The sequence below is a fragment of the Acidiphilium rubrum genome (genome assembly GCF_900156265.1).
GTDB classification, from domain to species: domain Bacteria; phylum Pseudomonadota; class Alphaproteobacteria; order Acetobacterales; family Acetobacteraceae; genus Acidiphilium; species Acidiphilium rubrum.
Genome location: NZ_FTNE01000010.1, coordinates 21,467 through 78,329 on the forward strand (window position 1 = coordinate 21,467; position 56,863 = coordinate 78,329).

The 56,863-nt window shown below is 64.2% G+C and carries 52 protein-coding genes (1 of these 52 only partly in view); 29 read left to right on the forward strand and 23 right to left on the reverse strand.

Annotation, left to right across the window (positions count from 1 at the left end):
- Positions 1–287: 287 nt before the first annotated feature.
- Positions 288–1,223, forward strand: a complete 936-nt coding sequence (locus tag BW994_RS09075) for a LysR substrate-binding domain-containing protein (protein ID WP_029313919.1) — start codon at positions 288–290, stop codon at positions 1,221–1,223.
- Between the two features lie 29 nt (positions 1,224–1,252).
- Here BW994_RS09075 and BW994_RS09080 read toward each other — a convergent pair whose 3' ends face one another.
- The 5 genes from BW994_RS09080 to BW994_RS09100 are packed head-to-tail and all read right to left on the reverse strand — an operon-like array spanning position 1,253 to position 7,569.
- A complete protein-coding gene (locus tag BW994_RS09080; RefSeq protein WP_029313917.1) occupies positions 1,253–2,365 on the reverse strand; it encodes an NAD(P)/FAD-dependent oxidoreductase in 1,113 nt (370 codons plus the stop codon).
- Entirely contained in the window at positions 2,362–3,540 is a 1,179-nt protein-coding gene (locus tag BW994_RS09085; protein ID WP_029313916.1) for an NAD(P)/FAD-dependent oxidoreductase, read from the reverse strand. The genes BW994_RS09080 and BW994_RS09085 overlap by 4 nt, the downstream gene beginning before the upstream one ends.
- On the reverse strand, positions 3,537–5,030 hold the full coding sequence (locus tag BW994_RS09090) for an FAD-dependent oxidoreductase (protein ID WP_051657632.1): 1,494 nt from the start codon (positions 5,028–5,030) through the stop codon (positions 3,537–3,539). The genes BW994_RS09085 and BW994_RS09090 overlap by 4 nt, the downstream gene beginning before the upstream one ends.
- A gap of 3 nt (positions 5,031–5,033) precedes the next feature.
- Positions 5,034–6,317 (reverse strand): cystathionine gamma-synthase family protein, encoded by a 1,284-nt coding sequence (locus BW994_RS09095; RefSeq protein WP_029313912.1) that lies wholly within the window; start codon positions 6,315–6,317, stop codon positions 5,034–5,036.
- A 1-nt stretch (position 6,318) separates the two neighbouring features.
- On the reverse strand, positions 6,319–7,569 hold the full coding sequence (locus tag BW994_RS09100; protein WP_029313910.1) for an aromatic ring-hydroxylating oxygenase subunit alpha: 1,251 nt from the start codon (positions 7,567–7,569) through the stop codon (positions 6,319–6,321).
- 32 nt (positions 7,570–7,601) lie between these two features.
- Here BW994_RS09100 and BW994_RS20180 point away from each other — a divergent pair, with 32 nt between their 5' ends.
- From BW994_RS20180 to BW994_RS09155, 11 genes are all read left to right on the forward strand, one after another.
- Positions 7,602–8,015 carry a DMT family transporter gene (locus tag BW994_RS20180; protein ID WP_245594233.1) on the forward strand — a complete coding sequence of 138 codons (414 nt, stop codon included), beginning with the start codon at positions 7,602–7,604 and terminating at the stop codon, positions 8,013–8,015.
- 163 nt (positions 8,016–8,178) lie between these two features.
- Positions 8,179–9,135 (forward strand): glycine betaine ABC transporter substrate-binding protein, encoded by a 957-nt coding sequence (locus BW994_RS09110; protein ID WP_029313909.1) that lies wholly within the window; start codon positions 8,179–8,181, stop codon positions 9,133–9,135.
- A gap of 97 nt (positions 9,136–9,232) precedes the next feature.
- Positions 9,233–10,099, forward strand: coding sequence for a choline ABC transporter permease subunit (gene choW, locus BW994_RS09115; protein WP_456303721.1), 867 nt, complete (start codon positions 9,233–9,235; stop codon positions 10,097–10,099).
- Positions 10,096–11,325 carry a choline ABC transporter ATP-binding protein gene (gene choV, locus BW994_RS09120; RefSeq protein WP_029313905.1) on the forward strand — a complete coding sequence of 410 codons (1,230 nt, stop codon included), beginning with the start codon at positions 10,096–10,098 and terminating at the stop codon, positions 11,323–11,325. The genes choW and choV overlap by 4 nt, the downstream gene beginning before the upstream one ends.
- A 20-nt stretch (positions 11,326–11,345) precedes the next feature.
- Positions 11,346–12,800, forward strand: coding sequence for a betaine-aldehyde dehydrogenase (gene betB, locus BW994_RS09125; protein WP_029313903.1), 1,455 nt, complete (start codon positions 11,346–11,348; stop codon positions 12,798–12,800).
- 229 nt (positions 12,801–13,029) lie between these two features.
- Positions 13,030–14,685: a choline dehydrogenase gene (betA, locus tag BW994_RS09130; protein ID WP_029314114.1), complete on the forward strand. Its 1,656-nt coding sequence runs from the start codon at positions 13,030–13,032 to the stop codon at positions 14,683–14,685.
- A gap of 132 nt (positions 14,686–14,817) precedes the next feature.
- Positions 14,818–16,071, forward strand: a complete 1,254-nt coding sequence (locus BW994_RS09135) for a sarcosine oxidase subunit beta family protein (protein WP_029314116.1) — start codon at positions 14,818–14,820, stop codon at positions 16,069–16,071.
- A 14-nt stretch (positions 16,072–16,085) separates the two neighbouring features.
- The gene (locus tag BW994_RS09140; RefSeq protein WP_029314118.1) at positions 16,086–16,349 is read left to right on the forward strand and encodes a sarcosine oxidase subunit delta; all 264 of its coding nucleotides are present in this window, start codon (positions 16,086–16,088) and stop codon (positions 16,347–16,349) included.
- Positions 16,346–19,294 (forward strand): sarcosine oxidase subunit alpha family protein, encoded by a 2,949-nt coding sequence (locus tag BW994_RS09145; protein WP_029314120.1) that lies wholly within the window; start codon positions 16,346–16,348, stop codon positions 19,292–19,294. Before BW994_RS09140 ends, BW994_RS09145 begins: the two co-directional genes overlap by 4 nt.
- Complete coding sequence (locus BW994_RS09150; RefSeq protein WP_029314122.1) at positions 19,287–19,844, forward strand: sarcosine oxidase subunit gamma; 558 nt, start codon at positions 19,287–19,289, stop codon at positions 19,842–19,844. The genes BW994_RS09145 and BW994_RS09150 overlap by 8 nt, the downstream gene beginning before the upstream one ends.
- A 7-nt stretch (positions 19,845–19,851) precedes the next feature.
- Positions 19,852–21,213: an L-serine ammonia-lyase gene (locus tag BW994_RS09155; protein WP_029314123.1), complete on the forward strand. Its 1,362-nt coding sequence runs from the start codon at positions 19,852–19,854 to the stop codon at positions 21,211–21,213.
- Positions 21,214–21,353: 140 nt separating this feature from the next.
- Here BW994_RS09155 and BW994_RS09160 read toward each other — a convergent pair whose 3' ends face one another.
- The 5 genes from BW994_RS09160 to queE form a co-directional block, all read right to left on the reverse strand.
- Positions 21,354–21,935 (reverse strand): hypothetical protein, encoded by a 582-nt coding sequence (locus BW994_RS09160; RefSeq protein WP_139334055.1) that lies wholly within the window; start codon positions 21,933–21,935, stop codon positions 21,354–21,356.
- Positions 21,936–22,099: 164 nt separating this feature from the next.
- Complete coding sequence (gene phbB, locus BW994_RS09165; RefSeq protein ID WP_029311378.1) at positions 22,100–22,822, reverse strand: acetoacetyl-CoA reductase; 723 nt, start codon at positions 22,820–22,822, stop codon at positions 22,100–22,102.
- A 67-nt stretch (positions 22,823–22,889) separates the two neighbouring features.
- A complete protein-coding gene (locus tag BW994_RS09170; RefSeq protein ID WP_076454497.1) occupies positions 22,890–23,606 on the reverse strand; it encodes a GNAT family N-acetyltransferase in 717 nt (238 codons plus the stop codon).
- Positions 23,607–23,693: 87 nt separating this feature from the next.
- Positions 23,694–24,050 (reverse strand): 6-pyruvoyl trahydropterin synthase family protein, encoded by a 357-nt coding sequence (locus BW994_RS09175; protein ID WP_029311376.1) that lies wholly within the window; start codon positions 24,048–24,050, stop codon positions 23,694–23,696.
- Positions 24,050–24,685 (reverse strand): 7-carboxy-7-deazaguanine synthase, encoded by a 636-nt coding sequence (gene queE, locus BW994_RS09180; protein WP_029311375.1) that lies wholly within the window; start codon positions 24,683–24,685, stop codon positions 24,050–24,052. Before queE ends, BW994_RS09175 begins: the two co-directional genes overlap by 1 nt.
- A 126-nt stretch (positions 24,686–24,811) precedes the next feature.
- Here queE and BW994_RS09185 point away from each other — a divergent pair, with 126 nt between their 5' ends.
- Complete coding sequence (locus BW994_RS09185; protein ID WP_051657261.1) at positions 24,812–25,885, forward strand: sulfotransferase family protein; 1,074 nt, start codon at positions 24,812–24,814, stop codon at positions 25,883–25,885.
- Positions 25,886–25,888: 3 nt separating this feature from the next.
- Here BW994_RS09185 and BW994_RS09190 read toward each other — a convergent pair whose 3' ends face one another.
- Positions 25,889–26,776: a LysR family transcriptional regulator gene (locus tag BW994_RS09190; protein ID WP_029311373.1), complete on the reverse strand. Its 888-nt coding sequence runs from the start codon at positions 26,774–26,776 to the stop codon at positions 25,889–25,891.
- 64 nt (positions 26,777–26,840) lie between these two features.
- The gene (trxB, locus tag BW994_RS09195; RefSeq protein ID WP_051657260.1) at positions 26,841–27,830 is read right to left on the reverse strand and encodes a thioredoxin-disulfide reductase; all 990 of its coding nucleotides are present in this window, start codon (positions 27,828–27,830) and stop codon (positions 26,841–26,843) included.
- A 189-nt stretch (positions 27,831–28,019) separates the two neighbouring features.
- On the opposite strand from trxB, the gene BW994_RS09200 reads away from it, so the two are divergent.
- The 11 genes from BW994_RS09200 (at position 28,020) to BW994_RS09250 (ending at position 41,221) form a co-directional block, all read left to right on the forward strand.
- Positions 28,020–28,541, forward strand: coding sequence for an Lrp/AsnC family transcriptional regulator (locus BW994_RS09200; RefSeq protein WP_029311371.1), 522 nt, complete (start codon positions 28,020–28,022; stop codon positions 28,539–28,541).
- Entirely contained in the window at positions 28,538–29,515 is a 978-nt protein-coding gene (locus BW994_RS09205) for a cytochrome c oxidase assembly protein (RefSeq protein WP_245594084.1), read from the forward strand. The genes BW994_RS09200 and BW994_RS09205 overlap by 4 nt, the downstream gene beginning before the upstream one ends.
- 207 nt (positions 29,516–29,722) lie before the next feature.
- A complete protein-coding gene (bamA, locus tag BW994_RS09210) occupies positions 29,723–32,047 on the forward strand; it encodes an outer membrane protein assembly factor BamA (protein WP_245801544.1) in 2,325 nt (774 codons plus the stop codon).
- A gap of 4 nt (positions 32,048–32,051) precedes the next feature.
- On the forward strand, positions 32,052–32,837 hold the full coding sequence (locus BW994_RS09215; protein ID WP_029311368.1) for an OmpH family outer membrane protein: 786 nt from the start codon (positions 32,052–32,054) through the stop codon (positions 32,835–32,837).
- Between the two features lie 9 nt (positions 32,838–32,846).
- The gene (gene lpxD, locus BW994_RS09220; RefSeq protein WP_029311367.1) at positions 32,847–33,932 is read left to right on the forward strand and encodes a UDP-3-O-(3-hydroxymyristoyl)glucosamine N-acyltransferase; all 1,086 of its coding nucleotides are present in this window, start codon (positions 32,847–32,849) and stop codon (positions 33,930–33,932) included.
- Positions 33,933–33,962: 30 nt separating this feature from the next.
- On the forward strand, positions 33,963–34,463 hold the full coding sequence (fabZ, locus tag BW994_RS09225) for a 3-hydroxyacyl-ACP dehydratase FabZ (RefSeq protein WP_029311366.1): 501 nt from the start codon (positions 33,963–33,965) through the stop codon (positions 34,461–34,463).
- Entirely contained in the window at positions 34,460–35,266 is an 807-nt protein-coding gene (lpxA, locus tag BW994_RS09230) for an acyl-ACP--UDP-N-acetylglucosamine O-acyltransferase (protein WP_029311365.1), read from the forward strand. The genes fabZ and lpxA overlap by 4 nt, the downstream gene beginning before the upstream one ends.
- A gap of 237 nt (positions 35,267–35,503) precedes the next feature.
- Positions 35,504–36,322 (forward strand): LpxI family protein, encoded by an 819-nt coding sequence (locus BW994_RS09235; RefSeq protein WP_029311364.1) that lies wholly within the window; start codon positions 35,504–35,506, stop codon positions 36,320–36,322.
- 38 nt (positions 36,323–36,360) lie between these two features.
- A complete protein-coding gene (gloA, locus tag BW994_RS09240) occupies positions 36,361–36,756 on the forward strand; it encodes a lactoylglutathione lyase (RefSeq protein WP_029311363.1) in 396 nt (131 codons plus the stop codon).
- A gap of 1 nt (position 36,757) precedes the next feature.
- Positions 36,758–38,032, forward strand: coding sequence for a sulfotransferase family protein (locus tag BW994_RS09245; RefSeq protein WP_076454499.1), 1,275 nt, complete (start codon positions 36,758–36,760; stop codon positions 38,030–38,032).
- Positions 38,033–38,350: 318 nt separating this feature from the next.
- The gene (locus BW994_RS09250; RefSeq protein ID WP_139334056.1) at positions 38,351–41,221 is read left to right on the forward strand and encodes an ATP-binding protein; all 2,871 of its coding nucleotides are present in this window, start codon (positions 38,351–38,353) and stop codon (positions 41,219–41,221) included.
- Positions 41,222–41,223: 2 nt separating this feature from the next.
- On the opposite strand, the gene BW994_RS09255 is transcribed toward BW994_RS09250, so the two are convergent.
- From BW994_RS09255 to BW994_RS19630, 5 genes are all read right to left on the reverse strand, one after another.
- The gene (locus tag BW994_RS09255) at positions 41,224–41,748 is read right to left on the reverse strand and encodes a GNAT family N-acetyltransferase (protein WP_029311360.1); all 525 of its coding nucleotides are present in this window, start codon (positions 41,746–41,748) and stop codon (positions 41,224–41,226) included.
- 245 nt (positions 41,749–41,993) lie between these two features.
- Positions 41,994–43,673 carry an energy-dependent translational throttle protein EttA gene (ettA, locus tag BW994_RS09260; protein WP_029311359.1) on the reverse strand — a complete coding sequence of 560 codons (1,680 nt, stop codon included), beginning with the start codon at positions 43,671–43,673 and terminating at the stop codon, positions 41,994–41,996.
- Positions 43,674–43,810: 137 nt separating this feature from the next.
- Positions 43,811–44,008: a heavy-metal-associated domain-containing protein gene (locus BW994_RS09265; RefSeq protein WP_029311358.1), complete on the reverse strand. Its 198-nt coding sequence runs from the start codon at positions 44,006–44,008 to the stop codon at positions 43,811–43,813.
- Positions 44,009–44,073: 65 nt separating this feature from the next.
- The gene (locus BW994_RS09270; protein WP_029311357.1) at positions 44,074–44,502 is read right to left on the reverse strand and encodes a dihydroneopterin aldolase; all 429 of its coding nucleotides are present in this window, start codon (positions 44,500–44,502) and stop codon (positions 44,074–44,076) included.
- Positions 44,502–44,738 (reverse strand): hypothetical protein, encoded by a 237-nt coding sequence (locus tag BW994_RS19630; RefSeq protein ID WP_029311356.1) that lies wholly within the window; start codon positions 44,736–44,738, stop codon positions 44,502–44,504. The genes BW994_RS09270 and BW994_RS19630 overlap by 1 nt, the downstream gene beginning before the upstream one ends.
- On the opposite strand from BW994_RS19630, the gene BW994_RS09280 reads away from it, so the two are divergent.
- Positions 44,737–45,168: a CHRD domain-containing protein gene (locus tag BW994_RS09280; protein ID WP_029311355.1), complete on the forward strand. Its 432-nt coding sequence runs from the start codon at positions 44,737–44,739 to the stop codon at positions 45,166–45,168. The genes BW994_RS19630 and BW994_RS09280 overlap by 2 nt on opposite strands.
- A 100-nt stretch (positions 45,169–45,268) precedes the next feature.
- On the opposite strand, the gene BW994_RS09285 is transcribed toward BW994_RS09280, so the two are convergent.
- The 3 genes from BW994_RS09285 to BW994_RS09295 form a co-directional block, all read right to left on the reverse strand.
- Entirely contained in the window at positions 45,269–45,556 is a 288-nt protein-coding gene (locus tag BW994_RS09285; RefSeq protein WP_029311354.1) for a high-potential iron-sulfur protein, read from the reverse strand.
- A 169-nt stretch (positions 45,557–45,725) separates the two neighbouring features.
- On the reverse strand, positions 45,726–46,703 hold the full coding sequence (locus BW994_RS09290) for a quinone oxidoreductase family protein (protein ID WP_029311353.1): 978 nt from the start codon (positions 46,701–46,703) through the stop codon (positions 45,726–45,728).
- Between the two features lie 133 nt (positions 46,704–46,836).
- A complete protein-coding gene (locus tag BW994_RS09295) occupies positions 46,837–47,340 on the reverse strand; it encodes a DUF2147 domain-containing protein (RefSeq protein WP_051657258.1) in 504 nt (167 codons plus the stop codon).
- Positions 47,341–47,615: 275 nt separating this feature from the next.
- Here BW994_RS09295 and BW994_RS09305 point away from each other — a divergent pair, with 275 nt between their 5' ends.
- From BW994_RS09305 to clpA, 3 genes are all read left to right on the forward strand, one after another.
- A complete protein-coding gene (locus BW994_RS09305; RefSeq protein ID WP_051657256.1) occupies positions 47,616–48,638 on the forward strand; it encodes a lipid A deacylase LpxR family protein in 1,023 nt (340 codons plus the stop codon).
- A gap of 133 nt (positions 48,639–48,771) precedes the next feature.
- Positions 48,772–49,101, forward strand: a complete 330-nt coding sequence (gene clpS, locus BW994_RS09310) for an ATP-dependent Clp protease adapter ClpS (protein WP_029311350.1) — start codon at positions 48,772–48,774, stop codon at positions 49,099–49,101.
- A 220-nt stretch (positions 49,102–49,321) separates the two neighbouring features.
- The gene (gene clpA / locus BW994_RS09315) at positions 49,322–51,649 is read left to right on the forward strand and encodes an ATP-dependent Clp protease ATP-binding subunit ClpA (RefSeq protein ID WP_029311349.1); all 2,328 of its coding nucleotides are present in this window, start codon (positions 49,322–49,324) and stop codon (positions 51,647–51,649) included.
- A 51-nt stretch (positions 51,650–51,700) separates the two neighbouring features.
- On the opposite strand, the gene BW994_RS09320 is transcribed toward clpA, so the two are convergent.
- Positions 51,701–52,735 carry a thioesterase domain-containing protein gene (locus BW994_RS09320; RefSeq protein WP_162176788.1) on the reverse strand — a complete coding sequence of 345 codons (1,035 nt, stop codon included), beginning with the start codon at positions 52,733–52,735 and terminating at the stop codon, positions 51,701–51,703.
- 237 nt (positions 52,736–52,972) lie between these two features.
- Positions 52,973–54,154 (reverse strand): ribonuclease D, encoded by a 1,182-nt coding sequence (rnd, locus tag BW994_RS09325; RefSeq protein WP_029311347.1) that lies wholly within the window; start codon positions 54,152–54,154, stop codon positions 52,973–52,975.
- Between the two features lie 83 nt (positions 54,155–54,237).
- Here rnd and aspS point away from each other — a divergent pair, with 83 nt between their 5' ends.
- Entirely contained in the window at positions 54,238–56,016 is a 1,779-nt protein-coding gene (gene aspS, locus BW994_RS09330; protein WP_029311346.1) for an aspartate--tRNA ligase, read from the forward strand.
- Positions 56,017–56,260: 244 nt separating this feature from the next.
- On the opposite strand, the gene BW994_RS09335 is transcribed toward aspS, so the two are convergent.
- On the reverse strand, positions 56,261–56,863 hold the 3' portion of the coding sequence (locus BW994_RS09335) for an adenine nucleotide alpha hydrolase family protein (protein WP_029313980.1). The gene runs 123 nt beyond the window's last position; 603 of the gene's 726 nt are visible here — the last part of the coding sequence; the start codon falls outside the window, past its right edge; the stop codon is at positions 56,261–56,263.

The following is a 56,863-nucleotide window of genomic DNA, read 5'->3' on the forward strand; positions in this document are numbered from 1 at the left end:
TTCATGGACCAATACAAAATCAACCCCGACGGCAGCATCGACTTCACGCCAGAACAACTCCACGAAATCCTCGGCCCACCCCCACCGCCCGTGCCACCTTGGCACCAACCCTTCATCCCCTCCTTCAACGTCAAAAAAATGTGGCGCAAAGGGCCATGATTTTGCACGTCTATTTCATTACGATATCGTAATGATATACAATCTTCCAGCATCAGAAATGCGCCGATGAGCCATCCCATCGCCCCCACCCCTTGCCATCGCCCCCAACCCCGACAAAACTCGCCAGAATGGCCGCCAAACCCATCATCAACCGCAGCTGGATTCCCCTCAACGCCCTGCGCGCCTTCGAGGCGGTGGGTCGTCACCTCAGCTTCACCGCCGGCGGTCAGGCGCTCAACGTCTCCCAAAGCGCCCTGAGCCGCCATGTCCAAACCCTGGAATCCCTGCTCGGCTCACCCTTGCTCATCCGCCGCCCCCACGGACTCGAACTCACCGCCTCGGGTCAGGCGCTCCTGCCGGCCATCAGCCGCTCGTTCGATGCCATCGAGCGCGAAATGAACGAGATTATCCGCAACCGCGGCCGCGCCAGCCACCAGCGCACGCTGCGGGTCCACATGCCGCCCAGCTTCCTCCAGCAAATCGCCATCCCGGCCCTGAAATACTTCCACCGCGAATACCCGGACATCCTGATCGATGTCTTCTCCTCCAACGGCACCGGCATGCCCAAGGAAGAACCCGACGTCGCCGTGGTCTACGACCGCCCCCAGGTCAGCCAGACCGTCACCGACCTGCTCTGGATGATCAACCTCGCACCCGTCTGCGCCCCCGAAATCGCCGAAGCCCATCAAGGCAAATCCCTCGAACAATTCCTGCGCGACAACGAGCTTCTGCACGTCAAACTCGAAGGCCAGGCCCGCGGCATCAAGTGGGCCAGCTACGTCCAGCAACTCAAACTCGACGTCAACACCGACCGCGGCCTCGCCTTCGATACCGCCAGCTACGCCGCCAGCTACGCCATCGCCGGCACCGGCGTCGCCCTCACCGACCTCAACCTGTTCGCCGCCGAACTCGCCACCGGCCGCCTCGTCATGCCCTACGACGCCATCATCGACGAAGGCTACGGCTACTTCCTCATCCTCCGCCCCGAAGACCTCGCCGACCCCGTCGTCGCCCTCTTCCGCAGCTGGATGATCGAACACTGCGCCCGCCCCCCCGCCCCGTAAGGCAGATCGTGCCGATGCGGCCTCCGGTATCAACCGGCCCGGCCGGCCGCCCAAATCGCCAATGTGTCGGCATCGCGTTCACCGGCGATCGTGGCGGCAATGCCCTCACCGATCAGCGGCCCCAATTTGAACCCGTGGCCGGAGCATGCGCTGCCGAGCCAGCCTCTGGTGCCTTCCCGCCGCACCAGGAATCGTTCATCAGCCGTCACGGTATAAAAACATGCCTTACGCTCCAGCACCGTATAGGCGTCGAAATCGAGCCAGGCGCGCCGCGCCGCCGCGGTCAGGCGTTCCACATCGGCATCGGTGCCGGTGCGGTCCTCATCGGGATCGCCCTGGCGGGTGAACTGATGATCGCCGATTTTCAAACGCGTGCCGGCACGCGGCGGCAATGTATAAGTGCCGCTGTCCGGCCCGATATCGATCAGCACCGGCGCCGCCTGCCACGCATCCATCAGCGCCGGCGGCGGCGCCAGAAACATCACCGCCTGGCGCGACGGCACCGCAACCCCGGTGGTGGACGGGATCAACCGGTTCACCCAGGCCCCGGCCGTCACCACCACCGCATCGCCCTGGGTAAGGCCCGCCGCGGTCCGCACCGTACCGGCTTGCAGATCAACCGATTCCACCAGCGAATTCGGGTGCAGCACCACGCCCAGCCCCGCAATCAGCTTGACCATGTCGGTCAAAATACGGATCGGATACAACATCCCCGCACCATCGGTCTGCACCACACGGGTGACACCCTCGGGATTGACCATCGGATACCGCGCCATCGCCGCATCGATCGAAATATCCGTGCACGCCACACCCATCCGGCCCATCGAGCGCTTGGTCGTCTCGTACCAGTCGCTCTCGCCGCGCATCAGATAAACCGCCGGCATCGCATCGTAATGGCAGACCCCCAAAGCCGCCCACAACGCATTCCAGACCCGAAACGCCTCGGGCATCAGATACGCATAACCCTCCATATCGCCGTACGCATGGCGAATGATCCGGTGCTCATCATAAGACGACGCCTTGGGATACGGCAGCGCCCCCTGCTCAAACAACTCCACCGCAAACCCACGCCGCACCAAGCCCCAGGCCGTGCTCAGCCCGGCAATGCCACCACCGACCACAAGAATTTTTCCCGCACTCATGCCGGGACACTGGCTTGGTGTGTCGCCGGGGTGACCCAGCCCTGGATGCGCCGCCAATCCGGGTCCAGCCCGTCGAACCGCCGCAGCGACAATTTGTCGATATCGGCGAACGAACATCGTCCGTCGATCACCAGGTCCCGCAGGGCCCGCCCGGTCGCGGGCGACAGGCCGAAGCCGACGCTCGACATGGTGGCCACCGTCACGTTGCCGGGGTTGGCGGGCCGGTCGAGCACGGGCCGGCCGTCCGGCGTGTTTTCAATGATGCCGGCCCAGGAGCGGATCATCCTTGTGTGTGCCGCCTTGGGCAGCATCTGCGCGATGCGCAGCGCGATGTGTTGCAGAACGGGGGTCGAGGGCCGGGGCAGCGCGCCGTGCAGCGGCAATTCGTCCATCCACTCGTGCCAGCCGCCGCCGTAGGCGAGGTTGCCGCGCAGCGTCTGCCGCCCGTAGAGACCGTTGCCGTCGACGCCGCCGTACGGCATCAGCGGCAGCGCCTCGGTCACGATCATTTCCGCCCGCGCGGGTGCCACCGGCAGGTCGATCCCGATGCCGCGCAGCAGCGTGCCCGATTGCGGCCCCGCCGCGACGATCAACTGATCGCAGCCGATCATGCCATCCCGCGTCCGCACACCCACCGCACGGCCATGCGCCATTTCGATGCCCAGCACCGGCGTATGCTGCATGATCCGCGCGCCGTGGTCCTGCGCCGCCCAGGCATAGGCCTGCACGGTGCGTTGCGGATTGGCCTGCCCGCCGGTGCGGATATGCACGCCGCCGATATGCTGATCGCCCGCCAGCGGCACCGCATCGCGCACTTGCTGCGGATCGAGCAGGTCGGCCCGATAACCGAGCCCGGCCAGAATCCCCTGCATCCGCTGGTAGCGCGCCATCTGCGCCTCGTTCATCGCGATCACGATGCGCTCCGGCCGGTGTTCGGTCGGATAACCGAGCAGTTCATCCATCAGCGGCCACAGCCGTTGTTCCTCGTGGAACAGCGGGCTCTGATAATGCGTCGCACCACCGCCGTTGCGGCTCGAGGCTTCGTAGCCGATCACGCCCTTGTCGAGCACCAGCACATCCACCCCGTCGCGCGCCAACCACCAAGCGGCACTCAACCCGGTCACGCCCGCGCCGATGATGACGACCGCAGCGCCGTTCTCCCGCGTCTGGCTCATAGATGCATGTCTCCGGCGATATAGTCGGCCTCGCGCGGCGTGCCGATTTCATCATAGGGCACCCATTGCGCGACGATGCCGAACCACACATCCCAGCCGTCCCGCCCGGCTGCGTCATCGGGTGCCGCGAGGGCCGCCAGGCTCAGCGGGCGCACCGGCGCGCGAAACCCGGCGCGGTTGACGATGCCGATATCATTGCGCGCGCCGATCGCCAGCAGCATCGCCACCTGTTCGCGGCAGCGCCGCCCCTGGCATGGCCCCATCGAAACCCGGGTCAGCCGCTTCATCTGGTCGTGATCCGGCGGCCCGTCGGCCAGCAGCCCGGCCAGATCGCGCGCCGCCATCGCCTCGGATTCCGGGCCGAGATAGCGTGGCTGATGCAGCGCGAACACATCGCCGCGGGTCACCTCCTCGCAGGTGCAGGCCAGCGCGTCGTTGCCGCCGGTATCGAGCAGCGCGCGCATCCACGCCATGCGGTAATCGAGCCCGCCGGGCTCGGCCACACCGGCGCAATCCCCCGCCACGCTGATCGCTTCGATCGAGGTCTGGCCCGTTGCATCGCACACCGGCACATAGCCGCCCCGATCGCGATCGAGCGTGACCGCCGCCCCCAGCGTATCGAGCAGTTCGATCTGCGGCACCAGGCCGAGTGCCAAGCATACGGTGTCGCACGCAATCCGCTCGACCGCACCACCCGCCACCGGAATGATCCGCAGCGCCACCACGCCATCGACCGTGGTCTCTGCCATCAACGGCACGGCGCCGCAGCGAATTGCAACCCCGCGCGCCGCGACTTCGGCCACCAGATCGGCCGGACCCTGCGGCGCATCGCGCACCTCGATCAGGGCGGCCACCGTCAAACCCTTGTCGAGCGCGAGCAGCGCGGTTTCCAGCGCCAGCCGGCCCGATCCCAGAATGCTCACCACGCGGCCGGCGAAGGCGTCATAGCGCGTCAGCAGCGCGTGCAGCCCCTGCGCGCCGACCACGCCCGGCTGGTCCGACCCCGCGAAGGACAGCACCAGATCGCGCGCGCCGGTCGCGATCACCGCGCGGCCGAAGCCGCACAGCCAGGACCGATCCTCGGTCGCAAGCCCCGCCACCGCGCACGGCAGCACCTGCAAGCCCGGCCCGGCGACCCACATGCCCCAGACGCTCACGTTCAGCGCCACCTCGATCCCCGCCTCGAACGCATCCTCCAGGCCCGGCATGGCGCCCGCCACCTGTTCGATCATCCGGGCCTGATTGCCCAACGCCGGCGTTGCCCGGCCGCCGAACAGATAGGGCACATCGAGCCCGGCCATCGCCGCACTGACCGGATGCTCATCGACCAGCATGACCGAACGACCCTCACCCGCCGCCGCCAGCGCGGCCGCGATGCCCGCCGGGCCGGCACCGACCACCAGCACATCGACGAATTGCGCCGGTCGCGCCAGCTTGCCCACCGCGGATTTCGGATCGACCGGATACGCCTGCCGCATCACACCATCCATCGCTCAGATCCTTTCCAGCGCCTGCGCCAGATCACCGATAATATCCGCCTCATGCTCGATCCCGACCGAGAGCCGAATGGTCGCATCGGTCACGCCCGAAGCCTCGCGCCGGGCCTTCGGCACCGAAAAATGCGTCGTCGTCGCCGAGTGGCAGATCAGCGTCTCCGTGCCGCCCAGGCTGACCGCGAGGCGCAGCAGTTTCAGCGCATCGAGCATCCGGAACGCCTCGACCTCGCCGCCCTTGATGTCGAACACGAAGGTCGAACCCGCACCCGCGCATTGCCGCTCGAACGTCGCGCGCGCCGCACTGCCCTCCGGCAGAAACCCGGCATAGGTCACGCGCGCCACTTTCGGATGATCGCGCAAAAACCGCGCCACGGCGGCGGCGTTGCGGCACGCCCGCTCGGTGCGCAGGCCCATGGTTTCCAGCGAGCGCAACAGCAACCAGCAGCCATGCGGATCGAGATGCGTGCCCATCACCGTGCGCATTTTCCGCAACGGCTCGATCAGCGCGAACCGGCCGGACACGCTGCCGCCCAACAGATCACTATGCCCGCTCGCGTATTTGGTCAGCGAGGTCATGCACAGATCCGCCCCCTGTTCGAGCGGGTTTTGCAGCAGCGGCCCCATGAACGTGTTATCGACCACCACCAGCGGCCGGCTGCCCTGCTGCAATTCCAGCCGCCGGGCAATCCGCGCGATCAGCGCGATATCGGCAATCCCGGCCAGCGGGTTCGACGGTGTCTCGACCCAGATCATCCCGAGCCGCCCATGTGCCAGCGCCTGATCGACCGCGCTGGTGATCGAAGCCTCATCCACCGCATCCGCGATCGCGACCGGCTTTACCCCGTGCGCGGGTGCCATCAGATTGTTCAGCAACCCATCGGTGCCGCCGTACAGCGGGCTGGTGTGCACCACGCTCTCGCCCGGCCGCACCAGCGACAGCAGCGTAGTCGAAATCGCCGCCATGCCGGAATTGAACACCGCACACGCCTCGGCACGGTCGAGTGCGGCCATCCGGTCCTGCAGCATCTGCATGTTCGGATGATCGAGCCGGGCGTAGATATAGCCCTCATCCGCGCCGGACTGCGGCGCGCGGCCGGCGATGTAGCCCTCATGCGCGGTCTTGGCGTGCATCGAATCGCGATACACGAAGGTCGAGGTCAGATAGACCGGCGGTTTCGCCGAACCGTGATGCTCGGCCGGATGATAACCGTGCCCGACCGCAATGGTTTCCGGGTGCCAGGCCTGGTGATCCCGATCGGCGCCGAGCGGCAGATCGGCCATGTCAGAGCCCGACCAGGGCGGGCCGGCGCATCGGCGCCGGTTGCGGCACCACCGAAGCCACCCGGTTGGCATACCAATCGACGAAGCGGATCGCGAGCGATTCCGAACTCTCGCTGTAGGGTCCTGGCGTATATCCCAACGAATTCACCCCGCGCTGGTTGTTCTCGACCAGATCGCGGTCCTGCAGATTGGTCTCGTTCCACACGTTGGTCAGATCATCGACCGTGTAATCGATCCCTTCCTGCGCGTCCTTATGCACCAGCCATTTCGCCATCACGATGGTCTCCTCGGGGGCGACCGGCACCGCGATGAACATGAACACGAAATCGCCCAGCGCATGACAGAAACTATGCGGCTCCAGCGCCCAGCGCATCGACCCGACATCGCCGCCGTTGACGCTGCACATCGGCTTTTTCACACAGGGCTTGCCATCGATCGTGATCGACTCGTTGCCCTCGCGCAGCGCAAAGCGCGAGGCCTGCCACCACGCCCCTTCGACCGGCGCGCTCGGCAGGCCCATCGCCTCCATCCGCTGCTTGAAATCCAGGATATCGACCCGCTCGGAGCTCAGAAAATTGCCCCGCGCATCGGTCGGGAACGAGACCGATAATTGCGGATGGCGCGCCGCGCAATGATAGCACTCGCGCGCGTTTTCCATCACCAGCTTCCAATTGCCGCGCTCGACCAGCGTGGCCTGGGCCGCGACCTTGGCGTTCAGCATATCGTGCGGCGCCAGCATCGGGGCCAGCGCATCGTGAAACGCGGTGAAATCCGGCGCCTGTTCGGCGAGACACACATAGACCGTGCCGGCCACGGTGCGGACGTGAATGGGCTTCAAGCCATGCTGGGATTTATCGAAATCGCGCGGCATCCGCCCGGCCCCGCGCAGCGCGCCGCGATCATCGTACATCCATTGATGATACGGGCACATCAGCCGCTCGGCGGTGCCGCACCCATCCGGCAGGATCTGCGCGCCCCGATGCCGGCACGAATTGAAAAATCCGCGCAACACGCCATCCTGCCCGCGCAACACCACCACCGGGCTGCGGCCGATCGTGATCGCCAGATAGGCGCCCGCCGCCGCCACCTCGACCTCGAAGCCGACCATCAGCCACGCCTGGCCGAAAATCTCGCGCAGGTCGAAGTCGAAAATCGCCGGATCGTGGTAGAACGCCCCGGGCAGACTATGCCCCGGCCGGCGGGTGGCCAATAGATCACCGATCTGCGCGTTGATCGTCTGCTGGTCGAGCATGAAGAGTCTCCGAATGCGCCCGCAGGTTAGGATTGCGCGGCGCGGTGAGGCAAATTGCATTTGTGCATAAGCCCATGTCTTTCTGCGGGCGGCGGCGCAGGGAAGGGAAGCGCTTCTTTTTTGAAAAAAAGAAGCAAAAAACTTTTTTGAACTGGGCTTCGGGCGCCGCAACGGCACGGGACGCGCGAATAGACGTTTTTTTGCTTCTTTTTTTTCAAAAAAAGAAGTGCTTATCGTCCCTTTCCCTCATTGACCTCCCTGAGAGTCGCCCCCCGATGCCATCCCCTTACATCCTCCTCGCCATCGCGATCCTGTTCGAAGTCGCCGGCACCTCGTTCCTGAAGGCGTCGCGCGGCTTCACCCAGCCGGTGGCCGGTGTGCTGACGGTTCTGTTTTATGCCGGGGTCGCTATCGTCAATTTTTGGTCGACCGGCCTGCCCCATTAGGTGCAAGATGGGCGGATGCAAGGGCGATGTCGCTTGCATGCAAGACGCCGTCGGGTGCAACATGATGCTTAGCGTTACGGCGACCGCACACAGATTGCGGCGTTCCAGGGACAGAAAACCAGCGCGGATTGGTTACGAGAATCTGTGCATCCAGGAGGCTAAATTGAAAAATCTAACCGTCATCACGGCTTTTGCGTCGATCATGGCAACGGCATCGCTCGGGCTCGGCATTGCCCGCGCCGCGGAGCCGGCTTCGTGCAAGACCATCACCATGGCAAACATCGGCTGGACCGATAATGCCGTGCAGAACGCGGTGTTCACCGATGTCGCCCAGGATCTGGGTTACACGGTCAAGACCAATCTCTATTCGCTGCAGGTCATGTACGCCGGCATGCAGGACAAGAAGATCGACGTCTTTCTCGACAATTGGACACCTTCGCAGGACAAGACGACCGAACCCTACATCAAGCAGAAAGCGATGGAAGTGATCGGCCCTGACCTGACCGATGCGAAATACACGCTGGTGGTGCCGCATTATCTCTACAAACAGGGCCTCACCAGCTTTGCCGACATCGCGAAATACGGCAAGCAGCTCGACTACAAGATTTATGGCATCGAGCCCGGCAACGACGGCAATCAGCACATCCTCGCCATGATCAAGGCGAATAAATTCGGCCTCGGCAAGTTCCATCTGGTGCAGTCGAGCGAAGCGGGCATGCTTTCGGAAGTATCGCGCAAATATCCGAAAAAACAGGCGATCGTGTTCCTCGGCTGGGAACCGGAGCCGATGAACGTGCAGTTCCATATCGACTACCTCTCCGGCGGGCATGATTATTTCGGCCCGGACGAAGGCAAGGCGACCATTTATATCAACACCAAATACGGCTACGCCAAGGAATGCCCGAATGTCGGCACCCTGCTGCATCATTTCAAACTCACCATCAACGACGAAAACGCGATGATGTACGATGTGCAGGTGAAACATAAGGACGCCAACGCGGTAGCCGCGGCCTGGCTGCTCGCGCATCCGGATTGGGTGAAATCCACCCTGGCCGGTGTCACCACCACCGATGGCAAGCCGGGCGCGCCCGCCGTGATGAGCAAGCTCAAGGCGAGCTGATCCAACCCCCGCCGCGCACCGCCTGCCCCGGCACCGATCAGCCAGGGCAGGCATTGCGCGCCAGCAATCGACACGGGCCCATGCGGGAGAGATCATCGTGACCCTTCTGACCCATCCCGAGACCTGGATTACCGACCACGAAATACCGGTCGGCACCTGGTCGACCGATTTCGTCAATTTCGTCAAAAATAATTTCCAGGGTTTTTTCGACGGTCTGTCCAACGTGCTGGGCTTTCTGCTCGATGGCACGACCAGCATTCTGCACGCGGTTCCCGCGCTGCTGCTGATCGTGATTTTTGCGGCACTCACCTATGTTTTCAAAAAATCCTGGCGGATGGCGCTGTTCGTTTTCCTGGCCCTGCTGTTCATTTTGAACCAGGGCTATTGGGATCGCACGCTCGAGACGATTTCGCTGATCGTGTATGCCACGCTCGCGTGCATGGCGATCGGCGTGCCGATCGGCATCGCCGCCGCGCACCGGCCGGCGCTGTACCGCGTGCTGCGCCCGGTGCTTGATATGATGCAGACGCTGCCGACCTTCGTCTACTTGATCCCGACATTGGTGCTGTTCGGCCTCGGCAGCGTGCCGGGTCTGATTTCCGCCATCGTCTTCGTGGTGCCCACGCCGATCCGGCTGACCTATATCGGCATCAGCAACGTCCCCCGCCCCTTGATCGAAGCCGGGCAGGCGTTCGGCGCGAGCCCGACCGAACTGCTCTGGAAAGTGGAAATCCCCGCCGCTCTGCCGACCATTCTGGCCGGGCTGACGCAGGTGATCATGCTGAGCCTGTCGATGGTGGTGATCGCCGCCCTGGTCGGCGCCGGCGGCCTGGGTGAGCCGGTGGTCGAGGCGATGGAGACCGTGCAAATCGGCAAGGGATTCACCTCGGGTCTTGCCATCGTGATCGTCGCGGTCATTCTCGATCGGGTGTTCCGGCCGAGCCAGGAAAGCACCAACGCATGAGTTTCGCCGCCAAGTTCGAAGCCGTCGATATCCTGTTTCCCGGCAGCGCCGACCGTGGCGCGCGCGGGCGGATGACGATGGCGCTCGCCGAACTCGACGCCGGCAAGACCCGCAACGACATCATCGGCTCGACCGGCATCGTGGTCGGCGCGGCGGACGTCAATCTGGAGGTCGAACAGGGTGAGATTTTCGTGCTGATGGGCCTGTCCGGCTCGGGCAAGACCACGGTGCTGCGCGCGCTGAACGGGCTGAACACGATCAGTCGCGGCCGCATCACCATCCGCCACGGCGACGAGCTGGTCGATATGAGCAACCCGCCGCCCGCCACCTTGCGCCGCCTGCGCAACCAGGCGGTCTCGATGGTGTTTCAGCAATTCGCGTTGCTGCCCTGGCGTACCGTGCGCCGCAACGTCGAACTCGGGCTCGAACTGCGCAAGATGAAACCCGCCGAAATGCGCGCCAGCGTCGATCAATGGCTCGATCGCGTCGGCCTGCTGCAATGGGCGGACAAGCACGCGAGCGAATTGTCGGGCGGGATGCAGCAGCGCGTCGGCCTCGCGCGCGCGCTGGTCACCAACCCCGATATTCTGCTGATGGACGAACCGTTTTCCGCCCTCGATCCGCTGATCCGCAACAAATTGCAGGACGAGTTGCTTCAACTGCAACGCACCGTGCAGAAGACCATCATTTTCGTCACCCACGATCTCGACGAGGCGCTGAAAATCGGCAACCGTATCGCGATCATGAAGGACGGCAGGGTGATCCAGGTCGGCAAGCCCGAAGACATCGTGCTGCGCCCGGCGACCGATTACGTCGCGGAATTCGTTGCCCATATGAATCCGCTCACCGCGATCCGCGCCGCCTCGTTGATGCGTCCGATCGGAGCGTTGCGCGCCCCGGACGGCGCGCATCATTTCAACGACAATCAGGATTACGCGCTGCATCTCGACAATAGCGGCCAGTTGATCGCGCTGCACCGCGATGGCGCGGCGGCACCATTTCATCAGCCGCAACCGGGCGTACGCTGCCCGCAAGGCAGCACCGGCATCGTCACCGGCCAGCATCTGCTCAAGGACATCGTGGAAATCCGCCAGCAGACCACCCGCCCGGTGCTGGTGGCCGATAACGGCCGCATCGTCGGTTGCATCGGCACCACCGAGATTCTCGATGCGCTGACCCAGGCCGGCCGCGCCGATTACCGCGACAACACCGCCGCCACCAACTGACCCACAAGGCTACGCCCAGCATGATAGCGCGCCCCAATTTCATCGCCGGACAAGACTGGTCCGCGATCAGCCTTGCGACTTTCGAGGATCGCAACCCGGCGACCGGCGCGCTGCTCGCGACACTCGACATCGCGGATGCCGCCACGATCGATGCCGCGGTCGCCGCCGCCACCGCCGCTCAGCGCGACTGGGCGGCAACGCCCGCCGCCGCGCGGGGGCGGATTCTGCTGCGCGCCGCCGCGTTGCTGCGCGAAAACCTACCCGCCCTCGCGCGCCTGGAATCCGAGGACACCGGCCGTCCGATCAGCGAAACCATCGCGGTCGATGTGATTTCCGGCGCCGAATGCCTCGAATATTTCGGCGGGCTGGCCGGTACCATCGGCGGCGAAGCGATCGATCTCGGCCCGACCGCGTTCGGTTACACCAGGCGCGAGCCGATCGGCGTGGTTGCCGCGATCGGCGCATGGAACTACCCGCTGCAAATCGCGTGCTGGAAAGCCGCCCCCGCGCTGGTCTGCGGCAATGCGGTGATCTTCAAACCGGCGCCGCAAACCCCGCTCACCGCGCTCGAACTCGCGCGCATCTTCAAGCAGGCTGGGTTGCCGGATGGGCTGTTCAACGTGGTCAATGGTCTCGGTGAAACCGGCCAGCACCTCGTCGAGCATCCCGGCATCGGCAAAATCTCGCTCACCGGATCGGTCGCGACCGGTAAAGCCGTCGCTGCCCTCGCCGCCGCCAGCCTCAAGCGCGTCACGCTCGAACTCGGCGGCAAATCCCCCATCATCATCTGCGACGACGCCGATATCGACAGCGCCGTGAACGCGGCCATGCTGGGCAATTTCTACTCCGCCGGTGAAATCTGCTCGAACGGCACCCGCGTATTCGTCCATCGCAGCATCCACGACCGGTTTCTCGACGCTCTCATCGCGAAAACCCGCACCCTCACCATTGGCGATCCACTCGACCCCGCCACGCAGATCGGCGCCCTGATCTCGCCGGAGCACATGGCAAAAGTCCTCACCCATATCGAAGCCGGCAAAGCCGCCGGTGCCCGCCTCGCTGCTGGCGGCAACCGATGCACCACCGGCGCCCTCGACCAAGGCAGCTTCGTCGAACCCACCATCTTTGCCGATTGCACCGATGGCATGAGCATCGCCCAAGAGGAAATCTTCGGCCCCGTGATGGCGGTATTCCCCTTCGATACCGATGCCGAAGCCATCACCCGCGCCAACGCAACCCAATACGGCCTGTCCGCCGCCGTGTTCACCACCACCCTCGCGCGCGCCCATACCATGATCGCCCAACTCAAAGCCGGCACCTGCTGGATCAACCAATACAACATCACCCCGGTCGAACTGCCGTTCGGCGGCATGAAACAATCCGGCTACGGCCGCGAAAACAGCCGCACCGCACTCGACGCCTACACCGAGACCAAATCCGTCTACGTCGCACTCACACCGGTTGTGGGGTTTTGATGGCTTACGGAAGGAAGATCAGGGGGCTTTGCCCCCCGAACCCCCCACTAAGGGCGGAGCCCTTAGAACCCGCTAGTTTTAGGCAAGGGGAGGGCGCTGCCTCGGTGGTTCCGCTGATCTGGCCTGGACAGCCCTCCCCTTGCCTAAAACTAATGGATTTTAAAGGCTCCGCCTTTAACGGGGTCCAGGGGCAGAGCCCCTGGCCTTCTTCCCGAAAGGCACCAACCCCATGACCGAGTATGATTACGTCGTTGTCGGAGCAGGCTCCGCGGGGTGTGTGTTAGCGGCGCGGTTATCGGAGGATGCCGGGGTTTCGGTTTTGTTGTTGGAGTATGGCGGATCGGATCGATCGGTGTTGATACAGATGCCGAGTGCGTTATCGATGCCGATGAACATGCCGAAGTATGATTGGGGTTATCACAGCGAACCCGAGCCGCATTTGGGGGGGCGGCGGATGCATACGCCGCGCGGCAAGGTGTTGGGCGGATCGTCTTCGATCAACGGGTTGGTTTATATTCGCGGCAATCCGCTGGATTTCGACCGGTGGGAGGAGATGGGCGCGCGGGGCTGGGCGTATCGGAATGTGTTGCCGTATTTCAAGCGTGCCGAGACGCGTGATGAGGGCGGCGATGCGTGGCGGGGTGGCGAGGGGCCGTTGCACACGAAATATGGGCCGCTGCGCAATCCGCTATACCAGGCCTTCATCGAGGCGGGACGGCAGGCGGGATATCCGGTGACCGAGGATGTCAACGGGTATCAGCAGGAGGGGTTTGGCCGGATGGACATGACGGTTCATCGCGGCCGGCGGTGGAGTGCGGCGAATGCGTATTTGCGGCCGGCGCGGGGGCGGGCGAATTTGACGGTGGAGTCCCGCATTCTGGTTTCGCGTGTGGTGTTCGAGGGGTCGCGTGCGGTGGGGGTGGCGTATCTGCGGCGGGGCCAGGAGGTTGTGGTGCGGGCGCGGCGCGAGGTGGTTTTGGCGGCCGGGGCGATCAATTCGCCGAAGCTGCTAAAATTATCGGGGGTTGGCCCGGCGGATGAGTTGCGGGCGCACGGCATCGGCGTGGTCGCGGATCGTCCGGGGGTTGGCGAGAATTTGCAGGATCATCTGGAGTTTTACTTCCAGTATGCCTGCACCCAGCCGATTACATTGTATTCGAAGATGAATCCGCTGGCGAAGGCGTTGATCGGCCTGCGGTGGCTGGCGTTGCGCGATGGTTTGGGGGCGACCAATCATTTCGAGAGTTGCGGGTTTATTCGCTCGCGTGCGGGGATCGATTATCCGGATATCCAATATCATTTCCTGCCGCTCGCGGTGCGGTATGATGGCAAGGGAATAGCGTCCGAGCATGGGTTTCAGGCGCATGTCGGCCCGATGCGGTCGCGCAGCCGGGGGTGGGTGCGGTTGCGCGGGGCTGATCCGGCGGCGGCGCCGTCGATCGTGTTCAACTACATGAGCGATCCGGAGGATTGGGTCGATATGCGGGCGTGTGTGCGGCTGACGCGCGAGATTTTTGCGCAAGATGCGTTCGCGCCGTTCCGGGGGCGCGAGATTGCGCCGGGTAGCGGCGTGGTGAGTGATGCCGAGATTGATGCGTATATCAGCAAGAGTGTCGAGAGCGCGTATCATCCGTGTGGCACGTGCAAGATGGGCGCGGTGGACGACCCGATGGCGGTGGTGGCACCGGACACCAGGGTGATCGGGGTGGAGGGGCTGCGGGTGGCGGATAGTTCGATCATGCCGCGGGTGACGACGGGGAATTTGAACGCGCCGACCATCATGATCGGGGAGAAGGCGGCGGATCATATCCGGGGTGTGGCGTTGCTGCCGCCGAGCAATGCGCCGTTTTACACGGCGAAGAATTGGGCAGTCGCGCAGCGATGACGGAATTATACAAGTCTTGTGCCGAGTGAGTGCGCGTAGACCGTGTAGGCTTGTGCCTTAACTAGCGGGGTCTGGGGCCTAAGGCCCCAGCGGGTCCAGGGCAGAGCCCTGGCCTTAACTTGGAGCCTTGATATGCAGAAATTCTCAGCCTTTGCCTTGGCGAAAGAGGCGTTATCCGGCCAGAAAGGCTGGACCCGCCAATGGCGCGATGCCGCACCCAAACCGGCCTATGAGGCCATTATTGTCGGTGGCGGCGGGCATGGGTTGGGCACGGCGTATTATCTCGCGAAGAAGCACGGGCTGCGCAACATCGCGGTGCTGGAAAAGGGCTGGATCGGCGGCGGCAATACCGGGCGCAACACCACGATCATTCGTTCGAATTATCTGTTCGACGAGAGTGCCGCGCTTTACGACCATTCCGTGAAGTTGTGGGAGGGGTTGTCGGCGGATTTGAATTATAACGTCATGTTCTCGCAGCGTGGCGTGATGATGCTGTCGCATAATGTGCATGACGAGCAGGTGTTCAAGCGGCATGTGCATGCAAACCGGTTGAACGGTGTCGATAACGAGTGGTTATCGCCCGATCAGGCGAAATCGTTCTGCCCGCCGCTGAACATCGCACCCGGGATGCGTCATGCGGTGACGGGGGCGGCTTTGCAGCGGCGTGCGGGTACGGCGCGGCATGATGCGGTGGCGTGGGGCTATGCGCGGGCGGCGGATGCGCTCGGGGTCGACATCATTCAGAATTGCGAGGTCACCGGGATCGATCGTGATGCGAGCGGTCGGGTCAGCGGGGTGCAGACCAGCAGGGGTGCGATCGCGACGCGGCGGTTGGGGATTGTCGCGGCGGGCAATACATCGGTGCTGATGGCGATGGCGGGGCAGCGGATGCCGCTCGAGAGTTATCCGTTGCAGGCGCTCGTGTCCGAGCCGATCAAGCCGATTTTTCCGTGCGTCGTGATGTCGAACACGATCCACGCCTATATCAGCCAGTCCGACAAGGGCGAGCTGGTAATCGGCGCGGGGACGGATGCGTATATTTCGTACAGCCAGCGCGGGGCCTTGCATATTTCATCGCACACGCTCGAAGCGATCTGCGAATTGTTTCCGATGTTCCGGCGGATGCGGATGCTGCGCAACTGGGGCGGTATTGTCGATGTGACGCCGGATCGCTCGCCGATCATCGCCAAGACCGAGGTGCCGGGCCTGTATGTGAATTGCGGCTGGGGCACCGGCGGGTTCAAGGCGACGCCGGGCTCGGCGGATTTGTTCGCCTACACGATGGCGAAGGACGAGCCGCACAAGATCAATGCGCCGTTCAACCTTGAGCGGTTCGGCGCCGGGCGATTGATCGACGAGGCGGCGGCTGCCGCTGTCGCGCACTGACAAGGAGATTTAAGATGTTAGTGATTTCCTGCCCTTATTGCGGCGATCGTCCTGAAATCGAGTTCTCCTATGGCGGTGAGGCGCATGTGGTGCGCGCACCCGCCAGTGTGACCGATGAGGAATGGACGGCGTTTCTTTACCAGCGCAGCAACGCGCGCGGCAGCTACGCCGAACGCTGGCGGCACGCGCATGGGTGCGGGCGGTTTTTCAACGCGCGGCGCAATACCGTGACGGATTTTTTCGAGCAGACCTACAAGATCGGTGAGGCGCCGGCATGACACAAAAGTATCGCCTTGCCACCGGTGGGCTGATCGACCGGCGCGTGACGGTTCCGTTCACCTTCGATGGCAAGGCCATGACCGGCCATGCGGGGGACACGCTGGCCTCGGCGCTGCTGGCCAACGGGGTGCACCTGGTCGGGCGGAGTTTCAAATATCACCGCCCGCGCGGCATTGTTTCGGCGGGGGCGGAGGAGCCGAACGCGTTAGTCGGCGTCGGGCGCGACGAGGGGCATTATACGCCCAATCTGCGCGCCACGCAGGTTGAGCTTTATCACGGGCTGCGCGCGGAAAGTCAGAACCGCACGCCTTCGCTGGAGCGTGATGTCGGCAGCATTACCGACCGGCTGTGGCGCTTTTTCCCTGCCGGATTCTACTACAAGACCTTCATGTGGCCGAAGGGCGCGTGGACGAAGTTTTTCGAGCCGCGCATCCGCGCCATCGCCGGGCTTGGGCGCTCGCCGGCGGCACCCGATGCCGCGCGCTACGCGCAGATTTATGCCCATTGCGATGTGCTGGTGATCGGCGCCGGGCCTGCCGGGCTGAGCGCAGCACTCGCCGCTGCCGAGACCGGCGCGCGGGTGATCCTTTGCGACGAGCAGCCGCAGTTCGGCGGCGCGCTGCTGGCAGAACCCGGCCAATCCGCCTGGCTCGCCGAACAGCGCGCACGGCTTGCCGGTTTTGCAAACATCACGATGCTGCCACGCACCATCGCGTTCGGCTATTTCCCGCACAACATGATCGGGCTGGCACAGGATCTGACCGATCACCAGGGCGAAACCAGCGACGATGCGCCGCGCGGCCGGCTGTGGCAGGTGCGCGCCAAGCAGGTGATCACCGCGACCGGTGCGATCGAACGGCCTTTGGTGTTTCCGGACAACGATCGGCCGGGCATCATGCTGGCCGATGCCGCGCGGACCTATGTCGAGCGCTACGCGGTCAAACCCGGCAATCGTGCCGTGGTGTTCACCGCGCATGACGATGCGTATCGCGCGGCGGTTTCGCTGCACGAGGCCGGTGTGACGATTGCCGCCATCGTCGATCTGCGGGAAAGCCCGGAGGGGCCGTGTTTGGACGCGGCACGCGCGGCGGGCCTGCCGATCCGCACCCATGCGACGATCATTGGCACCGAGGGCAATCTGCGCGTTGCGGCCGTCAGCGTTGCCACCATCGGCGCGGCGAACGCCGAGCGGATTGCCTGCGATCTGGTGCTGATGTCCGGCGGGTTTACGCCCAGCGTGCATCTGTTCTCGCAGAGCCGGGGCAAGCTCGCGTTCGATCCGGCGCTGGATGCCTTCATCCCCGGGACGCCGGCCGAGCCGACGATTGCGGCGGGTGCTGCCTCGGGCTGCCAGTCGCTCGAAGCGGCGATCGCCTCAGGCCGCGCGGCCGGGCTTTCGGCGACGGGGCAGGCGGTGGCGGCGCCGGTGGCCGAGACTGTTGCGGCCGGGTTTCTGGGCGAGGTGCCGCATGGCCGCGATCCGGCCAGCGTGCGCGCCTTTGTTGATTTCCAGAACGACGTGACGGCGAAAGACATCACGCTCGCGCTGGCCGAGGGGTTTCGCTCGATCGAGCATGTCAAGCGCTACACCACCACCGGCATGGCGACCGATCAGGGCAAGACCTCGAACATGAACGCGCTCGGCATCGTTTCGAAATCACTCGGCGTGCCGATCCCGAGCATCGGCACCACCACGTTCCGGATGCCGTATACGCCGATCCCGTTCGGCTATTTCGCGGGCTATGCGCGCGGTGATCTGTTCGAACCGGTGCGTGAGACGCCGATCCACGCCTGGGCCGCCGAACAGGGCGCGGTGTTCGAGGATGTCAGCCTGTGGAAACGCGCGCGGTATTTTCCGCGCGGGGCGGAGACGATGCATGAAGCGGTCGCGCGCGAATGCGCCGCGGTGCGCGCCGGGGTTGGTCTGTTCGATGCCTCGACGCTCGGCAAGATCGAAATTACCGGCCCGGATGCTGCGGAATTTCTCAACCGCATGTATGTCAACGCCTGGACCAAGCTGAAACCCGGAAGGCTGCGCTACGGCATTCTGCTGCGCGAGGACGGGTTCATCATCGATGACGGCGTGGTCGGCCGGATTGCCGATGATCGGTTCCACGTGACCACCACGACCGGCGGTGCGGCGCGCGTGCTGAACATGATGGAAGATTATCTGCAGACCGAATTCACCGATCTGAAGGTCTGGCTCACCTCGACCACCGAACAATATGCGGTGATTGCGGTGCAGGGTCCGCGCGCGCGGGAGGTGATTGCGCCGCTGGTGGAAGATGCCGATATTTCGGCGGCCGCGATGCCGCATATGAGCGTGGTGGAATGCCGGGTCGCCGGCGTGCCGGCACGGTTGTTCCGGGTCAGTTTCACCGGCGAACTCGGCTTTGAGATCAACGTGCCGGCCGATTACGGGCGCGCGGTTTGGGAGGCGATTGATCAGGCGGGTCAGACCCACGGCATCGTGCCCTATGGCACCGAGACGATGCACGTGCTGCGCGCGGAGAAAGGCTATATCATCGTCGGTCAGGAGACCGATGGCACGGCGACGCCCGATGATGTCGGCCTGACCTGGGCGATCGGCAAGGCGAAGCCCGATTTCGTTGGCAAGCGCGCCCTTGCCCGCACCGCGCTGGCCAGCCAGACCGATCGCAAGCAATTGGTCGGGCTGCTCACCGCCGATCCTGCCGAAGTGCTGGAGGAGGGTGCGCATCTGGTCGCCGATCCGGCCCAGCCGATTCCGATGACCATGCTGGGGCACGTGACGTCGTCCTATTGGAGTGCGGCGCTCAATCGCTCGATCGCGCTCGCGATGGTGCGCAACGGAAGGGCGCGGATTGGCGAAACCCTGCATGTCCCCCTGCCGGGACGCTCGGTCGCGGTGACGCTGACCGACCCGGTTTTCTACGATCCCGAAGGAGCACGGCTCGATGGCTGACATCGCAATCGCCCCCGCAAGGCGCACCGCCCCGCTGCCGGGTGCGGTGGACCGCAGGATCGAAAAATCCGCGCCGCTCACCCGCTTCGTGCTGCGGCTGCCGGAAGAGTCCATCACCGCCGCGGGTGCCGCGCTCGGGCTTGATTTCACCGCGCCGATCAACCGCGCCGTGACCGCGGGCTATCGGATGGCGCTGCGCCTTGGGCCGGATGAGTGGCTGGTGCTGGCGCCCGCCGCCGATGCCGCGATTCCGGGCGCGCTTGGCGCCGGTCTGGCGGATCGGCTGTTTTCACTGGTCGATGTCAGCCATCGGCAGACCGGCATCAGGCTCGCCGGGCCGCACGCTGGCGCGATGATCAACGCGCTGTGTCCGCTTGATCTGGGCAGTGCGGCGTTTCCGGTCGGCATGGCGACGCGGACGATTTTCGCCAAGGCCGATATCGTGCTGTGGCGGACCGGGATTGCCGAATTCCACCTTGAAATCTGGCGCTCTTTCGCGCCCTATGTGGTTTCATTGCTGCACGAGATCGGCCGCGAGTATCCGGATTGACCCTGTCATGATCAGCCTGTTCGATCTGTTCAAAATCGGCATCGGACCGTCATCGTCCCACACGGTCGGGCCGATGCGGGCTGCGCATAGTTTTGCGGCCGACCTGGCCGATCCGGCTGGCGTGGCGCACGTGCAAATCACGCTGCTCGGTTCGCTCGCCTGGACCGGCAAAGGCCACGGCACGGATAAAGCCGTGATCCTCGGCCTGGCCGGTGAGGCGCCGGAAACGGTTGATCCCGATCAGGCGGATGCGATCGCCGCAGCGGTTACGACGGCTTGCGTGCTGAAACTCGGCGGGTTTCACCCGATCAAATTCGATCCGGCAACGGATATTGTGTTCGACTACGAAACACCCACCACGCGACACCCCAACACACTCGAATTCAGCGCACGCGATGCCGCCGGCAGCATTCTCGCCGCCGAACGCTGGTGCTCGGTCGGCGGGGGTTTCGTCATTCGCGAAGATGAAAAACCCGATCTTGGCGCGATTACCGAAACGGTGCCCTATCCCTTCGCCAACGCCGTCGATCTGCTGCGGCTCGGCGAAGCCTCCGGCCTGTCGATCGCGGCCATGATGCGCGCCAATGAATTCTCGCTGCGCGACCCGGCAACCGTGCTCGCCCACGCCGACCTGGTGCTTGCCACCATGATGAACGGCATCGAACGCGGGATGCGGACCACCGGCACCCTGCCCGGTGGTTTGAAAATCACCCGGCGCGCCCCCGCGCTGCACGCAAAAATGCAGACCGACGCTGCACGCAACGACCTCGCACCCCATGAAAAAATGGACTGGGTCAGCCTGTTCGCGATGGCGGTGAACGAGGAAAACGCCGCCGGTGGCAAAATTGTCACCGCGCCGACCAACGGTGCCGCCGGGGTCATTCCCGCCGTGCTGCGCTATTTCCGCGATTTCTGCCCCGGCGCCACCCATGAATTGATGCGCGACTTTCTGTTCACCGCCACCGCGATCGGCGGGTTGTTCAAGACCAACGCCTCGATCTCGGGCGCTGAAGTCGGCTGTCAGGGCGAGGTTGGGGTCGCCGCCTCGATGGCCGCCGCCGGCCTCGCCGCCGCACGCGGGGCAACCAACCGTCAGATCGAAAACGCCGCGGAAATTGCCATGGAACATCACCTTGGCATGACCTGCGACCCGGTCGGCGGGCTGGTGCAAATTCCCTGCATCGAACGCAACGCGTTCGGCGCGATCAAAGCCATCAGCGCCGCCTCGCTCGCGGCACGGGGCGATGGAACCCACCATATCTCGCTCGATCAGGTGATCGCGACCATGCGACAGACCGGGGCGGATATGAATAGTAAATATAAAGAGACCTCGCTTGGGGGGCTCGCTGCTAATTTTATTGAGTGTTAGGGTGAAGGGGAAGACTTCTTTTTTGTAAAAAAGAAGCAAAAAACTTTTTGACTCTGGGACTGGGGGTTTGGCTGGATTTCGCCTTATTCGTTTATATCGTTACGATCTCGTAACGATATGGGCGTGCGAAGGTGCTTGGGTCAGGCGGGTTGAATTTTGAAATCTTGGTCTGGGGTGGGGGATTCGGACGCGGCGCAATCTGGCGTGCCGAAGATGATGTGGCGGCGGGAGTCTGGTGGTGGGTCGGGGGCGAAGGGGGGTTCGGTGGGCAGGTCGATGCCCATGGCGTTGTAGAGCGGGGTCAGGATGCGGATGAGTTTTGGGTTGGCTACTAGGAATCCTGCGAATTCGGGGTCGGCGAGGATGTGTTGCAGGGTGAAGCGGGTGAAGCCGGTTTCGGGGATCAGGCGGTAGAGCCAGGCTTCGCGGCACGGCAGGGTGAGGCGTTTGCGGCGGGCGCGGGGTGGCTGGGTGGGTTGGGATTCGGTTGTGGCTTCGGACGTTGGTTTGGGGGTTGGTTTCGCGCGGGGTGGGATGGGGCCGCGGGCGAGGGCGGCGAGGAAGCGGGTGGTGAGGTTTTGCAGGCGGGTCCAGATCAGATTGACCATGGGGACGGGGACGTAGCCGGCCGGGCCGTGTTCGGCCACGGTGTCGCACAGCGCGTTCATCATGACGATGAAGCAGCGGATGACGAACGGGGGATTGGTTGGGGTTGCTGGCACGCGAGGATGATAGGACGCGGGACGGGGGGTGGGAAAGCATTTTGTTAGAATTATTGTTAGATATTGGGCCGGGGCTATTTTAGCCCCAAGCCCAAGTCCCAGATTAATAAAAGTTTTTTGCTTCTTTTTTACAAAAAAGAAGTCTTACTCCTGACGTAGCCTGCTCAATACATATGTTGTCCACCGTTGATCGAGAGTGTCGATCCGGTGACGAAATCGGCGTCGTCGGCGGTGAGGAAGACGACGCCGCGGGCGATATCTTCGGCGTGGCCGAGGCGGCCGACGGGGATTTTGGCGATGATTTTTTCCAGCACGTCGGGGGGTACGGCGCGGACCATATCGGTATCGACGTAGCCGGGTGCGATGGCGTTGACGGTGATGTTGTAGCGTGCGCCTTCCTGGGCGAGGGCTTTGGTGAAGCCGTGGATGCCGGATTTGGCGGCGGCGTAGTTGACCTGGCCGTATTGGCCGGCCTGGCCGTTGATTGAGCCGATGTTGACGACGCGGCCGAATTTTTTGGCTTTCATGCCGTCGAATGTGGCTTTGCAGAGATTGAAGCAGGAGCCGAGGTTGGTGTCGATCACGGCGTCCCACATATCGCGGGACATGCGGGACATGGTGCCGTCTTTGGTGATGCCGGCGTTGTTGACCAGGATTTCGATGGGTCCGAGGCGGCTGGTGATGCTGGCGACGGCGGTGGCGCAGGCGTCGAAGTCGCAGGCGTCGAATTTCATGGCTTCGATGCCGTGGACTTCGGTGAAGTTTTCGGCGGCGGCCTGGTTACCGGCGTAGCTCGCGATGACGGTGCGGCCGGCGGCTTTCAGGGCCACGCTGATGGCGGCGCCGATTCCGCGTGTGCCACCGGTGACGAGTGCGATTCGCGACATTTTGTTTCCTCCTTGATACGTTCCGCGCAGTTTGGACCCGATCAGGGGTGGCTGTAAATGACCGGAATCATGCCGTTTTGGTTGCTGCGGCGCGGCATGTGGCGAGGCTGCGGATTTGGGTGCCGTTGGCGGTGAAGTTGGCGGGGTCGAGCCAGGCGAGGAAGCCGGCGCGGATTGCCGGCCATTCGGGGTCGATGATGGCGTGCCAGGCGGTGTCGCGGTTGCGGCCTTGGGTGACGTGGCTTTGGCGGAAGATGCCTTCGAGTTGAAAGCCGAGGCGGAGGGCGGCCTGGCGGGATGGGGTGTTTAGGCTGTGGCACTGCCATTCGCAGCGGCGGTAGGCGAGTTCGTCGAAGGCGCGGCTGAGCATGAGGAAGATGGCTTCGGTGCCGGCGCGGCTGCGGTGCAGGGCGCGGGTATAGTTGACGGCGCCGATTTCGATCGAGCCGTGTTCGGGGTTGATGCCCATGTAGGCAGCGTAGCCGACGGCGCGGTTCGTGGCGTCGATGATGGCGAACGTGGTGAATTCGGTGATGGCGGCGATGCGGGCGAGGTCGGCGTGGAATGCGGCGGCATCGGCTGGGCGGGGGGTGCGCCACCAGGTCCAGTCACGATCGTCGGGTGCGGCGAGGAAGCCTTGGACCAGATCATCGGCGTGGCGGGCGGGGTCGAGGGGTTCGAGGTGGCAGTAGGCGCCGTGCATCGGGGTGTGCGGCGGTGGGGGGCGTGGCGTCCAGTCCGGCACTGGGGCGCCGACGATCTGGCCGTACGCGTTACGACACAAGCTCACGGGCGTGCCCGCAGCCAAGATGCGCCCCCGACCCCATTAACAAGAGTTTTTTGGTTCTTTTTTGCAAAAAAGAACCCTTCCTTAACCCTCATAGGTGCAAGACTCCCCTTCGCTATCGCGAAACACCGCGACGCGAGCGAGGCCGGGGCAGGCGGGGTGGAGGGTGCGCCAGATGAACGCGGCGAGGTTTTCGAGGGTGGCGGGGCCGAGGTTGGGGACTTCATCGAGGAAGCGGTGATCGAGGATGTCGCGCAGGGTGGCGATGTGGGTGTTCAGGATGCCGAAATCCATGATCATGCCGGAGGCTCCGGGGGTGCCGCGCAGGGTGATGGTGGCGCGGTAGGAGTGGCCGTGGATGCGGCGGCTCGATTCGGTTTCGATCGTGCGGTTGAGGGTGTGGGCGGCTTCGAAGCGGAAGTCCTTGGTGATTTCGAACATCAGGGGATGCCCAGGTATTTATGGGTCTGCATCGAGAGGCGCCATTTTGGGTGGGTTTGGCAGTAGGCGATGGCGGCTTGGGTGTTGGCGGTGCGGTCTGGCCCGTCCATCGGCTGGAGGAGGAAGGTTTTGAAATCGAGGCTGGTGAAGCGTTCGGGCATTGCTTCGGGTTGGGGGTAGACGAGTTTGAGTTCATCGCCCTGGCTGAGCGCGAGGGGGGCGCGGGCTTTGGGGCTGACGCAGAGCCAGTCGATGCCGGGTGGCGGGGTGATGGTGCCGTTGGTTTCGACGGCGATGCTGAAGCCTTGGGCGTGGATGGCTGCGATCAGCGGTTCATCGAGTTGGAGCAGCGGTTCGCCGCCGGTGATGACGACGAGGGCGTGGGCGGTGGTGGGTGCGGTCCAGGCAGCGCGGATGGCGGCGGCGAGGCTGGCGGCGTCGGTGAATTTGCCGCCGCCGGTGCCATCGGTGCCGATGAAATCGGTATCGCAGAACTGGCAGGTGGCGGTGGTGCGGTCGGCTTCGCGGCCGGTCCATAGGTTGCAGCCGGCGAAGCGGCAGAACACGGCGGCGCGGCCGGCGTTGCTGCCTTCGCCCTGCAGGGTGAGGAAGATTTCCTTGACGCTGTATGTCATGCGCGACCGCTCATGGCTGCGGACTATCGCAATCCGCGCGGTTTGGCGACCGGTTTGGCGCATTGCTTCCATTACGCTTGATAGGGGGACGCTTGATCGGGGGGCGCGGTTGGGCAAGATGGCGGGATGGATCAGGCGGGCGGGTTTCGGCAGGCGATATTGGTGCTTGGGATGCATCGGAGCGGCACGTCGGCGCTGACGCGGGTGATTTCACTGTGTGGTGCGGATTTGCCGGCAACGCTGATGCCGCCGGCGGCGGGGGACAACGAGACCGGGTTCTGGGAGCCGCAGGCGCTGGTTGATCTGCATGACGAGGTGCTGGCGGCGATGGGTTCGTCGTGGCGCGATGTGCGCGGGATGCCGGCGGATTGGTTCGACAGCGCGGCGGCGGTGCCGTTTCGCGAACGGTTGGCGGCGCTGCTGGTGGCGGAATATCGGGATGCAGCGGTGTTCGTGGTGAAGGATCCGCGGCTGTGCCGGTTGTTGCCGTTGTGGCTGCCGGTGCTGGCGGCGCTGGGGATTGCGCCGCGCGTGGTGGTGCCGGTGCGCCATCCGCTGGAGGTGGCGGCGTCGCTGCATCGGCGCGAGGGGTTCGATGCGGGGCGGGCGCAGGCGCTGTGGCGGAGCCATGTGCTGGTGGCGGAGCGGGAGTCGCGCGGGTTGGTGCGGTGTTTCGTGACCTATGATCAGTTGATGACGGATTGGCGGGTCGTGGTGCGGCGGATCGGCGCGGTGGCCGGGGCGGATTGGCTGGCGGGTGCGGATGCGGGCGCGATCGAGGCGTTTTTATCGGCTGATTTGCGGCATCACGCGGTCGCCGGGGACGATGGTGATGGTGATGGTGCGGCGATGATTGCCGGGGTGGCACCGGTGTTCGACTGGCTGGTGGCGGCAGCGGCGGGGGATGAGCCGGATGGGGCGTTGATGGATCGGGTTGCGGCGGACGTTGCGATCGGCGAGGCGTATTTCGGGCCGGTGATCGCGCCGATCGAGGCGGCGTTGGCCAAGCAGGCGGGGGATTTGCAGCATTGGATCGACGCGGCGGTGGAGCGTTATGCGGTGATCGAGGATTTGCGCCGGGAGATCGACCGGTTGGCGGCGCTGGTGCCGGGCGCGCGGCCGGGGCGGTTGCCACGATGGGTCGCCGCGCTGCGCCGGCTGGTGGGGGCGGCCGGCGCGCGCGGTGAGGATGAGGGGTAGCGGCTAGCGCCGGCCGATTTCGTGGACCAGGAAGTCGCGGAAGACGCCGACGCGTTTCGAGTTGCGGAGTTCTTCGGGGTAGACGAAGAACATGTCGATTTTCGGGGTTTTGGCTTCGGGCAGCAGGCGGACCATGCCGGTGGTGTCTTCGGCCAGATATTCCGGCACGGCGCCGATGCCGAGGCCGCTTTTGATCGCGATCAGCATGGCTTGCAGCGAGTTGACTTCGAGCGCACCGGTGCGGGCGGCGGCGCCATCGGCCCGGCCGAGGCCGGCGAGCCAGTTGACGTCGCTGACCGGTGGTTTGCGATCGCCGAACAGGATCAGGCGGTGCTGATCGAGATCTTCGGGGCGTTCGGGCTTGTTGCCGGCGGTTTTCAGGTAGTCTTCGGAGGCGAAGATCTGCCAGCGGATTTCACCGAGCGAGCGCTGCACCAGATCGGGCTGGCGGGGCGGGTGCATGCGGATGGCGACGTCGGCTTCGCGCATCGCGAGGTCGAGATCGGTATCGTCGAGCAGCAGGGTCATGCTGACGTCGGGGTATTGGTTGAGGAAGGTTTTCAGGCGCGGTGCGAGCCAGGCGACGCCGAAACTATGGGTGGTGGTGACTTTCAGGCGGCCGGCCGGGCGGTCCTTGCTTTCGGTCAGCAGGGCTTCGGTCATCTGGAGTTTGGCGAAGACCTCGCGCACGGTGCGGTTGAGCTGTTCGCCCTGCTCGGTGAGGATCAGGCCGCGCGCGTGGCGGTGGAACAGCGGCACCGAGAGGGCTTCCTCGAGGGCCGAGATCTGGCGGGAGACCGCCGATTGCGACAGGTTCAGCGTATCGCCCGCGTGGGTGAAGCTGCCGGCCTCGGCGACCGCGTGAAACACCCGCAGCTTGTCCCAATCCATATGATTCCCTGTCACGATGAAGCGTCCCCTGTTGCGGTGCTTGTATGACCGCCCGTTATGCCGATCACGCCGCGCGCCGTTCGATTTGCGCGTGTTCGGCCAAGAATTTTTCTGCCTCGAGGGCTGCCATGCAGCCGGAGCCTGCGGCGGTGACGGCCTGGCGGAAGATGCGGTCCTGCACGTCGCCGGCGGCGAACACGCCGGGGGACGAGGTGCGGGTGCTGCCGGGCACCGTCGTGATGTAGCCATCGGCGTCCATATCGAGCTTGCCGCGGAACAGGCTGGTGGCGGGATCGTGCCCGATTGCGATGAACACGCCATCGACCGTGATGTCGCGGTGCGCGCCGGTTTCGGTGTGGCGCAGGCGGGCACCGGTGACGACGGCGGGTGAGCCGGCGCCGAGGATTTCATCGACCGCGTGATCCCAGATGACGTCGATTTGCGGGTTTTTGAACAGGCGGTCCTGGAGGATTTTTTCCGCGCGCAGCACGCCGCGCCGGTGGATCAGGATCACTTTGCTGGCATGATGGGTGAGGTAAAGCGCTTCCTCGACCGCGGTGTTGCCGCCGCCGACCACCGCGACGGTCTTGCCGCGATAGAAGAAGCCATCGCAGGTGGCGCAGGCGGAGACGCCGGCGCCCTGATAGGTCTGTTCGGAGGGCAGGCCGAGCCAGCGCGCCTGGGCGCCGGTGGCGATGACGATGGCATCGGCCAGGTAGATCGTGCCGGAATCGGCGACCGCCTGCATCGGGCGTGTGGTGAAATCGACGCTGGTGATGATATCGTGATCGATCCGGGTGCCGACGTGGCGGGCTTGCGCTTCCATTTGCTCCATCAGCCAGGGGCCTTGGATGACATCGGCGAAGCCGGGGTAATTTTCGACATCGGTGGTGATGGTGAGCTGGCCGCCCGGTTGCAGCCCGGCCACCAGCACGGGGGCGAGGTTGGCGCGCGCGGCGTAGATGGCGGCCGTGTAGCCGGCCGGCCCTGCCCCGATGATCAGAACCCGCGTGCTGACCGCCGCCGCCAAATTGATCGTACCCGTATTCGCCATAACCCTCACTCAGATCCCGATTTGGTACCCGGCCCCTATATGTGCCAAGTTTTCGACCAGTTTCATATCATATCGAGGTTGCATCGCGCCACACAAGCGGCGAGACGCGGCCCCGGTGGTCTTGAACCCTTTCACAGACCGTCGATATGCAATTATATTACGCGTACAACTCTGTCACCGGTGATATCCATGCCGTTTAGCTCGGCCAACACGAACGCAACCAATTCGACCGCCCAGGCACGCGCCAATGAGGTGCCGCAGCTCGATGAGATCGACCGCCGCATCCTGACCGAATTGCAGGGCAACGGGCGGATGACCAATGTGGAGCTGGCGAGCCGCGCCGGGATTTCGCCGCCGCCCTGCCTGCGCCGCGTGCGCCGGCTTGAGGAAGCCGGGTTGATCAAGGGGTATCATGCCGAGACCGACCCGCAGAAACTCGGCTGGCAGATCCAGTTTTTCGCGATCGTTGGGCTCGATAGCCAGCGGCAAAGCGTGCTCGACGCGTTTGAACAGCTGGTCGGTTCGTGGGAGGAGCTGCGCGAGTGCCACATGATCCGGGGTGGTGGTGATTTTCTGTTGAAATTCGTGGCGCGCGATGCGGCGCATGAGAACCGGCTGACCGAACAGCTCACCGGAGCGGATAATGTGACACGGGTGCAGACGTTGCAGACCATTCGCACCAGCCGGGTGCTGGCGGGCGTGCCGATTTGAGCGGGGCGCTCGATCGGCCGGGGTTTCATCGGTTCGATACGGTCGATCGCCGCGCGGTGATTGCCATTGTGATCGCGGGTGGTCTGCTCGATCTGGCGAGCCGGTATCTGCCGGCGGATTTGCCATATCTGGCGCCGTTCATTTTCAATATCCCGATCTTTGCCGGCACGATTTTGTTCGGTTTCTGGTACGCGCGGGGATTGCACCGGACGGCGCGGGGCGCGTGGCCGGCGCTGTGGCGGCGGATTGCGTATTTCAGCGGGGTCGGGGCGATCTATTTCGTGGCGCAGACCCATTTCGAATACGCTGCCCAGCACATGTTCTTTCTGAACCGGCTGCAACAGATGACGCTGGGGGTGTTCGCGCCGTTTCTGATCGCGTTCGCGTGGCCGCGCGATGTGCTGGCGGCGGGTGTGCCAGCGGAATTGATCGGGGTGGCGGGGCATCGGCTGTTGCGCCGGCCGATCGCGGTGTTGCGCAACCCGATTGTCGCGGCGGTGATTTCGATTGCGGTGACCGATGTGTGGCTGCTGCCGGCGGTCGATTTCGCGGCGATGATCAACCCGCCGCTGTATGCGGTGATGAATCTGGTGATGCTGCTGGCCGGGTTGCTGTTCTGGCTGGTAGTGCTCGACCCGCGGCCGCGCGCCGAGGCGGGCTATAGTTATTTGACGCGCATGGTCTGCGGCTTTCTGACCATGTTTCCGCAGATTTTGGTGGCCGCGACCGTCGCGCTGTCGGGCATCAGTTACTATGATTTTTATGATTTGTGCGGCCGGCTGTATCCGTCGATTTCGCCGATTCAGGACCAGTTGATCGGCGGGATGATCGAATGGATCCCGCCCGGCCTGCTCAACACCGCGGTGCTGTTCGTGCTGCTCAATGCGATCCGCAAGAACGAGGATAAGGAAACCCGGGAAACGCCGATCCCGCCGGGTGCCCGGGTGATCGAGGCGAAATGGACCGGGCGGTGAGCCGGCACCCCTAAAACGACGCAGTGTGCAATGAAGTTTGTGCCATCACCGCCCGGTGATGCCCTTGCGGATGGCGGCGGTAGCGGCTAGGCCGCATGTCGATATGGTGCGAGGGTTGGCCCTTGCATCGGGTTTCATGATCTGGGTTCGTTTAGGAGATTATCCTTGCGGCGACTGCGGTTGGCTTTGATGACCTCGGCGTGCCTGGTGCCAAGCGTTCTGGCGCCCGCCACACAATCCGCCGTCGCGGCGACGCGCACGGCTGCGTCTCATGCGGCGGGCCAGACCCGCGAGGCGACCGGCGGCACGATTGCGGCGGTCGATGTTTCGGGCAATCAGCGGATCGATGCCAGCACCATCCGATCGTATATTCTGCTGCAGCCGGGTGATGCGTTCAGCGCGCGGCGGATGGATCTGAGCCTCAAGACGCTGTACGCGACCGGGCTGTTCAAGACCGTTTCGATCACCCGCCAGGGCAATGATCTGATGGTGAAGGTCAAGGAAAACCCGATCGTCAATCAGGTGTTCTTCGAGGGCAATTCGGTCGTCAAGGACAAGGACATGAAGGGCGCCATCGCGCTCAAGCCGGGGTCGGTGTTCACCGCCGGCGGTGCGGCGACGGCGACCAAGGCGATTTTGGGGCTGTATGCCAAGCGCGGCCATTACAGCGCGACCGTGGTGCCCGAAATCGTCAAGCTGCCGGAAAATCGCGTCAACGTCGTGTTCAAATGCCACGACGGCACGCAGACGTTGATCAGCCGGATCAATTTCATCGGCAATCATGAATATGGCCAGGGCAAGCTGCGCGAGGTGATTTCGTCGCGCCAGGATGCGTGGTACCGGTTTTTGTCGGATTCCGATCAGTATAACAGCGAGCGGGTGAAGTACGACGAATCCCTGCTCAGCCGATTTTATTTCCACCACGGCTACGCCGATTTCAAGATTGTCAGCGCCACAGCGCAGCTCGCGCCCAATCGGAAATCGTTTTATCTGACCTTCGTGGTCGATGAAGGGCCGCGCTATCGTATCGGGTCGGTGCAGGTGGTCTCGTCGCTGCGGAAACTGCCGGGCAAGCAGTTGCGGCCGCTGGTGCCGATTGAGAAAGGCGATATTTTCGACGGCGATGCGTTGCAGGCGGCCGATAAATCGATTTCCACCTATGTGCAGGACCGCGGCTTCGCGTTTGCCCAGGTCGAGCCGGATGTGAAGGAAAACCACAAGGACCACACCATCGCGCTGACGTTCCGCGTCATCGAAGGGCCGCGGGTTTATGTGGACAATGTGTCGATCAGCGGGAATACCCGCACCGAGGATAGCGTGATCCGCCGCGAAATCGAACTCGCGCCGGGCGATGCCTATAACGAACAAGCCGTGAAGCAATCCAAGGATAATCTGGAAAACCTGGGGTTCTTCAAGAAAAAAGACATCTCGATCAAGCCGGTGCCGACGCAGCAGCCTGACCGGGTCAACCTCGACGTCGGGATCGGCGAACAGGCGAACGGGCAGTTCTCGCTCGGTGGCGGGTATTCGACCGATCTGGGTGCGTTGGTCAACGTCGGGCTCAGCCAGAGCGATTTTCTGGGCACCGGGATCGAGGCTTCGATCAGCGCGCTGCTGGCGCAGAAGGGCACGCAGTTCAACCTTGGCGTCACCAACCCGTATTTCCTCGGGCGCAACCTGATCGCCGGGTTCGATCTGTTCCGCACCGATACCGCCAATACGACGTCCTATGTGTTCAGCGAACGCTCGATCGGCGGCGATCTGCGGCTGGGGTTCCGCTATAACCAGCACGTCAGCCAGGCGTTCACCTACACGATCAGCACGCGCGATATTTATAACATCGCGACCGGTGCCAGTCTTTACATTCTGAACGAGGCCGGATCATCGAGCCTGTCGCAGCTCGGCACCACGCTGACGTTCGATTACCGCGACGACCGGCTCGACCCGACCTCCGGCGGGCTGCTGTCGCTTTCGGGCGATTTTGCGGGGCTGGGCGGCAGCGCGAAATATGTCCGCCTGCAGGCGCGCGGGGCGTATTACATTCCGCTCGCGCGGTATTTCGGCAGCAAGGCCTGGGTGCTCGAATTCGACGGGCATGTTGGCGACCTCGTCGATATCCTGGGTTATAAATCGCTGATTGCCGACCGGTTCTTCCTCGGTGGCGATAGTCTGCTTGGTTTCCAGACCGGCGGCGCCGGGCCGCATGATACGCTGTATGGCGACAGTTTGGGCGGCAAATTCATCTATACCCAGGATACCGTGCTGCACTTCCCGCTGCCGGTTTCGCCTGATCTGGGTGTGTCGGGCTTTGCCTTCACCGATATCGGCAGTCTTTCGGGCGTGAGTCCGATCTCGGTGAACGGCAAGACCCTGGGGCTGTACGACAACGCCGCCCCGCGCATTTCCGCCGGTATCGGTGTGGCCTGGAACACACCGTTCGGGCTGATCGATCTTTCCTTCGCCCAGCCGATCAAGAAGTATAAATACGACCAGATCGAGCAATTCCGCGTTTCCTTCGGTACGAGGTTCTAATATCGTGACACGAGTTTCTTCGCTTCGCCTTGGCCTGGTTCTGCCGGCCGTTCTGTTCGGCCTTGGCGTCGGCCATGCGCAGAGCAGCAATGGCCAGGGCTTTTTCATTCCGCACCCCAAGGCGCCGCCGGTCAGCCATTCGGTGCCGGTTCGTGCCCAGCCGATGATCCAGCAACAGCAGCAGGGTATGCCGGAACAGGGCCAGCAGCCCGGCACCCAGGCGATTCCGCCGCAGAAACTGCCGCCAATTCCCCAGCTTCCCGCGCTGCCCAAGGAAAACGCACCACCCGCGCCGGTGATGGGCGTGCTCTCGGTGCCGGAGGTGATGCAGCAATCGACCGCCGCACAGGGTGTCGAAAAAATCATCGAGGCGCGGCGCCAGAAACTCGCCGCCGAGGCCCAGGCCGACCAGCAGAAATGGGAAGGCGAGCAGAAGACCATCACCGGCGAAAAGGCCAAACTGTCCAAGGCCGCGCTGGCGACCAAGGAACAGGCGCTGCAACGCGAGATCGAGGAAGCGCAGGTCGATTTCCATAACCGCAACCTCGCGATCGAGGTTTCGGCCCGAGGCGCACTCGGGAAAATCGAATCCACCCTCATCGCCGTGATCCGCCAGGTCGCGCAGGCGCATGGCATGAACCTGGTGCTGCACCGCTCGCAGGTGGCGCTGAACGTCAACGGGTTCGACATCTCCAAGGAAGTCGCGGCGCATCTGAATACCATTCTGCCGTCGGTCGCGGTGCCGCCGGCCGTGGTTCCCAAAATGGCCAATGCGCCAGCCAAAAAATAAGGGCTGATCATGACTGATACGGCCGGCGCCGGGTTGCCGGGCGACCCACGGTTTTTTCCGCGCTCCGGCCCGTTCACCCTGGCCGAGGTTGCCGCCGCGATCGATGCGGCGGCACCGACCGGCACGCCTGACCGGATGTTTCGCGGCATCGCGCCGTTGCAAAGCGCGGGGCCGGACGAAATCAGCTTTCTCGATAACCGCAAATACCTCAATCTGCTGGCCGAAACACGGGCCGGCGCCGTCATTCTGCTGCCTGAGTTGGCCGATCGGCTTGGCAAGCAGAGCCTCGCGCTGCCGGTTGCGCACCCCTACCTCGCCTGGGCCAAGGCTGGCGGGCTGTTTCATAAACTGCCGCCGGCCAACCCCGGCATTCACCCCACCGCGATTATCGATCCCGCCGCGCGGGTCGACGCCGCTGCCGAAATCGGCCCCTACGCCGTCATCGGGCCACGCGTCGAAATCGGGCCGCGCAGCATCATCGGGCCGCATTGCGTCATCACCGCCGGGGTGATCATCGGCGCCGATTGCCGCATCGCCGGGCATGTCTCGATCGGCTTTGCCATCATCGGTGATCGGGTCACGCTGCATCCGGGCGTGCGCGTCGGGCAAGATGGCTTCGGCTTTGCGCAGTCGCCCACCGGCTTTGTCAGTGTTTCGCAACTCGGCCGGGTGCTGATCCACCATGATGTCGATATCGGCGCCAATACCACGATCGATCGCGGCTCGGCGCAGGATACCATCATCGGCGCCGGCACCCGCATCGATAACCAGGTGCAGGTCGGTCATAATGTTCAGCTCGGCCGCTGCTGCATCATTGTCGCACAGGTCGGTATCTCGGGCTCGACCATCATCGAGGATTTCGTGGTCGCCGCCGGGCAGGCCGCGTTCTCGGGCCATCTGCACATCGGCAAAGGCGCGCGGATCGGGCCGCAGGCCGGGGTGATGAGTAATCTGGATGCGGGGGTCGAGGTGCTCGGCAGCCCGGCCCAGCCCTCCAAAGCGTTCTTTCGCGAAGTCGCCATGATCCGCCGCTTTGCGCGGCGCGACAGAATGCGGCATTCTGAGACCAAGCCGGACCAACCCGCCGGCGACTGAACCATTCACAGGAAATACGGATCCATCCCGATGGACGGCACCACACCAGACAGCAGCGCGCCGGCCACACCAGCCGGACGCACTATCGATATCGCCGGCATCTTGCACGCGATTCCGCATCGCTATCCCTTCCTGCTGATCGATCGCGTGGTCGAACTGGTCGAAAACGTCTCGGCGGTCGGGGTCAAGAACGTCTCGGTCAATGAAAACTTCTTCCAGGGCCACTTCCCCGGTCACCCCGTGATGCCGGGCGTGCTGATCATCGAAAGCATGGCCCAGACCGCCGCCGTGCTGGTGGTTGAAACGCTCGGTCCGTCCGAAGCGGGCAAGATCGTGTATTTCATGTCGGTCGAAGGGGCGAAATTCCGCCGCCCGGTGGTGCCCGGCGATACGCTGCGCATCCATGTTGTTAAAGAGCGCAACCGTGGCAATGTCTGGAAATTCCACGCCGTCGCGCGGGTCGATGGCGTCGCCGTCGCCGAAGCCACCTACGCCGCTATGATTATGGATCAGAAAGCCGACCACACATGATCCACCCCCTCGCGGTCGTCGATCCGAACGCCAAAATCGGCGCGCGCGTCCATATCGGCCCGTTCTGCATGGTCGGCCCCGGCGCCATCCTCGCCGATGGCGTCGACCTGGTTTCGCACGTCGTGATCGATGGCCGCACCAGCATCGGGGAAGGCACCAAAATCTTTCCGTTCGCCACCATCGGCATGGCACCGCAGGATCTGAAATATAAAGGCGAAGATACCGAAACGATCGTCGGCGCGCGCTGCACCATCCGCGAACACGCCACCATCAATCGCGGCACCGCACCCGGCGGCGGTATCACCCGCGTCGGTGACGATTGCCTGTTGATGACCGCCGTGCACGTCGCCCATGACTGCCAGCTCGGCAACGGCATCGTTATCGCCAATAACGTCGTCATGGGCGGCCACGTCGAAATCGCAGACCGCGCCATCATCGGCGGCGCCGCCGCCATCCACCAGTTCGTCCGGATCGGTCAAGGGGCGATGATCGGCGGGATGTCCGGCGTCGAAGCCGACGTGATCCCCTACGGCATGATCATCGGCAACCGCGCCCGGCTCGCCGGCCTCAATATCATCGGGCTGCGCCGGCGTAACATCGATCACGCCACCATCCACCACATGCGCGCCACCTTCAACGCCCTGTTCCGCGATTGCACCCACCCGTTCCAGGAACGCCTCAAAACCCTGCAATCGCAACCCCACGACCCCCACACCACCGAAATCCTCGCCTTCGCCGCCAACCCCGGCAAACGCGGCCTGATCCGGACGACGACCACCGCCGCTGACGACGCCGAGGGGTGACGGGGTGGGGTGGGGTGAGGAAGAAGGCCAGGGGCTCTGCCCCTGGACCCCGTTAAAGGCGGAGCCTTTAAAATCCATTCGTTTTAGGCAAGGGGAGGGCGACCCAGGCCAGATCGACGGAAAATCCCAGGCAGCGCCCTCCCCTTGCCTAAAACTAGCGGGTTCTAAGGGCTCTGCCCTTAGTGGGGGTCGAGGGGGCAAAGCCCCCTGGCCTGCTTCCTCACCGAACCCCACCCCATGACCCTAGGCATCATCGCCGGCGGTGGTCCGTTGCCCGGTCAGGTGGCGTTGGCGGCGCTTGCGGCGGGGCGTGGGGTTTTTGTGGTGGCGTTGGAGGGGTATGCGGATTTGCGGGTGGTTGGTGGGTTTCCGCATGAGGTGGTGCGGCTGGGTGCGGTGGGTGTTGCGGTGGCGGCGTTGCGGCGGGCGGGGTGTGTGGATTTGGTGTTGGCGGGGCCGGTGAAGCGGCCATCGTTGTTGGATTTGCGGCCGGATGCGGTGGGGGCGCGGTTGCTGGCGCGGGTGGGGCGGGCGGCGTTTGCGGGGGATGACGGGTTTCTGGCAGCGATCGTGCGGGTTCTGGGCGAGGAGGGGTTTCGGGTTCTGGGGGCGCATGAGGTGATGGCGGAGGTTTTGGCGCCGGCGGGTTTGCTGACGCGGGTGGGGCCGGATGCGGCGGCGTTGGCGGATATTGCGCGGGGTGTTGCGGTGGTGCGGGCGATGGGTGTGGCGGATGTCGGCCAGGCTTGCGTGGTGCAACAAGGGATTGTGCTGGCGGTCGAGGCGGTTGAGGGCACGGATGCGATGTTGGCGCGTGCTGGGGCTTTGGCGCGACCGGGGCCGGGCGGGGTGTTGGTCAAGCTGGTGAAGCCGGGGCAGGACCGGCGGGCGGATTTGCCGACGTTGGGGCCGGCGACGATTGCCGGGGCGCGTGAGGCTGGGTTGCGCGGTGTGGCATTCGAGGCGTTGGGCGCCATATTGATCGAGCGCGCGGCGATGGTTGCGTCGGCGGATGGGGCGGGGTTATTTCTGCTCGGCATCGATCCGGCGGCTTGATGATCGTTGGGTCATAATCGTTGGAAAGGGAAACCAGAATGAGCGGCGAGTTTCAGTATCTGCATACGATGATCCGGGTGAATGATCTGGAGGAGAGCATCGGCTTTTATACCAAGTTGCTGGGGATGAAGGAGTTGCGCCGGACTGATGTGCCGGACGGCAAGTATACGCTGGCGTTCGTGGGGTATGGTGGCGAGAAGGACCACACGGTGCTTGAGCTGACCTATAATTACGGCACCGATCATTACGATCAGGGCACGGCGTTCGGCCATCTGGCGCTGGGTGTGGCGGACATCAAGGCGACTGTGGAAAAACTGCGGGCGGCGGGTGCGAAGATTTCGCGCGAGCCGGGCCCGGTGAAGTTCGGCACCACGGTGATTGCGTTCATCGAGGACCCGAACGGCTACAAGATCGAGCTGATCGAGCGCCACTGAGATGAGCACCGCGCCGGTTCCGCCGATTCCCGCGTTGCGGCAGGGCAAGAGCCTGTCGTTTCGGGCTTTGTCGGCGGGGTTTGGCGCGGTGGAGGCGGTGGTGCCGCGCCATTGGCCGGCGGTGACGGCGGATGGCATTGCGCGGGCGGCGGGGGTTTCGCTCGATGGGGCGGCGCGGGAGGGTTTGGCGCGGCTGACCGAGGCGATGGCGCGCGAGACGCATCTTTCGTTGTTCGGGCGGGTTTCGGTGCGGTATGATCTGACAAGGCTGGCCCGCAATGCTGCGCTGATCGAGCGGATGCATGCGGAGACGCCGGCGATCGGGGCGGCGCCGGTGGTGGCGCCGCTGTTCATTATGGGGTTGCCGCGGTCGGGCACCAGTTTTTTGCATACGCTGCTTGGCTATGATCCGGACGTGATGGTGCCGCGGGTGTGGCAGACGCTGTATCCGGCGCCGCGGCCGCGCGATTTCGACAAGCGGGGAAGTGCGGCGGCGCGCAAGACGGATCGGCAGTTGGATATTTTCGCGGGGATGGCGCCGGATTTTCCGGCGATTCATCCGATCGATGCGGACAGTCCGCAGGAGTGCAGCGAGATTACCGCGCATGTGTTCCAGTCGCTGCGGTTCGATACGACGTTCCGGGTGCCGTCCTACACGACATGGCTCGATGGGTTTGGCCATGATGCGGCGTTTGCGTTTCACAAGCGGTATTTGCAGGCGTTGCAGCATGGGGTGGGGGCGAAATTCTGGGCGCTGAAATGTCCTGACCATACGTTTTCGATTCCGGCGATTCTGGCGACCTATCCGGATGCGCGATTCGTGGTGGTGCATCGGGACCCGGTGCATGTCTTTGCCTCGGTCGCGCATATGACGGAGGTGCTGCGGGCGCCGTTCCTGCGGGAGATCGACACGGTGGAGATCGGCCGGCAGGTGACCGAGCGCTGGATCGAAGGGGCGAAATTGCTGGTGGCGTTCGACCGCAGCGGCGCGGTGCCGCCGGAGCGGTTGATCAACCTGCACTATGAGGATCTGACCGGTGATCCGGTCGCGACGGTGGATCGGGTCTATCGCCATTTCGGCGAGACGCTGTCACCGGCGGCGGCGGCGGCGATGCGCGGCCATCTGGCTGCGGCGCCGCGCGGCGGGTATGGCCGCAACCGCTATCAGATGGCGGATTTTGGGATCAATCCTGAGCGGCTCCGGCCGGATTTCGCGCCGTATATGGATTATTTCGGCATCAATACGCGGGCTGCACCCGGAGAGCTGCCGGCATAGACCGATGGCCGTGACGCGGCGTGGGTAAAGGTTTGCGGCGGTTAATCGTTACATGCGTAATTTCTGATGTTGTAATTTCAGCTCAATTTTATCTACAGCTTGTCAATTGTATTGGACAGCTTGATTACGGCTTGTATTGTCGTTGTTGGTAACCTGATTTTAGCGCTTGCGTTGGTATCGTCGAAGCGCTGCCCGCGGGCGCCGATGCGGCTTGCGAGACCTCTACACACATGTCTGGCTTTCTGATACTAACATTCATGTAACGAGATTATAGCCATTAATGGGTCTGTGGTCTCGCTGGGCTCAGGAGAGGTATTTTTGTCCGCAGTGATCCCGTTTCCGCGCCATCAGCCCGGTAAAGCCAAGGATACTGTGTGCTTCCTGATCGCTGACCTGGAAGCGGCAACTGCCACCGAGGCGCCCGCGCGCGGAAGTGTGCCGCAGCCCTTGTTGGCGGGGTATAAATCGCTGATCGGGCGCATTGTCGGCGAATGCGGTGGCCGTGTGTTCAAATCGGGCGCCACGCGCTCGCACGCGGCGTTTGCCAGCGTCGGCCCTGCCGTTGCGGCGGCGCTCGAACTACAACGCGCCTTTATCGCGCGCGGGCCGGACGATGGTGTGGCGGTGCGCGCGGGGATTCATGCGGGGCTCGCGGAATTGGTCGGGGACGAGTATGGCGGTGCGGCGCTCAACCGCGCCGCCCGGCTGGCGACGATTGCGCATGGCGATCAGGTGCTGATTTCGGCCGAGGCGGCGCGGATGGTGGATGCCGCCGAACTGCCGGACTTCGCGACGATCGACCGGCTCGGCTGGTTCCGGCTGCGGGACCTGCTTGAGCCGGAGGCGGTTCATCAACTGACTCACCCTGACCTGCGCGCTGATTTCCCACCGTTGCGCTCGCTTGATAGCGGCCCACACAATCTGCCGCTGCTGAGCAATTTCTGCATCGGCCGGAATCAGGAACTCGCGGTGCTCGGCGAATTGCTCGATCATCATCGCCACCGGCTGATCAGCATCGTTGGTCCGGGCGGGATCGGTAAAACGCGGCTGGCGCTGCAATGCGGGGCGGAAAACCTGGCCTGGTTTCCCGATGGGGTGTGGTTCGTCGATGTCGGGGTTTTATCCGAGGCGGGACAGGTGGCCGAAGCGGTGTGCACGCTGCTCGGCTTCAAATTCGGCGGGGATCGCACCGCGGCGGAGCTGCTGCCCTCGCTGCTGCGCCACAAGCGGCTGATGATCGTATTCGACAATTGCGCGCATCTTGCGGGGCAGGTGGGCATTCTGGCCACCGAACTGCTGCGCGGCTGCCGGGATGTTACCGTGCTGGCCACCAGCCGGACCCCGATTGGGGTCGAGGGCGAATATTGCATGGCACTCGGCGGCCACGGGCTGCCGGGTGAAGGCGGGCACCTGACGCTCGCCACAGCGATGGCTGCCCCGGCGATTCGACTGTTCGTTGCCCGCGCCCGTCAGGCGGTCGCGGATTTCAAGCTCACCGAAGCCAATTTGCCGATCGTCGCGGCGGTCTGCGGCCGTCTTGATGGCTCTGCGCTCGCGATTGAACTGGCCGCGGCACGGCTGCGCCAGTTGTCGCCTGCCGAACTGCTGCGCAGCCTGTCGAAAGGCACCGGGTCGCCGCTCGATGCGCCTGACCCCGGCTTCAACGGCGATCATGCGCTCGACCGCGTGATCGAAGCCAGTTACGAAATTCTGGATGCGGACCAGCGGGTCGCGTTCGCCCGGCTCGCGGTGTTCGGCGGCAGTTTCACGCTCGATGCCGCACGCGAGACCATCGGCATGAGTCCGCTGCGCCCGTCGATGGTGCCGGGCCTGGTGAGTGCCCTGATCGATCAGTCGATGCTGACCAGAGTGCCTGGCTGGTCCGATGAGACCCGCTACCGATTGGCCGATACGGTGCGGCGCCATGCCATCGAAAAGCTGCGCGGCGACGCGGCCCGGCACGACGTTATGGACCGTCTGTGCGCCTGGCTGATCCGCCACTATGGCGAGGGTGAGCGCATCTGGGCTGCCAGCCGCGCCGATGAATGGCTGGCGCGCTACCGGTGCGACATCGATAATCTGCGCACGGCGTTCGCCTGGGCGTTCAACACCTCCGCCGGGCTGCTGCCGCGCGACCCCGGCTCGATCACCGATACCGGCAACGGCAACACCGCCGCCGGGCTCATGCTGGTCAGCCTGACCAGCGAGTTGTGGCGCGATATGGGCATGACTGCCGAACAGCGCCACTGGCTGGATGTGGCACAGCCGCGCATTGGTGCCGCCACGCCGGATCGTGTCGCCGCACGCATCGGGCTTGATATCGCGTTTGCGAGCGGCGGCGGCGCGTTCGGTGACAAGCGCCGGGTCGGCGACGCGCTTGATGCGCTGGCGCGCTACAAGACCGTGGGCAATGCCGAGGATATCGCGCTGGCGGCATCGCGCATTGCCGTCTGTGTCATGAGCCCGGTGGATACCTCGGCCGCGCAACCCTATGTCGCGCTGATCGAGGCCGCCCTGCCAAACATGGGCCGCACCCGGCGCCGCGCGTGGTTGCTGAACGTGCTGGCCGCCATGACCCATTTCGCGGGTGACAGCCGGCGCGCGATCGCCCTGCTCGATGAAGCCTTGGCGATCAGCCGGCACTTTCGCGATCAGGTGAATATCCAGATCGCGGGGCTCAACCTTGGTGAATTCCTGTTCGCGCAGGGCGATGTCGGCCGCGCCGCCGAGGAAGCGACCGCCGTGGCGGCGAGTTGCCGCGAAACCGGCAATCTGCTCGATCTGGCATTCTCGCTTGGCAATCTCGCCGCGTACGCCATGGTGCTGAACGATACGCCGCGCGCCCGCGCCGCGTTGGCCGAAGCCCTGCCGCTGGCGGCCGATATCAACATCGAATTCGTCCTGATGTCCTGCCTGCAGACGGCGGCCCTGCTCGCGGCACGCGAGGGTGCGCTGCACGACGCCTGCCGCCTTGCCGGCCATGCCGGGCATTTCTACGCGGTCAACGCCCTGGCGCGCGAGGCGACCGAAGCCGCCATTGACCATGCGCTGAGCGAAAGCCTCGATCAGGCGGAGGCCAGCGGTGCGCTGGCACACGCCGAGCGGGTGGCCCTGACGGAGCAGGGCGCCGGCGTAAAAACCCGGCACGCGATCGAACTCGCTACAAAAAATCGCGCTGGGCGGGCCTGAGGCTAGCGGCCGTCCCGCCGTATCACGCTCTGGTACAGCAGCATTGGTACATCGTCGCGCACGAAACCCTCGACCTCGACCATGCCGATGGCGCCCAGCACCGTGCGGCTCGCGAAATTATCGGCGCGCGCCACGGCGACGATCCGGGGCAGGCGCGCCTGGTCATGGCCGTAGCGCAAGGCGGCACCGCCGGCCTCACGCGCGAGGCCGGCGCCGCGCACCTCCGGCCACAGGGCGAACCGCAGCGCGATGCCGCGCCCATCCGGCCGCGCCGCCAGCCCGGTCATGCCGATGAAATTGCCGGTGTTCAGGCCGCGCACGGTCCAGATGCCGTAACCGTGCCTTCCCCATAAGCCGATGTCCTCGGCCAATTCTTCCGCCGCGCGCTCGCGGGTGCGCACGCCGCCCAACATCAGGGCGAAGGCGCGTGGGTCGGTTTTCAACGCGACGAGATCGGCGAGGTCGGCCCAGCTGACCGGGTCGAGCCGTAATCGCGCCGTGGTGACGCGCCAGGTGGGGTTGGTCATCGCGGGGCTCCGCCCCACACCCGGCCAGGGGCTCTGCCCCTGGACCCCGCTAAGGGCGGAGCCCTTAGAACCCGGAGTTTTAGGATTGGGGAGGGCGCGGCACGGCGTTGCGACGGCGAAGACGTAGCAGCGCCCTCCCCAATCCTAAAACTAATGGATTCCAAAGGCTCCGCCTTTGGTGGGGGTCCAGGGGGCAAAGCCCCCTGGTGGGGTTTGGGGCGAAGCCCCATCACTGACCGTCCCCATCAGCGCGTCAGCGGGCGATATTTGATCCGGTGCGGTTCGGTCGAGTCTGCACCTAGTCGGCGGCGTTTGTCTTCTTCGTAGGCCTGGAAGTTGCCTTGGAACCATTCGACGTGGCTATCGCCTTCGAAGGCGAGGATGTGGGTGGCGAGGCGATCGAGGAACCAGCGATCATGCGAGATGATGACGGCGCAGCCGGGGAATTCCATCAGCGCGTCTTCGAGGGCGCGCAGGGTGTCGACATCGAGATCGTTGGTCGGTTCGTCCAACAAGATGACGTTGTGTTCGCCTTTGAGCATTTTGGCGAGGTGGACGCGGTTGCGTTCGCCGCCCGAGAGGATGCCGACTTTCTTTTGCTGATCGGAGCCTTTGAAGTTGAAGGCACCGACATAGGCGCGTGATGGCACCGAGCGTTTGCCGAGCGTGATGACGTCGGTGCCGCCTGAGACTTCTTCCCAGACCGATTTATCGGGGTTGAGGCTGTCGCGTGACTGATCGACGTAGCCGAGCTTGACGGTGTCGCCCACTTTGAAGGTGCCGCCGTCGGGGTGTTCGACGCCGGTGATCATTTTGAACAGCGTGGTTTTGCCGGCACCGTTCGGCCCGATCACGCCGACGATGCCGCCTGGCGGCAGTTTGAACGAGAGACCGTCGATCAGGACGTGGTTGCCGAAGCCTTTGCGGAGGTCTTCCGCCTCGATCACGGTGCCGCCGAGGCGCGGGCCGGGTGGAATGATGATTTCCGCGACGCCGCCGACCTGTTCGTTCGATTTCGCGAGCATATCCTCGTAGCGGGTGATGCGGGCCTGGTTTTTGGCCTGACGGGCCTTGGGCGAGGCGCCGATCCACTCGCGCTCTTCCTTGAGGGCGCGCTGGCGGCCGGATTCTTCCTTTTCCTCCTGCGACAGGCGTTTTTGCTTCTGTTCGAGCCAGGAGGTGTAATTACCCTCGAACGGGTAGCCGCGGCCGCGCTCGAGTTCGAGAATCCAGTTGGTGACGTTTTCGAGGAAATACCGGTCATGGGTGACCACGATCACGGTGCCGGCGTAGTTGCGCAGGGTTTTTTCGAGCCAGGCGACCGATTCCGCATCGAGATGGTTGGTCGGTTCGTCGAGCAGCAGGAGGTCGGGTTTTTCGAGCAGGAGCCGGCAGAGGGCGACGCGCCGGCGCTCGCCGCCGGACAGGTTGGTGACGGGGCTTTCCGCGGGCGGGCAGCGCAGGGCATCGAGCGCGATGTCGATCCGCCGGTCGAGCTCCCAGCCGTCATCGGCGTCGATTTTTTCCTGCAACATGGCCTGTTCGGCGAGCAGATCGTTCATTTTGTCGTCGTCCATCGGCTCGGCGAATTCCTCGGAAATCGCGTTGAACCGGGCCAGTGCCGCGCGCAGATCGGCGAAGGCGAGGGCGACGTTGTCACCGACGGTGAGGTCCGGTTCGAGATGTGGCTCCTGCGACAGATAGCCGATGGTGGCGCCCTCGGCGGCCCAGGCCTCGCCGCCGAACTCCTTTTCGATGCCCGCCATGATTTTCAGCAGCGTCGATTTGCCGGCACCGTTGACGCCGAGAACGCCGATTTTCACGCCGGGCAGGAACGAGAGGGTGATGCCTTTGAACACCTCGCGCCCGCCGGGGAAGGCTTTGGTGAGGTCTTTCATGACGTAGACGTATTGGTATGCGGCCATTGGCTGATCCTGTCCGGTGCGATCGCTTGAACGTAGCGATGGGGTTGGCGCACGTATAGAAACAGCTTCGCCGCGGAGCAACCGACGGCGAGGCGCCGTCTAATACACGACGGTGCGTTGCCGTCAGGTCGGGCGGCTCAGGTGACGGTGTAGCCTTCCGCGACGATCGCGGCGGTGATGCCGGCCATGTCGGCCGAGGTTGCCTGCTCGATCCGCACGGTGCCGGTCGGCAGATCGACCGCAACCGGCGTTTGCGCAACGACGCTGTGCACCGCCTCGGTCACCGCGCGCACACAATGGCCGCAGGTCATGCCGCCGACGTGAAGTTCAACCATGATCGATCTCCTCTGGCCCGGTATCAGGCCGTGGATGTATTATGGTGATTGCCACCATGGGAAGGTCAAGGTGTGCGGCGGCGCTCGATTTCGACGCCGGCGGAGGCGGCATCGGGGAAGACATCGAGCTTCTCGACCATCACGCGGGCAGCGACGACGCGCGCATCCGCGAGGCAGATTTCGGCGAGCCGCTCGGCCAGGGTTTCGACCAGCTGGACATGGCCGGCCGCGACCGTGGCGCGGGTTGCGATCACGATCTGCTCGTAATCGACCACGCGCGCCAGATCATCCCGCCCGACGCCGGGGCGCGACAAGTGACGCGCGCCGGGGAGAGCGGCTTGATCCTCGATCGCCAGATCGAGATTGATCCTGATCCGCTGGGTCCGCCCATGCTCATGTGCGTAGACCCCGATCGCGGCATCGAGCACCAGATCGCGGATGAACATGCGGCGGATGCCCTTGATTGCATCGGCACTGAAAGAACTGTCCTGCATCAGCCGCCTCTGCGCCGCAAACCGGCAGGACGCAAGCGCATGATTGTTGCAAATGCTTGAACGGCGGCGACATGGCGGGGCAGATGGTTCCGGTGGTTTGCCGCCAAGATGAGCGCTGCCTTACCGAGGCGCTGGTCCGCGTTCGTTGCCGGTGCTGCGATGCCTTCTTGCGGACACATCTGCCACCCCATATGCGCATTGCGGCGCCGTGCCGTTTTTAACAGGAGATCGACCATGCGCCTATCCGCCACACGCATCATGCCGTTGACGGCTGCTGCCGTCATCGCCTTCTCGGGCGTTGCCCTGGCCAAAGTGACCTATCTGCACGCGACCCTCGCACCCGGCGCCGCCGTCACCGGTTCGATGGGCAAGGGCAAGATGACGGGCCACTATAATTCGAACACCCACATGCTGTATTGGCATGTCGTCTACAGCCATCTGACCAGCAAAGTGACGATGTCGCATTTTCATGGCCCTGCGAAACCGGGTGAGAACGCACCGGTGCTGGTGCCGATCAGCGGTCCGCATGCCAGCCCGATCACCGGGCACGCGAAGATCACGGCCGATCAGGCGAAGGTTCTGCTCGATGGCATGGCGTATGTGAACGTCCACACCGTGAAGTTTCCGGCCGGCGAGATTCGCGGCCAGGTCGAGACCGGCAAGTAATCTGCGGTTTCGTTGATCCGACAGCAAAACGCCCGGTCCTGCTGGACCGGGCGTTCTTGTCAGGAGCGTGCTGGACGCTCCGATCAGAGCTGAAACCCGTTCAGGATTTCGGGCTCCACAGCGTGCACCAGCCGGCCGGCGCGATCGAACCGGCGACGGCCTTGCACTTGCCGTTCGCGGTCGCCGAGGCGCCGGGGATGTACAGCGCGCAACCATCGCACTGATGGCCATCCTTGGGCTTGTCCTGATATTGCACGGCGGATTGCGCCATGCCGGCGGCCTTGGCGGACTGGGTCGCGACGACGCCGGCGGCGGCGATCGCGGCGGACAGACCAGCGGCCTTTTTGAGCAGCGCGCGGCGGCCATTGAAATTCGCATTCTCAGTCATCGGTGGCTCCTTTTGTCGGGCGTTCTATGAGTGATCTGGCAGACAAGACAGTAGTTTAGGGCGAGACGGCGGAACAGCAAGCGTATTTCGCAACGCCAGCCTCACCTTGCACGATATGATCCGCGAAACATGGCTGCATCGTGGCGTACACGCTTATGTGATTGAGGGCTCACGGGATCAGGACCGTGCTGCCGGTGGTGCGCCGTGCCTCCAGCGCTTCCTGTGCGGCGGCGGCTTCGGCCAAAGGAAACGTCTGGTTGACGCGGATTTTCACGGCACCGCTCGCCACCACATCGAACAGATCATTGGCGACCGCGACCAGATCTTCGCGCCTGGCCGTGTAGGTCGCAAGCGTCGGGCGGGTCAGGAACAGGCTGCCTTTGGCGGCGAGCATGCTCAGATCGATCGGCGGCACCGGGCCGGAGGCGTTGCCGTAGCTGACCATCAGCCCCAGCGGTGCGAGGGAATCGAGGCTCGGCGCGAACGTGTCCTTGCCGACCGAATCATAGACGACCGGCACCATCGCGCCATCGGTCAGGCGCTTGACCTCGGCCGCCAGATTGGCGTGGCCGATCACCACATGATCGGCGCCGTGGGCGCGGGCGATTTCGGCCTTTTCCTCGGTGGAGACCACGCCGATCACGATGGCGCCGATCTGCTTGGCCCATTGGCACAGGATCAGCCCGACGCCGCCGGCTGCCGCGTGGACCAGGATGGTCTCGCCGGGCTGCACCCGATGGGTCCGGCGGATCAGATATTGGGCGGTCATGCCCTGGAGCATCATGGCGGCGCCGGTTGCGAAATCGATGCTGTCCGGCAATTTCACCAGGCGGTCCGCCGCGATCACGCGTTCGGTCGCGTAGGCGCCGATCGGGCCGCCCGCGTAGGCCACGCGGTCACCGATTGAAACCTCGGTCACGCCGGCGCCGATTGCGCGGACCACGCCGGCCCCCTCCATGCCGAGCGTCGCGGGCAGGTGCGGGATTTTGTAGAGGCCGATACGGAAATAGATGTCGATATAGTTGAGCCCGATCGCCTCGTGATGGATCAGCGCCTCGCCCGGACCGGGCTCGGGCGTGGGAACATCGTCCCACCGCAGAACCTCAGGCCCGCCATGGGCGTGGATGCGAATGGCCTTGGTGCTCAAAACGGTTCTCTCCCCAGGGTGCCGACCCCCTGAGGGTGCGAGGCCCTGCCGCCCCTGTCAAGATGACGAGACAGACCACGCCGGAAAACGATGCTGGCGCGGCCCCAATGCCTGGGTTGACTGTAATCCGCGCTCAGTCGTTGCGCTGGGTCTGGCCCTGGTTGGACTGGGCCATCTGCGCCTGGTTGATGCGGCAGGAGTGGGGCACCTGGCCCTGGTAGCGCATCCAATGCTGGGTCTGGCCGAAGATCGGCAGGCCGATGTAGCCGCGCAGCGCGAGTTCGCCGGCGTTGGTGACGTGGAATTCGGCGTGATATTCGCTGCCGTTGCGCGGATCGACGATGCCGCCGTGCCACGCGCTGCCGTGTTCGGCGGAGGGGCGGATCAGCTCGAAGCCGCATTGCGGCTGGCCCTGGTAGTCGGACGGGATGGCCGCGCCGTGGTTGAGCATCAGGCCGACGATATGGCCGCACAGGCCGGGTTGATCGGCGCAGGGGGCAATCTGAACGACGGCACCGCCGCGCCCGGTCAGCCAGTCACCCACGGGCGAGGGGGTCTGCGCCGCGCTTGCGAAACCGCCCAGCGCGACCCAGAGTGCGCCGAGGATGATGGTGGATGTCAGTGCAAAGCGTCTCATGGCAATATTCCAAAACTTCCTGAAGCGAGTGAAACGGTGAGCGTTTGGTTACGCTCAATTAACTTCGCTCTCGAACTATAACTTACGCTACGATCCGTACTTTGAAACGGATGTATTCCTCATAGGTTCCATGCGAAAAGCGCGCGGATTTCGATGTCGGTGTGGCGGAATCCGCACAGCCATCTTGCTTCGCGGCCACGGCGCGCCATACATTCAGGCTGCGAACCACCAATATCGGGCGTCTGCCGTCCGACATGACATTCAGGACGACCCGCATGACCAAGTCACTGGCTCTGATCGCCCTTTGCGCCGCTCCGCTGCTCGGGATCGCGCAGGGTCAGGCGCAATCGACGACAACCACGGCAGCTGCGGGAGCGGGTTTTCCATCCGGCACCTGGACGATCCAGGATGAAAACGCATCGATCAGTACGCAGAGCCTGACGGACCGGTATTACGTCAATGGGTTGCACATCGGCTGGACCTCGCATGAGGGGGCGCTGCCGGATGCGGTGGCCAATTTCGGGCATGATCTGCTGGGGGCCGGTGATCAGCGGATCAGCATCAGCCTGACCCAGAAAATTTTCACCCCCGCCGCGACCCAGGCGATCAATCCGCCGGTGAACGACGAGCCGTATGCGGGGTCGCTGCTCGGCACGGTTGAACTGATCCAGGATACGCACAATTCCCGCACCGTGCTGGGGTTCGATGCCGGGGTGGTCGGGCGTGATGCCGGCGCCGAGATTGTGCAGAACGGGTTTCATGCGATCATCGGCCAGAGCGGCACGCATGGTTGGGCGTATCAATTGCCGTCGGAACCCGCGTTCGATGTGCTGGCCTCGCGCACCTGGCGCGTCGGGGTCGCGCAGTTCGGCAACGGGCTGGAGGTGGATGCGCTGCCGCAGCTGTCCGGCATGGTTGGCACGACCGAGGCGTATCTGGAGCCGGCGGTGTCTTTTCGGATCGGCGAGGGGCTGAACTCCGATTTCGGCGCGCCGCTGCTGCGCCCGGGGCCTTCGGGGTCGGATGCGTATCGCCAGACGCGGCCGTTCGTGTGGTATGTGTTCGGCGGGGTGGCGGGCAAGCTGGTCGGGCATGATGAATTTCTGTCGGGTGCGGATTTCCAGTCGAGCCGTGCGGTCAACCCAACCCATGCGGTCGGTCAGCTCGATGCCGGGGTCGCGATCATCTGGCACGGGGTGCGGTTGAGCTATACCCAGGTGTTCCAGACCCGGCGCTATGTCGGGCAGATCGGTGGCATTCATGAATACGGTTCGCTCGCGGTATCGGCGAAGTTCTGACGCCCGATGGCGGCGCTGGGGCGGCATGCTCACGGACAATCGTGCAGACAATCGCGCCCGTGATGCAAATTTTGCTTTCCCATCCGGGCGACCTGTGGATATGCTGCATCGGATAAGAATTGAGATTAGGTTGATGTCTGGCTCTGATCGTCGTGGCACTGGCAATGGATTGGGCACCGGGGTGGCAACCCGGACGCGCACCAAGACTCGCAAACCGGCCCTCTACAAGGTGCTGATGCTGAACGACGACTACACGCCGATGGAGTTCGTGATTCACGTGCTCGAGCGGTTTTTTTCGAAAAGCCGCGAGGAGGCCACCCGCATCATGCTGCATGTGCACCGCCGCGGCGTTGGGGTGTGCGGCGTGTTCACCTACGAAATCGCCGAGACCAAGGTGACTCAGGTGATGGATCTGGCGCGCCAGAGCCAACATCCGCTGCAATGTACGATTGAGAAAGAATAGGACGATGAATCATCGTCCTGCGGCCGATAAATTTGCAGGGGTGATCTCCTTTGGTCATCATTGCGAAAGGTTTGTGCGGTATCATGTCATGATAGTGTTATACAGACACCGTACGTGCCGAGCCTACGCATGACGACCGATTTCGCGGCTGAGCCGTATCGGGCTTGACCAGGGTGGCATGGGCCGCCCGCCGGAAGCCCGGCTAGGAGTGGATTTTAATATGCTGTCTCGCAATCTTGAACAAACCCTGCACCGCTCCCTGGCGTTTGCCGCCGAGCGTCGCCACGAATACGCCACCCTCGAACATCTCCTGCTCGGGCTGATCGATGATGCCGATGCGCTCACCGTGTTGCGCGCCTGCGGCGTCGATATCGAACGGCTGCGCCGCGAGAGCACCGAATTTCTCGACAAGGATCTGGCCGGCCTCGCGACCGATCGGGCGGGTGACCCGAAACCGACCGCCGGGTTCCAGCGCGTTGTGCAGCGCGCCGCCATCCATGTGCAATCGTCCGGCCGCGATGAGGTGACCGGGGCGAACGTGCTGGTCGCGCTGTTCTCCGAGCGGGAGAGCCATGCCGTGTATTTCCTGCAGGCGCAGGACATGACGCGGTTGGACGCGGTGAATTTCATCAGCCACGGCATCGCCAAATCGCCCGGCCGTTCGGTGCCGCGCACGCCGACCGGCAGCGCCGAGAACACCGAGGCGGAGGCCGAGCAGAAGCCCAAGCGCGGCCAGGACGCGCTGGCGAATTACTGCGTCAATCTGAACAAGAAGGCGCAGGCCGGCAAAATCGATCCGCTGATCGGCCGCGAGATGGAAATCGAGCGCACGATCCAGATTTTGTGCCGCCGATCGAAAAACAACCCGCTGTTCGTGGGGGACCCCGGCGTCGGCAAGACCGCGATCGCGGAGGGCCTCGCCAAGCGCATCGTCGATGGCGATGTGCCGGAAGTGCTTGCGAAATCGACCATCTATTCGCTCGACATGGGCGCTTTGCTCGCCGGCACGCGCTACCGCGGCGATTTCGAGGAGCGGTTGAAGGCGGTGGTTTCCGAGCTCGAGGCTCTGCCCGGTGCGGTGCTGTTCATCGATGAAATCCACACCGTGATCGGCGCCGGCGCGACCTCGGGCGGGGCGATGGATGCCTCGAACCTGCTCAAACCGGCCCTGTCCTCCGGCGCGCTGCGCTGCATCGGCTCGACCACCTACAAGGAGTTCCGGACCTATTTCGAAAAGGACCGGGCGCTGGTGCGGCGGTTCCAGAAGATCGACGTCAATGAACCCTCGATCGACGATGCGGTGAAGATCCTGCGCGGGCTCAAGGGCGTGTATGAAAAACACCACAAGGTGCGTTACACGGACGATGCGATCCGCGCCTCGGTCGAGCTTTCGGCCAAGTACATCCACGACCGCAAGCTGCCGGACAAGGCGATCGACGTGATCGACGAGGTCGGCGCCTCGCGGATGCTGCTGCCGGAAAACAAGCGCCGCAAGACCGTCACTTTGCGCGATGTCGAGGAAATCGTCGCCAAGATCGCGCGGATTCCCCCCAAATCGGTCTCGGCCGACGACAAGGAGACGCTGCGCACGCTGGAACGCGACCTGAAATCGATGGTGTTCGGGCAGGATGCCGCCATTTCGGCACTCTCCGCCGCGATCAAACTGGCGCGTGCCGGGCTGCGCGATGCGGAAAAGCCGATCGGCTGCTATCTGTTCTCCGGCCCGACCGGCGTTGGTAAAACCGAAGTCGCCCGGCAGTTGGCCAGCACGCTGGGGATCGAGCTCACGCGGTTCGACATGTCGGAATACATGGAACGCCACTCCATCTCGCGCCTGATCGGCGCCCCGCCGGGCTATGTCGGGTTCGATCAGGGCGGCATGTTGACCGATGCGATCGATCAGCACCCGCATTGCGTGCTGCTGCTCGATGAAATCGAAAAGGCCCATCCGGACCTGTTCAACATCCTGCTGCAGGTGATGGACCACGGCAAGCTGACCGACCACAACGGCAAGAACGTCGATTTCCGCAACGTTATTCTGATCATGACCACCAACGCCGGTGCGGCCGATATGGCCAAGGCCGCGATCGGCTTCGGCCGGGAGGTGCGCGTGGGCGAGGATGAGGAAGCGATCAAGCGCATGTTCACGCCGGAGTTCCGCAACCGTCTCGACGCGATCATCCCGTTCGCCGGCCTCACACCGGAAATCGTGGCGCAGGTTGTCGAAAAATTCGTCATGCAGCTCGAGGCCCAGTTGGCCGACCGCAACGTGACGATCGAGCTCTCCTCGGCCGCCAAGGAGTTCCTGGCCGAGCGCGGCTACGACCCGCTCTATGGCGCGCGGCCGCTTGCCCGCGTCATTCAGGAGCTGATCAAGAAGCCGCTGGCCGAAGAGCTGCTGTTCGGCAAGCTGGTGACCGGTGGTGCGGTGAAGGTCAGCTTCCGCGATGGCGCCCTCGCGTTCGATATCGCCGAAGCGCCCAAGCCGGCGCTGCCGAAACCCGAAGGCGATCAGGAAGAACAGGCGCCGCCGCAGGAAGTGCAGTAATCCAAAACCGGGCCGGAACGACAGTAGTGTCGTTCCGGCCCGTGGCTGCCGCTACTGCAACCGGTCCGATATCTGACGCGCGAGCACCTGCACGCAGGGTTTGCGCAGCATGGTGATGTGTGAGCCGGGCACCGGCACGATTTCGACCGAACGCGCCAATCGTCGCCAGATCCGCACCGGATCGCAGCCGTGCTGGTCGCCATGTTGCGACTTGAACAGGACCACCGCCAGATCGGTCGGTGCCGGATTGTGGCTTTCATACGCGATGATCGAGGCATCGCGTACACGCTGCAAATTCGGCTCCAGCCCGCTGACGTAATAGGCCGATTGCGTGAAACTCGCTGCCCCAGCGGCCGGGTTCAGCCGCCGGCCGAAGTGCCGGCCCAGCGCCGCCGCCCGGCTGATGAGGTGCCGCAGGGCGGCCGGCGGCGTCATCTCGCGCATCTCGCCCAGGCGCCGCGCGCCGCGCCGGCACACCACCCGCAGCCATTCCGAGCGCGGCCAGTATTTTTCGTAACTCGCGCTGTCGATCAGCCCGACCAGGCCGATCGGCGAGGCCGAATCGCCCAGAATCCGCGCCACTTCGACACAGACCAGCCCGCCGAACGAATAGCCGATCAGATTGATCGCGCCCGGACCCGTGTGCCGCGCCCGGATCGCATCGGCGTAAAGGCGTGCCATCGCCGGAATCGATGTCAGCGGTGCCGCTTCGCCATCCAGCCCCGGCAATTGCAAGGCCCAGATCTGGCCCGGAAATTCGATGTTCGCTGCCAGTTCGCACAATTCCAGCACCAGCCCGGTGCCGGCGGCCACCACGTACAGCGCCGCGTCGTCCCGACCGTCACGCAGCAGAACCAACGGCGAGGCCGGCGGAAACGCACCGCGCGCGATCGCGGCCGACAGCGCCTTGATGGTGCCCAGCCGCATCAGCGCCGTAGGCGGTATCCGCATACCGAGTTCGGCCTCCACCGCATCGATGAACCGCGTCATGCGCCCGATGCCGACCGAGATGTGCAGCACATGAGCGGCCACATCCTGGCCTTTCCGACCGAATTCACGCCGCCACAGGGGGACAAGAACGGCCATAACATCGTCGATGACGCGCGTGTCAAACTCGTCGGCACGTCCAATGACCGCGCCAGGCTCCAACGGCGGAGACCCATCCATGCTCAAATTCGCTTTCAGTGATAACCCTGTAACGCTATGCAACATGAATAGCAGTTAACGTGATCGTGACCAAGACAAAAATTGGAGTTTTCTATAAAAGATCAAAATATAGAATATAGACGAAAAACTGATGCTTTCTAAATCCGGTGTGCGGTCTTACCCCACCAACTCAACCACCTCGACCCGGCGCCCCTTCGCCGCCAGGGCGATTTTGCCCGCCTTCAGACGTAGCGCATCCGTGCCGAACACGTCCGCCCGCCAGCCGGACAGGCAGGGCAGATCGGGCGCATCCTCGCCGGCCAACGCATCGATATCATCGCCTGACGCGATCAGCCGTGCCGCGACGTGATTGGCGTTGGCGCGCTCGGCGAGCAGCACTTTCAGCAAGGCGACCAGCGCGGGCGATGGCTTGATCATGTCGTTGGCGCGCGGCAGGTGCGGCAGGTCGCGCTCCGGCAGCGCCTTGGCCGCAGCGATCACGCTGAGCAACGCGGTGCCCGATTTACCCTCGGCGAAGCCGCGGGTGATGCCGCGCACCCGCGTCAGCCCCTCGGCATCGCCGGGGGCGAGGGCCGCGAGTTCAGGGATCTGTTCGTCCTTGATGACGCGCTGGCGCGGAATGTTGATCCGCATCGCCTCACGCTCGCGCCACGCCGCGATCGCCTGCACGAGCGCGAGTTGCCGGCGGTTGGCACCGCGCAGCTTCAGCCGCCGCCACGCGTCCGCCGGGTCGGTGCGGTAGGTGCCGGGCTCGTTCAGAATAGCGGCTTCCTCGGCCACCCAATCGAGCCGGCCCTCGCGCACCAGCCGATCGCGCAACGCCTCGTACACCAGGCGCAGCCAGGTTACGTCGGCCGCGGCATAGGTGACCTGCGCGGGTGAAAGCGACCTTGCCTGCCAGTCGGAAAACCGGTGCGCCTTGTCGATGCTGCCGCCCGCCAGGGAGGACACCAGCGTGTCATACCCCACCTGATCGCCGAACCCCGCGACCATCGCGGCTACCTGGGTGTCGAAAATCGGGGTCGGCACGACACCGAATTTCAGCAGGAAAATCTCGATATCCTGCCGGCAGGCGTGAAACACCTTGACCACACCTTGGTTCGCGAACAACGCGCCGAGCGGTGCCAGATCGAGGTTGGGGGCCTGCGCGTCGATCACCGCGACATCGCTGACACCGCCAAGCTGGATCACGCATAATTCGGGGTAATAGGTCCGCTCACGCATGAACTCGGTATCGACCGTCACATACGGCTCAGCGGCCAGGCGTTCGCACAGGGCGGCCAGGGCTTCGCTGGTGGTGATCAGGACGGGTTCGGCGAATTTAACGTGCGGCTTCATTATAACGGAGTGCCACGCCCTGTCTTGACAGGAAAGACCCACGACGTCCATTTGCCCCTGATTTCATTCAGGACTGGTCCCCGATGCACGAATATCGCACCCATACCTGCGGCGCCCTGCGCGCGGCCGATGCCGGCAGCACCGCCCGCCTCTCCGGCTGGGTCAACGTCAAGCGCGACCACGGCGGGCTGCTGTTCATCGATCTGCGCGATCATTTCGGCATCACCCAATGCGTGATCCCGAACGGCTCCGCCGTGTTCGATCTGGCGGAAGCCACCCGCGTCGAAAGCGTGATCACAGTGACCGGCACGGTGGTCGCGCGCGACGCCGCCACCGTCAATCCGCGGCTGCCGACCGGTGAAATCGAACTGCGGGTCGAGGATTTCGTGCTTCAATCCGCCGCCGATGTGCTGCCGATCCAGGTGGCGGGCGATGCCCAGTTTCCCGAAGACCTGCGCCTGCGCTATCGGTTCCTCGATCTGCGGCGCGAGAAACTGCACCGCAACATCATGCTGCGCGCCAATGTGGTGACCTGGCTACGCCGGGAAATGACCGCGCGCGGCTTTACCGAATTCACCACCCCCATTCTCACCGCGTCATCACCCGAAGGGGCGCGCGACTTTCTGGTGCCCTCGCGCCTGCACCCTGGCCAGTTCTACGCCCTGCCCCAGGCACCCCAGCAGTTCAAGCAATTGCTGATGGTCGCCGGGTTCGACCGCTATTTCCAGATCGCGCCCTGCTTTCGCGATGAAGCCAGCCGCGCCGATCGCGCCCCGGGCGAATTCTACCAGCTCGATTTCGAAATGAGCTTCGTCGATCAGGAAGAAGTGTTCGCCACGATCGAACCCGTGCTCGGCGGGCTGTTCAAGGAATTCAGCGGCGGCAAAACCGTCAGCGACTGGCCGTTTCCGCGCATCGCCTACGACGACGCGCTGCTGACCTACGGCTCGGACAAGCCCGATCTGCGCAACCCGCTGAAAATCGCGGACGTAACCGATGCCTTCCGGGATTCCGGCTTCGGCCTGTTCGCCAAAATCGTCGCGGGCGGCGGCGTGGTCCGCGCCATCCCCGCACCCGGCGCCGGAGGCAACCCGCGCAGCTTTTTCGATAAACTCAACGATTGGGCCCGCACCGAAGGCGCCGGCGGCCTCGGCTACATCATTTTCGAGGCGGACGGCGCCAAAGGCCCGATCGCGAAAAACCTTGAACCGGCGCGCGCCGAAGCCATCCGCACCGCCGTGGGCGCACAACCGGGCGATGCCGTGTTCTTCGCCGCAGGCCCGCGCGATACCGCCGCTAAATTTGCCGGCAGCGTGCGTACCAAACTCGGTAACGACCTCGGCCTGATCAGCAACGATAGCTTCAAATTCTGCTGGATCGTCGATTTCCCGATGTTTGAAATGGACGAAGACACCAAACAAATCGCCTTCAGCCATAACCCGTTCTCGATGCCCCAAGGCGGACTCGAAGCCCTCAATACCCGCGACCCGCTGACCATCAAGGCATTCCAGTACGATATCGTGGTCAACGGCGTCGAACTCTGCTCCGGCGCCATCCGTAACCATAAACCCGAAATCATGCTGCGCGCGTTCGAAATCGCCGGCTACGGACCCGAAATCGTCGAAGCCCAGTTCGGCGGCATGCTCAACGCCTTCCGCTACGGCGCCCCACCCCACGGCGGCGCCGCACCAGGCATCGATCGCATGGTCATGCTGCTCGCCGATGAACCCAACCTGCGCGAAGTCATCACCTTCCCCCTCAACCAACAAGGCCAAGACCTCATGATGGGCGCACCCGCCCCCGTCGATGCCACCCGCCTCCGCGAACTGTCCCTGGCACTGGCCCCACGTAAGCCGAACTGATGCCGGGGGTGGTGAGGGTGAGGTAGAAGGAAGCAAGGCCAGGGGCTCTGCCCCTGGACCCCGTTAAAGGCGGAGCCTTTAAAATCCATTAGTTTTAGGCAAGGGGAGGGCGACACAGGCCAGATCAACGGAACCACCGAGGCAGCGCCCTCCCCTTGCCTAAAACTAGCGGGTTCTAAGGGCTAAGCCCTTAGTGGGGGTCGAGGGGGCAAAGCCCCCCGCCTTGCTTACTTCCGCCTCACCCTCACCGCCCCCGGAACTGTTCGACATACGCGAGGACAGCGGCAGCGGCGGTTTCGGGGGTGGGGGCGAGCATGAGGTGGCCGGCGGTGGTGGGTTGGGTGGTTTCGGCGATCAGGCGGGGGCGTTGGCGGTAGGGGCGGATTTCGTGATTGTCGGTGGGGCTGGGGGCGGGGATGCCGGGTTTTTCGTGAATTGTGCCACTGCGCCTTGCGCGGAAGGCGAAGGTGCGGGCGGGTGGGGCCGCTTCGTGGATTGTGACGATGGCGGGCCGGGCGAGGGTGAGGCGCCGGCGGGCCCCGCGGGGGAGCGACTGGAGGATGGCGAGGTCGTTGCCGTCGGGTTCGATGGCGATGGCGTCGGCGGCGATTGGCATGGCGCGGGCGCGGGCCAGCCGATAGGGCAGCAGTCCCGAGTCGGTGCCGCCGCGGCCGCGCCGGCCGGCCAGGATCAGATCGGGGCGGGCGCGGTCGATTTCGGCGGCGAGGGTGGCGAGGGGGTCATCGGCGGGGTTGGTTCGCAGCAGGGTGAGTGTGGTGAGCCCGTGGCCGAGGGCATCGAGCACGGATGGGTCGGGTTCGCCGGCGTGCAGGCCGGTGATTGTGGT

What these genes read in the sequence shown, in the direction of transcription:
- BW994_RS09075 (WP_029313919.1), top strand. Translation starts at nt 288, where the DNA reads ATGGCCGCCAAACCCATCATCAACCGCAGCTGGATTCCCCTCAACGCC.
- BW994_RS09080 (WP_029313917.1), bottom strand. Translation starts at nt 2,365, where the DNA reads ATGAGTGCGGGAAAAATTCTTGTGGTCGGTGGTGGCATTGCCGGGCTG.
- BW994_RS09085 (WP_029313916.1), bottom strand. Translation starts at nt 3,540, where the DNA reads ATGAGCCAGACGCGGGAGAACGGCGCTGCGGTCGTCATCATCGGCGCG.
- BW994_RS09090 (WP_051657632.1), bottom strand. Translation starts at nt 5,030, where the DNA reads ATGGATGGTGTGATGCGGCAGGCGTATCCGGTCGATCCGAAATCCGCG.
- BW994_RS09095 (WP_029313912.1), bottom strand. Translation starts at nt 6,317, where the DNA reads ATGGCCGATCTGCCGCTCGGCGCCGATCGGGATCACCAGGCCTGGCAC.
- BW994_RS09100 (WP_029313910.1), bottom strand. Translation starts at nt 7,569, where the DNA reads ATGCTCGACCAGCAGACGATCAACGCGCAGATCGGTGATCTATTGGCC.
- choV (WP_029313905.1), top strand. Translation starts at nt 10,096, where the DNA reads ATGAGTTTCGCCGCCAAGTTCGAAGCCGTCGATATCCTGTTTCCCGGC.
- betB (WP_029313903.1), top strand. Translation starts at nt 11,346, where the DNA reads ATGATAGCGCGCCCCAATTTCATCGCCGGACAAGACTGGTCCGCGATC.
- betA (WP_029314114.1), top strand. Translation starts at nt 13,030, where the DNA reads ATGACCGAGTATGATTACGTCGTTGTCGGAGCAGGCTCCGCGGGGTGT.
- BW994_RS09135 (WP_029314116.1), top strand. Translation starts at nt 14,818, where the DNA reads ATGCAGAAATTCTCAGCCTTTGCCTTGGCGAAAGAGGCGTTATCCGGC.
- BW994_RS09140 (WP_029314118.1), top strand. Translation starts at nt 16,086, where the DNA reads ATGTTAGTGATTTCCTGCCCTTATTGCGGCGATCGTCCTGAAATCGAG.
- BW994_RS09145 (WP_029314120.1), top strand. Translation starts at nt 16,346, where the DNA reads ATGACACAAAAGTATCGCCTTGCCACCGGTGGGCTGATCGACCGGCGC.
- BW994_RS09150 (WP_029314122.1), top strand. Translation starts at nt 19,287, where the DNA reads ATGGCTGACATCGCAATCGCCCCCGCAAGGCGCACCGCCCCGCTGCCG.
- BW994_RS09155 (WP_029314123.1), top strand. Translation starts at nt 19,852, where the DNA reads ATGATCAGCCTGTTCGATCTGTTCAAAATCGGCATCGGACCGTCATCG.
- phbB (WP_029311378.1), bottom strand. Translation starts at nt 22,822, where the DNA reads ATGTCGCGAATCGCACTCGTCACCGGTGGCACACGCGGAATCGGCGCC.
- BW994_RS09175 (WP_029311376.1), bottom strand. Translation starts at nt 24,050, where the DNA reads ATGTTCGAAATCACCAAGGACTTCCGCTTCGAAGCCGCCCACACCCTC.
- queE (WP_029311375.1), bottom strand. Translation starts at nt 24,685, where the DNA reads ATGACATACAGCGTCAAGGAAATCTTCCTCACCCTGCAGGGCGAAGGC.
- BW994_RS09185 (WP_051657261.1), top strand. Translation starts at nt 24,812, where the DNA reads ATGGATCAGGCGGGCGGGTTTCGGCAGGCGATATTGGTGCTTGGGATG.
- BW994_RS09190 (WP_029311373.1), bottom strand. Translation starts at nt 26,776, where the DNA reads ATGGATTGGGACAAGCTGCGGGTGTTTCACGCGGTCGCCGAGGCCGGC.
- trxB (WP_051657260.1), bottom strand. Translation starts at nt 27,830, where the DNA reads ATGGCGAATACGGGTACGATCAATTTGGCGGCGGCGGTCAGCACGCGG.
- BW994_RS09200 (WP_029311371.1), top strand. Translation starts at nt 28,020, where the DNA reads ATGCCGTTTAGCTCGGCCAACACGAACGCAACCAATTCGACCGCCCAG.
- lpxD (WP_029311367.1), top strand. Translation starts at nt 32,847, where the DNA reads ATGACTGATACGGCCGGCGCCGGGTTGCCGGGCGACCCACGGTTTTTT.
- fabZ (WP_029311366.1), top strand. Translation starts at nt 33,963, where the DNA reads ATGGACGGCACCACACCAGACAGCAGCGCGCCGGCCACACCAGCCGGA.
- lpxA (WP_029311365.1), top strand. Translation starts at nt 34,460, where the DNA reads ATGATCCACCCCCTCGCGGTCGTCGATCCGAACGCCAAAATCGGCGCG.
- BW994_RS09235 (WP_029311364.1), top strand. Translation starts at nt 35,504, where the DNA reads ATGACCCTAGGCATCATCGCCGGCGGTGGTCCGTTGCCCGGTCAGGTG.
- gloA (WP_029311363.1), top strand. Translation starts at nt 36,361, where the DNA reads ATGAGCGGCGAGTTTCAGTATCTGCATACGATGATCCGGGTGAATGAT.
- BW994_RS09245 (WP_076454499.1), top strand. Translation starts at nt 36,758, where the DNA reads ATGAGCACCGCGCCGGTTCCGCCGATTCCCGCGTTGCGGCAGGGCAAG.
- BW994_RS09255 (WP_029311360.1), bottom strand. Translation starts at nt 41,748, where the DNA reads ATGACCAACCCCACCTGGCGCGTCACCACGGCGCGATTACGGCTCGAC.
- ettA (WP_029311359.1), bottom strand. Translation starts at nt 43,673, where the DNA reads ATGGCCGCATACCAATACGTCTACGTCATGAAAGACCTCACCAAAGCC.
- BW994_RS09265 (WP_029311358.1), bottom strand. Translation starts at nt 44,008, where the DNA reads ATGGTTGAACTTCACGTCGGCGGCATGACCTGCGGCCATTGTGTGCGC.
- BW994_RS09270 (WP_029311357.1), bottom strand. Translation starts at nt 44,502, where the DNA reads ATGCAGGACAGTTCTTTCAGTGCCGATGCAATCAAGGGCATCCGCCGC.
- BW994_RS09280 (WP_029311355.1), top strand. Translation starts at nt 44,737, where the DNA reads ATGCGCCTATCCGCCACACGCATCATGCCGTTGACGGCTGCTGCCGTC.
- BW994_RS19630 (WP_029311356.1), bottom strand. Translation starts at nt 44,738, where the DNA reads ATGGTCGATCTCCTGTTAAAAACGGCACGGCGCCGCAATGCGCATATG.
- BW994_RS09285 (WP_029311354.1), bottom strand. Translation starts at nt 45,556, where the DNA reads ATGACTGAGAATGCGAATTTCAATGGCCGCCGCGCGCTGCTCAAAAAG.
- BW994_RS09295 (WP_051657258.1), bottom strand. Translation starts at nt 47,340, where the DNA reads ATGAGACGCTTTGCACTGACATCCACCATCATCCTCGGCGCACTCTGG.
- BW994_RS09305 (WP_051657256.1), top strand. Translation starts at nt 47,616, where the DNA reads ATGACCAAGTCACTGGCTCTGATCGCCCTTTGCGCCGCTCCGCTGCTC.
- clpS (WP_029311350.1), top strand. Translation starts at nt 48,772, where the DNA reads ATGTCTGGCTCTGATCGTCGTGGCACTGGCAATGGATTGGGCACCGGG.
- clpA (WP_029311349.1), top strand. Translation starts at nt 49,322, where the DNA reads ATGCTGTCTCGCAATCTTGAACAAACCCTGCACCGCTCCCTGGCGTTT.
- BW994_RS09320 (WP_162176788.1), bottom strand. Translation starts at nt 52,735, where the DNA reads ATGGCCGTTCTTGTCCCCCTGTGGCGGCGTGAATTCGGTCGGAAAGGC.
- rnd (WP_029311347.1), bottom strand. Translation starts at nt 54,154, where the DNA reads ATGAAGCCGCACGTTAAATTCGCCGAACCCGTCCTGATCACCACCAGC.
- aspS (WP_029311346.1), top strand. Translation starts at nt 54,238, where the DNA reads ATGCACGAATATCGCACCCATACCTGCGGCGCCCTGCGCGCGGCCGAT.